Source organism: Flavihumibacter petaseus NBRC 106054, assembly GCF_000974785.1.
GTDB lineage: Bacteria > Bacteroidota > Bacteroidia > Chitinophagales > Chitinophagaceae > Flavihumibacter > Flavihumibacter petaseus.
Genome location: NZ_BBWV01000001.1, coordinates 288,358 through 345,005 on the forward strand (window position 1 = coordinate 288,358; position 56,648 = coordinate 345,005).

Annotated in this window: 56 protein-coding genes (3 of these 56 cut by a window edge); 41 read left to right on the forward strand and 15 right to left on the reverse strand. The window is 50.3% G+C overall.

Going from position 1 to position 56,648, the window contains the following annotated elements:
* Nucleotides 1–5 carry the 3' end of a 3-deoxy-D-manno-octulosonic acid transferase gene (locus FPE01S_RS01185; RefSeq protein WP_046367121.1) on the forward strand. It extends 1,264 nt beyond the left edge of the window, so only the last 5 of its 1,269 coding nucleotides appear in the window; its start codon lies beyond the left edge, outside the window; it ends in the stop codon at nt 3–5.
* Here FPE01S_RS01185 and FPE01S_RS01190 read toward each other — a convergent pair.
* Nucleotides 1–643, reverse strand: the 5' portion of a protein-coding gene (locus FPE01S_RS01190; protein ID WP_157473853.1) for a DUF8457 domain-containing protein. The gene continues 29 nt to the left of window position 1, outside the view; the window shows 643 of its 672 coding nt (coding positions 1–643); the start codon lies at nt 641–643; the stop codon falls past the left edge of the window. The two genes, FPE01S_RS01185 and FPE01S_RS01190, sit on opposite strands and share 34 nt — an antisense overlap.
* Before the next feature lie 79 nt (nt 644–722).
* Between FPE01S_RS01190 and FPE01S_RS01195 the strand changes: the two genes are divergently transcribed.
* From FPE01S_RS01195 to FPE01S_RS01215, 5 genes are read left to right on the forward strand one after another with little or no spacing between them, the layout of a single operon-like run.
* A complete protein-coding gene (locus tag FPE01S_RS01195) occupies nt 723–1,292 on the forward strand; it encodes a thymidine kinase (protein WP_046367123.1) in 570 nt (189 codons plus the stop codon).
* 17 nt (nt 1,293–1,309) lie between these two features.
* Entirely contained in the window at nt 1,310–1,960 is a 651-nt protein-coding gene (locus FPE01S_RS01200) for a heme exporter protein CcmB (RefSeq protein ID WP_052955426.1), read from the forward strand.
* Nucleotides 1,961–1,984: 24 nt separating this feature from the next.
* Nucleotides 1,985–2,674: a cytochrome c biogenesis protein CcsA gene (ccsA, locus tag FPE01S_RS01205; RefSeq protein ID WP_500778444.1), complete on the forward strand. Its 690-nt coding sequence runs from the start codon at nt 1,985–1,987 to the stop codon at nt 2,672–2,674.
* A complete protein-coding gene (locus FPE01S_RS01210; RefSeq protein ID WP_217998157.1) occupies nt 2,667–2,897 on the forward strand; it encodes a CcmD family protein in 231 nt (76 codons plus the stop codon). The genes ccsA and FPE01S_RS01210 overlap by 8 nt, the downstream gene beginning before the upstream one ends.
* A 56-nt stretch (nt 2,898–2,953) precedes the next feature.
* Nucleotides 2,954–4,372 carry a Glu/Leu/Phe/Val family dehydrogenase gene (locus FPE01S_RS01215; protein ID WP_046367125.1) on the forward strand — a complete coding sequence of 473 codons (1,419 nt, stop codon included), beginning with the start codon at nt 2,954–2,956 and terminating at the stop codon, nt 4,370–4,372.
* Between the two features lie 216 nt (nt 4,373–4,588).
* Here the strand turns inward: FPE01S_RS01215 and FPE01S_RS01220 are convergent, their stop codons facing one another.
* Nucleotides 4,589–5,026 (reverse strand): type I restriction enzyme HsdR N-terminal domain-containing protein, encoded by a 438-nt coding sequence (locus tag FPE01S_RS01220; RefSeq protein WP_046367126.1) that lies wholly within the window; start codon nt 5,024–5,026, stop codon nt 4,589–4,591.
* Between the two features lie 33 nt (nt 5,027–5,059).
* On the opposite strand from FPE01S_RS01220, the gene FPE01S_RS01225 reads away from it, so the two are divergent.
* The 5 genes from FPE01S_RS01225 to FPE01S_RS01245 all read left to right on the forward strand — a co-directional run bounded on the left by FPE01S_RS01225 (nt 5,060) and on the right by FPE01S_RS01245 (nt 10,097).
* A complete protein-coding gene (locus FPE01S_RS01225; RefSeq protein ID WP_046367127.1) occupies nt 5,060–5,830 on the forward strand; it encodes an AMP nucleosidase in 771 nt (256 codons plus the stop codon).
* Nucleotides 5,831–5,841: 11 nt separating this feature from the next.
* On the forward strand, nt 5,842–6,237 hold the full coding sequence (locus tag FPE01S_RS01230) for a hypothetical protein (RefSeq protein ID WP_157473854.1): 396 nt from the start codon (nt 5,842–5,844) through the stop codon (nt 6,235–6,237).
* Between the two features lie 35 nt (nt 6,238–6,272).
* Nucleotides 6,273–7,961, forward strand: a complete 1,689-nt coding sequence (locus tag FPE01S_RS01235) for an ABC transporter ATP-binding protein (RefSeq protein ID WP_281176194.1) — start codon at nt 6,273–6,275, stop codon at nt 7,959–7,961.
* Between the two features lie 54 nt (nt 7,962–8,015).
* Complete coding sequence (queA, locus tag FPE01S_RS01240) at nt 8,016–9,065, forward strand: tRNA preQ1(34) S-adenosylmethionine ribosyltransferase-isomerase QueA (RefSeq protein WP_046367129.1); 1,050 nt, start codon at nt 8,016–8,018, stop codon at nt 9,063–9,065.
* 96 nt (nt 9,066–9,161) lie between these two features.
* Entirely contained in the window at nt 9,162–10,097 is a 936-nt protein-coding gene (locus FPE01S_RS01245) for an alpha/beta hydrolase (protein ID WP_046367130.1), read from the forward strand.
* 46 nt (nt 10,098–10,143) lie between these two features.
* Here FPE01S_RS01245 and FPE01S_RS01250 read toward each other — a convergent pair whose 3' ends face one another.
* Both FPE01S_RS01250 and FPE01S_RS01255 read right to left on the reverse strand, forming a co-directional pair.
* Entirely contained in the window at nt 10,144–11,466 is a 1,323-nt protein-coding gene (locus FPE01S_RS01250) for an aspartate kinase (RefSeq protein WP_046367131.1), read from the reverse strand.
* Between the two features lie 34 nt (nt 11,467–11,500).
* Nucleotides 11,501–12,580: an Ldh family oxidoreductase gene (locus FPE01S_RS01255; protein ID WP_046367132.1), complete on the reverse strand. Its 1,080-nt coding sequence runs from the start codon at nt 12,578–12,580 to the stop codon at nt 11,501–11,503.
* A gap of 46 nt (nt 12,581–12,626) precedes the next feature.
* Here FPE01S_RS01255 and FPE01S_RS01260 point away from each other — a divergent pair, with 46 nt between their 5' ends.
* Both FPE01S_RS01260 and FPE01S_RS01265 read left to right on the forward strand, forming a co-directional pair.
* Nucleotides 12,627–13,643: a hypothetical protein gene (locus FPE01S_RS01260; RefSeq protein WP_046367133.1), complete on the forward strand. Its 1,017-nt coding sequence runs from the start codon at nt 12,627–12,629 to the stop codon at nt 13,641–13,643.
* Nucleotides 13,600–15,819, forward strand: a complete 2,220-nt coding sequence (locus FPE01S_RS01265; RefSeq protein ID WP_046367134.1) for a hypothetical protein — start codon at nt 13,600–13,602, stop codon at nt 15,817–15,819. Before FPE01S_RS01260 ends, FPE01S_RS01265 begins: the two co-directional genes overlap by 44 nt.
* A gap of 61 nt (nt 15,820–15,880) precedes the next feature.
* On the opposite strand, the gene FPE01S_RS01270 is transcribed toward FPE01S_RS01265, so the two are convergent.
* The gene (locus tag FPE01S_RS01270; protein ID WP_046368530.1) at nt 15,881–16,369 is read right to left on the reverse strand and encodes a single-stranded DNA-binding protein; all 489 of its coding nucleotides are present in this window, start codon (nt 16,367–16,369) and stop codon (nt 15,881–15,883) included.
* A gap of 176 nt (nt 16,370–16,545) precedes the next feature.
* Between FPE01S_RS01270 and mnmA the strand changes: the two genes are divergently transcribed.
* From mnmA to FPE01S_RS01290, 3 genes are all read left to right on the forward strand, one after another.
* Entirely contained in the window at nt 16,546–17,652 is a 1,107-nt protein-coding gene (mnmA, locus tag FPE01S_RS01275; protein ID WP_046367135.1) for a tRNA 2-thiouridine(34) synthase MnmA, read from the forward strand.
* Nucleotides 17,653–17,665: 13 nt separating this feature from the next.
* Nucleotides 17,666–18,463, forward strand: a complete 798-nt coding sequence (locus FPE01S_RS01280) for a hypothetical protein (protein WP_046367136.1) — start codon at nt 17,666–17,668, stop codon at nt 18,461–18,463.
* A gap of 496 nt (nt 18,464–18,959) precedes the next feature.
* Nucleotides 18,960–19,664, forward strand: a complete 705-nt coding sequence (locus tag FPE01S_RS01290; RefSeq protein ID WP_052955429.1) for a hypothetical protein — start codon at nt 18,960–18,962, stop codon at nt 19,662–19,664.
* On the opposite strand, the gene FPE01S_RS01295 is transcribed toward FPE01S_RS01290, so the two are convergent.
* From FPE01S_RS01295 to FPE01S_RS01305, 3 genes are all read right to left on the reverse strand, one after another.
* The gene (locus FPE01S_RS01295; protein WP_046367138.1) at nt 19,657–20,823 is read right to left on the reverse strand and encodes an RsmB/NOP family class I SAM-dependent RNA methyltransferase; all 1,167 of its coding nucleotides are present in this window, start codon (nt 20,821–20,823) and stop codon (nt 19,657–19,659) included. The genes FPE01S_RS01290 and FPE01S_RS01295 overlap by 8 nt on opposite strands.
* 4 nt (nt 20,824–20,827) lie before the next feature.
* The gene (gene odhB / locus FPE01S_RS01300; RefSeq protein WP_046367139.1) at nt 20,828–22,396 is read right to left on the reverse strand and encodes a 2-oxoglutarate dehydrogenase complex dihydrolipoyllysine-residue succinyltransferase; all 1,569 of its coding nucleotides are present in this window, start codon (nt 22,394–22,396) and stop codon (nt 20,828–20,830) included.
* An 84-nt stretch (nt 22,397–22,480) separates the two neighbouring features.
* On the reverse strand, nt 22,481–25,225 hold the full coding sequence (locus FPE01S_RS01305) for a 2-oxoglutarate dehydrogenase E1 component (RefSeq protein ID WP_046368532.1): 2,745 nt from the start codon (nt 25,223–25,225) through the stop codon (nt 22,481–22,483).
* A 380-nt stretch (nt 25,226–25,605) separates the two neighbouring features.
* Here FPE01S_RS01305 and rpsT point away from each other — a divergent pair, with 380 nt between their 5' ends.
* The 3 genes from rpsT (at nt 25,606) to FPE01S_RS01320 (ending at nt 28,386) form a co-directional block, all read left to right on the forward strand.
* A complete protein-coding gene (rpsT, locus tag FPE01S_RS01310; RefSeq protein ID WP_046367140.1) occupies nt 25,606–25,869 on the forward strand; it encodes a 30S ribosomal protein S20 in 264 nt (87 codons plus the stop codon).
* A 69-nt stretch (nt 25,870–25,938) separates the two neighbouring features.
* Nucleotides 25,939–27,708 carry a M14 family metallopeptidase gene (locus tag FPE01S_RS01315; protein WP_072053967.1) on the forward strand — a complete coding sequence of 590 codons (1,770 nt, stop codon included), beginning with the start codon at nt 25,939–25,941 and terminating at the stop codon, nt 27,706–27,708.
* A 72-nt stretch (nt 27,709–27,780) separates the two neighbouring features.
* Nucleotides 27,781–28,386, forward strand: coding sequence for a toxin-antitoxin system YwqK family antitoxin (locus FPE01S_RS01320; protein WP_046367141.1), 606 nt, complete (start codon nt 27,781–27,783; stop codon nt 28,384–28,386).
* Here the strand turns inward: FPE01S_RS01320 and FPE01S_RS01325 are convergent, their stop codons facing one another.
* Nucleotides 28,387–29,106 carry a head GIN domain-containing protein gene (locus FPE01S_RS01325; protein WP_052955431.1) on the reverse strand — a complete coding sequence of 240 codons (720 nt, stop codon included), beginning with the start codon at nt 29,104–29,106 and terminating at the stop codon, nt 28,387–28,389.
* 50 nt (nt 29,107–29,156) lie between these two features.
* Between FPE01S_RS01325 and guaA the strand changes: the two genes are divergently transcribed.
* The 6 genes from guaA to FPE01S_RS01355 are packed head-to-tail and all read left to right on the forward strand — an operon-like array spanning nt 29,157 to nt 38,356.
* The gene (gene guaA / locus FPE01S_RS01330; protein WP_046367142.1) at nt 29,157–30,692 is read left to right on the forward strand and encodes a glutamine-hydrolyzing GMP synthase; all 1,536 of its coding nucleotides are present in this window, start codon (nt 29,157–29,159) and stop codon (nt 30,690–30,692) included.
* A 16-nt stretch (nt 30,693–30,708) separates the two neighbouring features.
* Nucleotides 30,709–31,899 carry an ABC transporter substrate-binding protein gene (locus FPE01S_RS01335; RefSeq protein ID WP_046367143.1) on the forward strand — a complete coding sequence of 397 codons (1,191 nt, stop codon included), beginning with the start codon at nt 30,709–30,711 and terminating at the stop codon, nt 31,897–31,899.
* Between the two features lie 10 nt (nt 31,900–31,909).
* The gene (locus FPE01S_RS01340; RefSeq protein ID WP_046367144.1) at nt 31,910–32,899 is read left to right on the forward strand and encodes a ligase-associated DNA damage response exonuclease; all 990 of its coding nucleotides are present in this window, start codon (nt 31,910–31,912) and stop codon (nt 32,897–32,899) included.
* Nucleotides 32,896–34,497 carry an ATP-dependent DNA ligase gene (locus tag FPE01S_RS01345; protein ID WP_245623918.1) on the forward strand — a complete coding sequence of 534 codons (1,602 nt, stop codon included), beginning with the start codon at nt 32,896–32,898 and terminating at the stop codon, nt 34,495–34,497. Before FPE01S_RS01340 ends, FPE01S_RS01345 begins: the two co-directional genes overlap by 4 nt.
* A 35-nt stretch (nt 34,498–34,532) precedes the next feature.
* Nucleotides 34,533–35,897, forward strand: coding sequence for a c-type cytochrome (locus tag FPE01S_RS01350; protein ID WP_046367145.1), 1,365 nt, complete (start codon nt 34,533–34,535; stop codon nt 35,895–35,897).
* Entirely contained in the window at nt 35,897–38,356 is a 2,460-nt protein-coding gene (locus tag FPE01S_RS01355) for a ligase-associated DNA damage response DEXH box helicase (RefSeq protein WP_046367146.1), read from the forward strand. The genes FPE01S_RS01350 and FPE01S_RS01355 overlap by 1 nt, the downstream gene beginning before the upstream one ends.
* Nucleotides 38,357–38,359: 3 nt before the next feature.
* On the opposite strand, the gene FPE01S_RS01360 is transcribed toward FPE01S_RS01355, so the two are convergent.
* Nucleotides 38,360–38,848 carry a hypothetical protein gene (locus FPE01S_RS01360; protein ID WP_046367147.1) on the reverse strand — a complete coding sequence of 163 codons (489 nt, stop codon included), beginning with the start codon at nt 38,846–38,848 and terminating at the stop codon, nt 38,360–38,362.
* 57 nt (nt 38,849–38,905) lie between these two features.
* Between FPE01S_RS01360 and pdeM the strand changes: the two genes are divergently transcribed.
* Nucleotides 38,906–39,559: a ligase-associated DNA damage response endonuclease PdeM gene (gene pdeM / locus FPE01S_RS01365; RefSeq protein WP_046367148.1), complete on the forward strand. Its 654-nt coding sequence runs from the start codon at nt 38,906–38,908 to the stop codon at nt 39,557–39,559.
* The gene (locus tag FPE01S_RS01370) at nt 39,556–40,473 is read left to right on the forward strand and encodes a histone deacetylase family protein (protein ID WP_046367149.1); all 918 of its coding nucleotides are present in this window, start codon (nt 39,556–39,558) and stop codon (nt 40,471–40,473) included. The genes pdeM and FPE01S_RS01370 overlap by 4 nt, the downstream gene beginning before the upstream one ends.
* A gap of 92 nt (nt 40,474–40,565) precedes the next feature.
* On the opposite strand, the gene FPE01S_RS01375 is transcribed toward FPE01S_RS01370, so the two are convergent.
* Complete coding sequence (locus FPE01S_RS01375; protein ID WP_046367150.1) at nt 40,566–41,315, reverse strand: XRE family transcriptional regulator; 750 nt, start codon at nt 41,313–41,315, stop codon at nt 40,566–40,568.
* A 122-nt stretch (nt 41,316–41,437) separates the two neighbouring features.
* On the opposite strand from FPE01S_RS01375, the gene surE reads away from it, so the two are divergent.
* Genes surE through lpxB form a run of 3 tightly spaced genes read left to right on the forward strand, consistent with a single transcriptional unit; the run spans nt 41,438 to nt 43,693 of the window.
* Nucleotides 41,438–42,241, forward strand: coding sequence for a 5'/3'-nucleotidase SurE (surE, locus tag FPE01S_RS01380; protein WP_046367151.1), 804 nt, complete (start codon nt 41,438–41,440; stop codon nt 42,239–42,241).
* Between the two features lie 2 nt (nt 42,242–42,243).
* On the forward strand, nt 42,244–42,543 hold the full coding sequence (locus tag FPE01S_RS01385) for a hypothetical protein (protein ID WP_046367152.1): 300 nt from the start codon (nt 42,244–42,246) through the stop codon (nt 42,541–42,543).
* Nucleotides 42,544–42,553: 10 nt separating this feature from the next.
* Nucleotides 42,554–43,693 carry a lipid-A-disaccharide synthase gene (lpxB, locus tag FPE01S_RS01390; RefSeq protein ID WP_046367153.1) on the forward strand — a complete coding sequence of 380 codons (1,140 nt, stop codon included), beginning with the start codon at nt 42,554–42,556 and terminating at the stop codon, nt 43,691–43,693.
* Here lpxB and FPE01S_RS26395 read toward each other — a convergent pair.
* A complete protein-coding gene (locus FPE01S_RS26395; RefSeq protein WP_369403722.1) occupies nt 43,655–43,825 on the reverse strand; it encodes a DUF6728 family protein in 171 nt (56 codons plus the stop codon). The two genes, lpxB and FPE01S_RS26395, sit on opposite strands and share 39 nt — an antisense overlap.
* 66 nt (nt 43,826–43,891) lie before the next feature.
* Between FPE01S_RS26395 and FPE01S_RS01395 the strand changes: the two genes are divergently transcribed.
* Nucleotides 43,892–44,494, forward strand: coding sequence for a hypothetical protein (locus FPE01S_RS01395; RefSeq protein WP_046367154.1), 603 nt, complete (start codon nt 43,892–43,894; stop codon nt 44,492–44,494).
* Complete coding sequence (locus FPE01S_RS01400; protein ID WP_046367155.1) at nt 44,494–45,300, forward strand: sulfite exporter TauE/SafE family protein; 807 nt, start codon at nt 44,494–44,496, stop codon at nt 45,298–45,300. The genes FPE01S_RS01395 and FPE01S_RS01400 overlap by 1 nt, the downstream gene beginning before the upstream one ends.
* Here FPE01S_RS01400 and FPE01S_RS01405 read toward each other — a convergent pair.
* The gene (locus tag FPE01S_RS01405) at nt 45,272–46,444 is read right to left on the reverse strand and encodes a phospholipase D-like domain-containing protein (protein ID WP_046367156.1); all 1,173 of its coding nucleotides are present in this window, start codon (nt 46,442–46,444) and stop codon (nt 45,272–45,274) included. The two genes, FPE01S_RS01400 and FPE01S_RS01405, sit on opposite strands and share 29 nt — an antisense overlap.
* A 78-nt stretch (nt 46,445–46,522) precedes the next feature.
* Between FPE01S_RS01405 and FPE01S_RS01410 the strand changes: the two genes are divergently transcribed.
* Nucleotides 46,523–46,771: a YtxH domain-containing protein gene (locus FPE01S_RS01410; protein ID WP_046367157.1), complete on the forward strand. Its 249-nt coding sequence runs from the start codon at nt 46,523–46,525 to the stop codon at nt 46,769–46,771.
* Between the two features lie 48 nt (nt 46,772–46,819).
* Here the strand turns inward: FPE01S_RS01410 and FPE01S_RS01415 are convergent, their stop codons facing one another.
* Entirely contained in the window at nt 46,820–47,830 is a 1,011-nt protein-coding gene (locus FPE01S_RS01415; protein ID WP_046367158.1) for a metal-dependent hydrolase, read from the reverse strand.
* Between the two features lie 42 nt (nt 47,831–47,872).
* Here FPE01S_RS01415 and FPE01S_RS01420 point away from each other — a divergent pair, with 42 nt between their 5' ends.
* From FPE01S_RS01420 to FPE01S_RS01435, 4 genes are all read left to right on the forward strand, one after another.
* Entirely contained in the window at nt 47,873–48,658 is a 786-nt protein-coding gene (locus FPE01S_RS01420) for a helix-turn-helix domain-containing protein (RefSeq protein WP_052955432.1), read from the forward strand.
* Between the two features lie 55 nt (nt 48,659–48,713).
* Nucleotides 48,714–49,085, forward strand: coding sequence for a VOC family protein (locus FPE01S_RS01425; protein ID WP_046367159.1), 372 nt, complete (start codon nt 48,714–48,716; stop codon nt 49,083–49,085).
* A 30-nt stretch (nt 49,086–49,115) separates the two neighbouring features.
* Nucleotides 49,116–49,631, forward strand: a complete 516-nt coding sequence (locus tag FPE01S_RS01430) for a 5' nucleotidase, NT5C type (RefSeq protein ID WP_046367160.1) — start codon at nt 49,116–49,118, stop codon at nt 49,629–49,631.
* A 197-nt stretch (nt 49,632–49,828) separates the two neighbouring features.
* The gene (locus FPE01S_RS01435; protein ID WP_046367161.1) at nt 49,829–51,760 is read left to right on the forward strand and encodes an adenylate/guanylate cyclase domain-containing protein; all 1,932 of its coding nucleotides are present in this window, start codon (nt 49,829–49,831) and stop codon (nt 51,758–51,760) included.
* A 10-nt stretch (nt 51,761–51,770) separates the two neighbouring features.
* Here the strand turns inward: FPE01S_RS01435 and FPE01S_RS01440 are convergent, their stop codons facing one another.
* The gene (locus tag FPE01S_RS01440) at nt 51,771–52,751 is read right to left on the reverse strand and encodes a S1C family serine protease (protein WP_046367162.1); all 981 of its coding nucleotides are present in this window, start codon (nt 52,749–52,751) and stop codon (nt 51,771–51,773) included.
* A gap of 150 nt (nt 52,752–52,901) precedes the next feature.
* Here FPE01S_RS01440 and FPE01S_RS01445 point away from each other — a divergent pair, with 150 nt between their 5' ends.
* The 4 genes in view from FPE01S_RS01445 to FPE01S_RS01460 are tightly spaced (at most 33 nt apart) and all read left to right on the forward strand, a layout consistent with a single transcriptional unit that may run on beyond the window.
* Nucleotides 52,902–53,543, forward strand: coding sequence for a TetR/AcrR family transcriptional regulator (locus FPE01S_RS01445; RefSeq protein WP_046367163.1), 642 nt, complete (start codon nt 52,902–52,904; stop codon nt 53,541–53,543).
* Entirely contained in the window at nt 53,533–54,888 is a 1,356-nt protein-coding gene (locus FPE01S_RS01450) for a TolC family protein (protein WP_046367164.1), read from the forward strand. The genes FPE01S_RS01445 and FPE01S_RS01450 overlap by 11 nt, the downstream gene beginning before the upstream one ends.
* A 33-nt stretch (nt 54,889–54,921) precedes the next feature.
* Complete coding sequence (locus FPE01S_RS01455) at nt 54,922–56,040, forward strand: HlyD family secretion protein (RefSeq protein ID WP_046367165.1); 1,119 nt, start codon at nt 54,922–54,924, stop codon at nt 56,038–56,040.
* Nucleotides 56,041–56,049: 9 nt separating this feature from the next.
* On the forward strand, nt 56,050–56,648 hold the start of the coding sequence (locus FPE01S_RS01460) for a DHA2 family efflux MFS transporter permease subunit (protein WP_046367166.1). 979 nt of this gene lie beyond the right edge of the window; 599 of the gene's 1,578 nt are visible here — the first part of the coding sequence; the start codon lies at nt 56,050–56,052; its stop codon lies beyond the right edge, outside the window.

A 56,648-nucleotide genomic window follows, 5' to 3' on the forward strand; every position in this document is an offset into this window, starting at 1 on the left:
GTTGAATGAAATGACGCACCGCGTCCTTTGAATCGTCCCAGCCCAGTTTCAGCTTTAACTCCCTTTCCATCCAGAATTCAGCTTCCTGCAGAATATTAAAGGAATTGATGGTCTTGATGCTTCTCTCATACATCACTTCATCTCCCCGGAACAATTCATTTACAAATACAAAACGGTCATTCACCCCGATCGCCTTTTTCAGGTCTCTTACCGGTTCACGGGTAAGTACTTCGGCCACTTCTATTGAAGATTGCTTGAGTTTGTCGTTCAGGGATGCGCCATTCTGAAGGCCCATGACCTCATTGAGTTCCCGGATTTCTTTCTGATGCGCCAGCGTTGGAATCTCCTGCATGAGGTGATGCAGCCAGTCTGTTTGCGGGGGTATTTCAGGTTCTTTGGCTGCGGTATTTTCAACCTCCGGCGCAGCGGGTGCCGGTTCAACCGGCCGTTGTTGGTGGGATACGGGCATAACCACCACTACTTTACTGTTCTGAGCCCTGGCTACGGGGCCATGGGAAACAGGTTTCTGTTCAGCCAGCAATGCTTCCTGGATTTCACGAACCGTAATCATCAGGGAGGAAGTATCGGCGCCTTGCTGCAGTTCTTCCTGCAACCTGTTGACCAGTGCTTTTACTCTTTCCATTCGATATGGTACTTTTGGGTTAGTATTGGATTTCATAAAGTTATAACAAAATACACTGATCTAAAGCCCATACCAGCGTATGTTTATTGAACCTATTGTTAAAGGTGGCCGGCAGGGTTGGATCGAAGTGATCTGCGGGTCGATGTTTTCCGGTAAGACCGAAGAACTGATCCGCCGCCTCAAACGGGCCAAAATCGCCAACCTCAGGGTGGAGATCTTCAAGCCCGCCGTTGATACACGGTATGACGATCAGCAGATCGTTTCCCATGACGAAAAAGCCATTCCCTCCACGCCCATCGATAACTCCCAGACCATCCTGCTGCTCACCAGCGAAGTGGATGTGGTTGGCATCGATGAAGCCCAATTTTTTGATGATCAGCTTCCCGATGTGTGTGACCGCCTTGCCGCCCAGGGCATCCGGGTGATTGTCGCCGGCCTGGATATGGACTTCCGCGGCAAACCTTTCGGGCAGATTCCCAACCTTCTCGCCAAAGCGGATTATATCACCAAGTTGCATGCCATATGTATGAAATGTGGAAATATCGCCAGCTTCAGCTACAGGAAGCATGCACATGAAGGCCAGTTCCTGCTGGGGGAAAAGGACATCTACGAACCCCGCTGCCGGAAATGCTTTTATGATCCGGATTAGTTAATACTTTTGGGCGCTTGAAAACATTGATCGCATTATTCAGGAAAGACCTGTTGCTGGAATTCCGCCAGCAATACAGTTTTTATGGCGTGCTGCTGTATGTCGCCAGCACCATATTCGTGCTGTACCTGGCTATGGGACAGCCGGAAGAGCAGGTATGGAACGGGTTGTTCTGGATGATCCAGCTGTTCATCTGCGTGAACGGCGTGGCCAAAAGTTTTCTGCAGGAAAGCCGGGGACGCATGCTGTATTACTATTCGCTGGCCGGCCCCCGCGATTTCATCTTAAGCAAGCTTTTCTTCAATGCCGTGCTGATGGCCATCCTGAGCATACTCGCCTGGGCACTCTTCAGCCTGTTTCTGGGTGCACCTGTTCGCAACGGATTACGTTTTTTTGGTATAGCAGTTTTCGGCGGATTCGGACTCAGCCTGGTATTTACGTTCCTGAGTGCAATCGCCGCCCGGGCACAACAGAATGCAGCGTTGATGGCAATCCTGGGTTTTCCCCTGATTATCCTGCAGCTGATGTTCCTGATGAAACTGTCCAACACTGCATTCAGCAAGGTCATCCAGGAAAGTCTGCTGCAGATGGTCCTCCTGCTCGCCGGAATGGATGCCATGGTCATCGTTCTTTCCCTGATCCTTTTTCCCTTCCTCTGGAAAGACTGACATATCGCCGGGATTCCCCTAATTTTGCCCCACTTATTTCTTGCTATGCGCCTATCTTGGTGGAAAATACTCTGCATCGTTCAGCTCCTTTTGTTATCGGTAGCCGGACTTATCGGGGGTGTACCGGCGAAACCCATACTTAACGAAACCATCCGGAATCTCTATTATCATGTGGCCATGTGGTTTGCCATGTCGATCTTTTTCGTGGTTTCAGTAGTCAATGCCGTGATGTATCTGCGTACCGGAAAACAGAAATACGATTTCTATTCGGTAGAATATGCCAATTCGGGAATCGTGTTCGGAACGCTTGGCCTGCTCACCGGCATGGTATGGGCCAACTATACCTGGGGTGCTCCCTGGAGCAACGACCCGAAACAGCTGGGAGCAGCCATTGCCATCCTCATCTATGTAGCTTACCTGGTGCTCCGGGGTTCATTACCGGACCTCGATAAAAGAGCAAGGGTAGGCGCCGTATACAATATTTTTGCTTTTTTCATGCTGATCCCAACCATTTGGGTAATACCACGTTTACTGGAGAGCCTGCATCCCGGTGGAATGGGAAACCCCGCCCTGAATACCAAAGACATCGACAGCAGGATGCGCCTCGTCTTCTGGTTGCTCGCCGTTCCCGGCTGGAGCCTGCTCGGCGTATGGATCACTACCCTTCGCATCCGGTACAAAGTTCTTGAAGAAAAAAAACTGCAACATGCTTAAGCATACCGCATTCCTACTTGTAATGTTCCTGTTGTTATTGCTTCCTGCCGGTCATTTGCTCGCTCAGAATCCTGCAGCCGATGGTCCCGTCCAGATGGCAGACGGGCTGCGTGCTGATGGAAAGATCTGGGTGGTAGTGGCCGTGTTTTTCACGATTGTCGCCGGACTGATCCTTTACCTGATCCGGCTCGACAGGAAGATTTCTCAGCTGGAACAGAAATAGCCCTTGCACACGATAGCTTAAACACATATAAAAAACAATTCTCAAAAACATCAATCATGTCTGCACAGCAAGAGTACAGCTTCTTTGGAGCAGTGGAAAAGAGTTTTGACAAGGCAGCCCAATTCACGAACTGGGATCCCGGTATCCTGGAACAGATCAAGCAATGCAACTCGGTTTACCGGATGCATTTCCCTGTCAAGATCGGCGATAAAATAGAAGTGATCAAGGCCTACCGGGTTCAGCACTCCCATCACAAGACCCCCTGTAAAGGAGGCATCCGCTTTGCAACTACCGTTAACCTCGATGAGGTGATGGCGTTGGCAGCACTGATGACTTACAAGTGCGCCATTGTAAACGTTCCCTTTGGCGGTGCCAAAGGTGGTATCAACATCGATCCGAAAAAATACACGCCCTACGAACTGGAGAAGATCACCCGCCGCTATACACACGAACTGATCAAAAAGAATTTTATCGGACCTGGTACCGATGTTCCTGCACCAGATTATGGAACCGGTGAACGTGAAATGGCCTGGATCCTCGACACCTACATGAGTATGAATCCCGGTGAAGTGGAAGCCATCGGCTGCGTTACAGGCAAACCGGTTACCCAGGGCGGCGTACGTGGTCGTCGTGAAGCAACCGGTCTCGGTGTATTTTATGGCATCCGTGAAGTATGCAACATGCCTAAAGTAATGGAAGAAAGAGGAATGACAGTTGGCGTGGAAAACAAAACCGTTGTGGTACAGGGCCTCGGCAACGTGGGATACCATGCCGCGAAATTCTTCCGCGAAGGCGGTGCCAAAGTGATCGCCATTGCAGAATTTGAAGGTGCCATCCTGAATCCTGCCGGACTCGATGAAGAAGCCGTATTTCAACATCGTAAGAAAACTGGCTCTATCCTGAATTTCCCGGGTGCTACCAACCTCGCAACGTCGAATGATGCACTTGAACTGGAATGTGATATCCTGATCCCCGCAGCCCTGGAGAATGTGATCAACGGCGACAACGCGCCCCGCGTCAAGGCCCGGATCATCGGGGAAGCAGCCAATGGTCCGCTTACACCTGAAGCAGATGAAATACTCGCTTCCAAAAACATCCTCGTAGTTCCGGATATGTACCTGAATGCCGGCGGTGTAACGGTGTCTTATTTCGAATGGCTGAAAAACCTCAGCCATGTTCGTTATGGCAGGCTGGAAAAACGGTTTACTGAAAATCAGAACAAGAATATCATCCAGCAGATCGAATCGCTCACGGGCAAGAAAATGCAGCCTGCAGAACGCGTTGCGCTCGAGCACGGCCCCGATGAGGTGGACCTGGTATATTCCGGCCTCGAAGAAACCATGATCTCCGCTACCCGCGAAATCATGGAATGCTGGCAGAACAATCCGGGTATCCCCGACATGCGTACAGCTGCATACGTGGTGGCGATCAACAAAGTAGCGACCAGCTACAATGAACTGGGGATTTTCCCATAACGTATTGATGAACTGAACTATGATCCCCTGCATTGTTGCAGGGGATTTCTTTTGTGCAATACTTTACGTAGTTGCTGCTGTTTATCTGTTTAGTAGTTTATTAGTTTAGAAGTTTCCACAACACCATCCTTCACCGCAACTGAATCTATTGTATCTCCCTCCACGGGGCACCAACTTCTAAACAACTAAACTAATAAACTCCTAAACTTTTTACCACTACTCCCACTCCGGAAATGCATCCTTCGGCTCCAGCTTCCCCTCCTTCCGCAGAAACAAAAAATGACTATTCCCGTTGGTCAGTGCCAGGTATGGTACCGGAACCGAAATGTTATACCGCAATACCTGGTGAACGCTTTCGTCGCTCAGCTGGATATCCGGCCGCTTGCATTCGATCATCAGCCAGGGCTGATGACGACGGTCATACACCAGGATGTCGAACCGTTTGTTCAGTTCACCCAGTTGAATCTCTTTTTCAACAGCAATCAGTGCAGCAGGATATTTTTTTACCTGCAACAAGTATTGAATGAAGTGCTGGCGCACCCACTCTTCCGGCGTTAGCTGCACCCAGCGTTTACGGGTCTCATCAAATACCTGGTGTACACCACGGATCTCACGGACACGATAGGGAAAATCTGGAAATTGCAACAGTACCATCGGGCAAATCTATAATAGTTTTACCTTGAGGATATGAAAACAAAGGAAGATATCGTCAGAAACTGGCTGCCGCGTTACACCGGTGAATTGCTGGAAAATTTCGGCAAGTACATCCTCCTTACCAACTTCAGCAACTATGTTGATTGGTTTGCACAATGGCATAATGTTGATGTCATCGGCATCGGAAAACCTATGCAATGTGCAACAGCCGGCGATATCACCATTATCAATTTCGGCATGGGAAGTCCTACCGCAGCAACAGTGATGGACCTGCTCAGTGCGATAGAACCCAAAGCTGTACTGTTCCTGGGGAAATGCGGGGGACTGAAAAAACGGAATAAGGTGGGTGACCTGGTCCTGCCGATTGCGGCCATCCGCGGAGAAGGAACGTCCAACGACTATTTCCCGCCAGAGGTGCCCGCACTTCCCGCCTTCGCCCTGCAGAAAGCCGTTTCCACCACGATCAGGGATTATGGCGTGGATTACTGGACGGGTACGGTATATACGACCAACCGGAGGGTATGGGAACACGATGAAGTATTTAAGGAATACCTCCAGAAAATACGGGCATATGCCATCGATATGGAAACGGCCACTATTTTCTCGGTCGGATTTTTTAACAGGATCCCGACCGGCGCCCTCCTGCTGGTGAGCGATTCCCCCATGATACCGGAGGGCGTAAAGACGGAAGAGAGTGACAAGAAAGTGACCGGGGAATTTGTAGAGCGGCATATCCGGATCGGTATTGATTCCCTGAATCAGCTCATCAACGACGGGCTAACTGTCAGGCACCTGCGCTTTTAAAAATCAGCAATATGAGAAGACTAGTTTATCTGGCGATTCCCCTGGTAATGCTGGGTTGCAAAACCAAAACACCATCCGGCACTGAAGCTGCCAGCAGTAAACCCTATGTCGGCAAACTGGTAGTACTGGAGTTGTGCAACCATTTTGTCGTTGAACTGGAGTCCGGTGACATCGATACCAGCAAACTTGCCCTCAACTGGAGAGATGAAAAGCGGAATGCTACCTATCCTAAGTCCTTTGCTGTTGCGAGCTCCTGCAGTTTCGCCACATCTGGTTTGAAGGAAGGTGACCGGTTCACTTTTGAGCTGGCTGATGGTGCCCAGGAAAACTGCGCAGTTTGCATGGCCTATTACCCCACACCGGATAAAAAACTCTCCATTAAGAACATCAGCAAAATCACACCCTGACCCTGCATCCCCTGCTTTCCATAGAAGCGCTCCGCATTGCCTTTGAAAAAGATGGTCATCAGCAGCCGGCACTGCATGGACTGTCCCTGCAAATCAATCCGGGTGAATTTGTGGCGCTGGTGGGTGAATCCGGATCGGGAAAAAGCATCACGGCCATGTCTGTGCTGCAGTTGCTGCCTGCGGAAAACACACGGTATCCGTCAGGAAAGATCCTTTTCTCCCCACACGGCGAGACGGCTGAAGATCTGTTGCTGTTACCGGAAAAACGCCTTCGGCATATCCGGGGTGGTGAGGTCGGCATGATCTTCCAGGAACCGATGACCTCACTCAACCCGGTATTCACTTGCGGGGAGCAGGTAGCAGAAACCATCCGGCTTCATGAAAAGGTAACCCAAAAAGAAGCGCGACGGCAAACCATCACCCTGTTTGAAAAGGTCCGGCTGCCCGATCCCGAAGGGGTATACGATCGTTACCCGCATCAGCTGAGCGGCGGACAAAAACAACGGGTGATGATTGCTATGGCCGTGAGCTGCCGGCCGGCCCTGCTGATCGCGGATGAGCCAACCACAGCCCTCGACGTGACCGTGCAGCAGCATATCCTGGAACTGCTTGATGAATTCCGCCGTACCGACAATCTCGGTATTCTTTTCATTACCCACGACCTGGGTGTGGTACAGGATGTAGCAGACAAAGTAGCTGTATTGTACAAAGGGAACCTGGTGGAACAGGGCCCGGTGAGGAACGTATTCGGGAATCCGCAACATCCCTATACCCGCGCGTTGCTTGCCTGCCGGCCAATCCTTCACGCCAGGGGAAAGCCGCTTCCGGTGGTCGCCGATTTTCTGCAGGACGACGGGAAAACAGCAGTCCCTGTTCCTGCTCCTGCTTCAGCCCCTGAATCCGCCGGTACCGGAAAAAAACTACTGTCGGTTGAATCACTGTCGGTATCGTTCGGCGGGCAGAAGCCACTACTGGGGAAAAGACGCCCGCTCATCAGGGCGGTGAATAACGTAAGTTTTGATGTTTATGAGGGGGAGACCCTGGGCATCGTAGGCGAATCAGGATGCGGGAAGACGACCCTTGGCCGCGCTATCCTGCGGCTGGTGAAACCAGCATCCGGTAAAATAATCTATGGCGGCAGTGACCTGCTGCAACTCGACGAGAAAGAATGGCGCCCCCTGCGACAGGAATTCCAGCTGGTATTCCAGGATCCGTATGGTTCCCTGAACCCGAAACAACCCGTTGGGCAGGCAATTACCGAACCTTTGCAGGTACATTTCCCGGAAATGTCCCGCGGGCAAAAACAGGAACGCCTGCAACAATTGCTGGAAGCCGTTAACCTGCTGCCGGAACATGCTTTAAGGTATCCTTTCGCTTTCAGCGGGGGGCAGCGACAAAGGATCGGGATCGCCAGGGCACTGGTGCTGGAGCCGGGACTGATCGTGTTTGACGAAAGCGTCAGCGCCCTTGACGTCAGCGTACAGGCACAGGTACTGAACCTGATCAACCGCCTGAAAGCGGAACTGGGTTTCACCGCAGTATTCATCAGTCACGACCTCGGAGTTGTGCGCTATATCAGTGACCGGATCCTGGTAATGGAAAAAGGGAGTATCGTGGAAATGGGTACCCCGGAAAAGATATTCCGTGACCCGGAATCGCCATATACGCAGCGATTACTGGCTGCAATCCCGGGACTGCCGGGGAAATCGGGAAATCCCAATTAATTTCCTACCTTCGCGTCCTTTGAACATCAAGCCGTAACTTGAATCAATTTATACATGAAGCTATCACAGTTTAAGTTCGACCTACCCCTTAACCTTATTGCCCAACACCCTACCAAAAAAAGAGAAGACAGCCGCATGATGGTTGTTCATCGTAAGACCGGGCAAATCGAAAACAAAAATTTCCGCGACATTCTCGATTACTTTGACGACAAGGATGTGTTCGTCGTGAACAACACCAAGGTATTCCCTGCGCGCATGTATGGCCGTAAGGAAAAGACCGGCGCCAAGATCGAGGTGTTCCTGCTCCGTGAACTGAACAAGCCTAATCGTCTCTGGGATGTTATCGTTGATCCTGCCCGTAAGATCAGGGTTGGTAATAAACTCTATTTTGGTGACAATGACGAACTGGTTGCAGAGGTGATCGACAACACTACCAGCCGCGGTCGTACCATCCGCTTCCTTTGGGAAGGAACTGACGCCGAATTCCGCACCATGCTGGAATTTCTCGGCGAAACACCGCTTCCCAAATACATCAAGCGCAAGCCTGATGAGGAAGACAAGGAGCGTTACCAGACAGTATATGCGAAACACGAAGGTGCTGTCGCAGCGCCCACTGCAGGTCTCCATTTCAGCCGTGAGCTGATCAAACGCCTGGAGATCAAAGGTGTCCGCTTTGCTGAAGTTACCCTGCACACCGGCCTGGGTACTTTCCGGCCGATCGAAGTGGAAGACCTCAGCAAACATAAAATGGATGCTGAGTACTACCGCATCGACGACAACTCCTGCCAGATCGTGAACAAAGCCAAGACCACCGGTCACAGGATCTGTTCTATCGGCACGACCACGATGCGCGCCATCGAATCTTCCTTCACCGCAGAGAAATTGCTGAAACCTTCGGAAGGCTGGACCAACCACTTCATCCATCCGCCTTACCAGTTTTCCATTGCGGATGCCCTGGTAACCAATTTCCACCTGCCGAAAACAAGCCTGCTGATCATGACCTGCGCATTTGCCGGCTATGACCTGGCTATGGAAGCATACAAGAAAGCCATCAAAGACAAATACCGTTTCTTCAGCTATGGCGATGCCATGCTGGTGATCTGACGGTTTCCATACAGATCGTTAAGAAAAACCGCATCCTCCGGGAGGCGGTTTTTTGTTTTCAGATATTCGGTATTTTCAACCGGATAATCCCGCAACATGAAATTTATTTTTTCGCTATTCTTCTTCATGACCGCAATTCTAACCGCCAGCAGCCAGGAAGTGATCAGCCTCTACCCGACTGACTCTATCCCCAACAGCAAGCCCACTGCAAATGCTGAAAAATCAGAGACGCAGGGCAATGGGCGACTGATAATTTCCAATATCACCGTGCCCACCATGACAGTGTTCAGACCAGAGGCAGGCAAGGAAAACGGTACTGCTGTCATTATTTGTCCCGGTGGCGGATACTGGGTGGAAGCTTTCAGCCATGAAGGCACTGACGTCGCCAAAGTGTTTACGGAGTGGGGTGTAACGGCCTTTGTGTTGAAATACAGGCTTCCATCTGATGAAACGATGACCGACAAAACCATCGGCCCGCTTCAGGATGCACAACGCGCCATCCAGTATGTGCGGGAACACGCGAAACAATACCTGCTGAGCCCGAAACAGATCGGCATCATGGGATTCAGTGCGGGAGGGCATCTCGCCGGAACTGCCACGGTCCACTTTGATGATCAGAAAATTGCCAACCCACTGAAAACGTCCCTGCGACCCGACTTCTCCATCCTCGTTTACCCGGTGATTATCTTTAACGGCGAATATGCGCACAAGGGAAGTGTGGAGAAATTATTGGGGAAGGAGCCTACGCCGCAACAGCTGAAATACTTTTCACTGGAAACACAGGTCACCAAAAAAACACCGCCGGTTTTCCTGGTGCATGCAAAGGATGATAAAGCTGTAAAACTAGACAATACCCTTCAATTTGCAGATGCGCTGGACAAAGCCAATGTAAAACACGATTTGTATCTCTACGAGAAGGGCGGGCACGGGTTTGGCCTGCACAACCCGACAAGTGATGTGGAGTGGATGAAATATGTAAAAGAGTGGATGTTCGGAATGGACCTCATCCTCAAAAAACCTAAAGGCTATTAATAAAAAAAAGCCGCTGGATCCAGCGGCTTTTTTAATGCGGTTGAAATTAATTCAGTCCGAATAAGCCCTTGTTGAGCAGTTTCAGGGTGTGCTGCTTTTCACCTGATGGGATCAGCAGGCTCACATTATGTTTGCTGCCACCGTAGCTGACCATGCGCACCGGCACGGGTTTCAGCGCATCGAATAATTTGCTCAGGATATCCTGCGTCTGTGCAATGTCGTTGCCTACAATGGAAACAATGGATTGCTCCTTGTCTACTTCGACCGTACCGAAAGGCTCCAGCTCCTTGATGATGGTCGCGAGGAACTGATCGTTATCGATGGTCACAGAAACCGCCACTTCGGAAGTGGTGATCATATCGATCGGCGTCCGGTATTTTTCGAACACTTCAAAGATCTTGCGGAGGAAACCATAAGCCAGCAACATGCGGCTGCTCTTGATATTGATGGCGATGATGCCATCTTTTGCCGCGATCGCTTTCACACCAACAGAACCGGCTTCCTGGGTGATCACGGTTCCCGCCGCTTCAGGCTGCATCGTGTTCAACAGCTTCACCGGAACCTTTTCCAGTTGTGCCGGCCAGATGCAGGTAGGGTGAAGGATCTTTGCGCCAAAGTAGGCCAGTTCTGCAGCTTCTTCAAAACTCAGTTGTTCTACCGGCACCGTTTTCTCCACCACACGGGGATCATTGTTGTGCATGCCATCGATATCGGTCCAGATCTCACAAACAGTACAATTTGCTGCTGCGGCAACCAGCGAAGCCGTGTAATCGCTTCCTCCCCTTTTCAGGTTATCAACCTCCCCCTTACTGTTGCGGCAGATATATCCCTGGGTAATGAAAAGACCAACTTCTTTGTTGGCGTCCAGCACCGGCATCAGTTTCTGGCGGATCACGGGTACCTGCGGTTCATCATTGGCATCAATGCTCATGAATTCCAGTGCCGGAATCAGGGCATGTTTGATCCCCTGTTCTTCGAGATACAGGGAGAACAGTTTGGTGCTCATCAACTCACCCTGTGCAAGGATGTCTTTGTTCAGCGCTTCATTAAATGAAATGCGGGTAATGATATTGAGAAATTCGAAATGCTCGCTGATGATCTTGTTGGCTTTGTCGCGCGTGGCATCTTTCAGCAACAGCGACAAGATGAAAGCATGGTAGTGCCCTTCCAGCTGATCGATGATCTGTTTCGCTTTTTCCTTGTCCCCTTTGGCAAGGGCATCACCGATGCTGACAAGGGTATTGGTTGTTCCGCTCAGGGCACTTAAAACGACGATCTTGGGTTCATTGTCCCGGGTGATCAGTTGGGCCACCTGGTGCATTCTCTCGGGTTTGCCTACCGAGGTGCCCCCAAACTTCATGACTTTCATTCCATTTTTTTTAGCGGGTGCTAATGTACGCCATTCAGAGCGGAATAGAGAACCTTTGTCCGACCGAGCGGAGGTCTTCCACAACGGCAGGAAGCAAAGGAATGCCATCCTTTCTGCGGATAAGATCCATTTCGCGTTCCGGATCACCCGGAATGACAACTGCCGGTGAGCCGGGAACAGTTTTAGCTTCCCGGAAACGGCGGATCCATTGATCCATATCTTTTTTGAAATCAGCTGCCTTGCGGAAAGCGTCGATACGCATGGCACCAAAGAAATGGCCGATCCCTTTGCCGGGCATATCCGATGGCATGGGTACATATGCCGGAAATGGCGGCACCCAGGGGCCATAGTTGGCACCACTCAGCACCGCGGAAAAAATATCGACAATAGCGCCAAGGGCATAGCCTTTATGACTGCCGTGCTCCCGGTCGCCCCCCAGCGGCAGCAGGGCGCCACCCTGTTTCAGGGCATGCGCATCAGTGGTCGGATTGCCCTGGGCATCCTGGATCCAGCCCAGTGGCGCCGCTTCGTTTTTGCGTTGAAGGATCTCGAGTTTCCCGTTGGCGGCGGTGGTGGTGGCGAGATCTGCAACAAAGGCGGGTTCAGCGCCTGCGGGTATGGCCACACAGATGGGATTGGTGCCCAGGAGTCTTTCAGTTGAGAAAGTCGGGGCAACCAGCGCACTGGCATTGGTCATGCTGATGCCGATCATGTCCTCTTCCAGGGCCATCATGGCATGCGCCGCGGCAATACCATAGTGATTGGAATGCTGTACACTGACCCAACCGGTGCCTGCATTTTTTGCTTTATCGATTGCCAGTTGCATCGCTTTCGGCGCAACTACCAGCCCGAGACCGCTGTCGCCATCAACAACCGCTGTTGAAGGCGTTTCATGGATCACTTTTACCCGGGGTGTTGCATTCACCCGCTTTGCATCCCACAAACGAACATAACCACTGAGGCGGGCAATACCATGTGAATCAATTCCACGCAGATCAGCATTCAGCAACACCCGGGTGGCCGTAACCGCATCTTCTTCCGGGCAACCGATCGCCCTGAAAACCTGCAGCGTGAACTGCTCCAATTGTTCCAATGAAAATATTCCTGTAGACATGCACGCAAAGAAAGGATGTTTTCGCCTTTTTAGTTAAGTTGGTGTAATGCTTAAGAGAAATCTTCTTTTGAACATCATTGTGTTTCTGTACTGTGGATGCACGCCTGGTGTAACACCGGAACAGGCATTCTATTACTGGAAAACGACCTACGATACTGGTCCTGCTGAAAATAATGCACTTGCCCGGCCTGGTGTAAAGAGTCTTTACTTACGCTTCTTTGATGTGGATCATTTTCCGGGAACGGAAGGGCCGGTTCCAAGGGGAAGGATCCAGTTCAACGCTGCTTTGCCTGCAGGAAAAGAAATTATCCCGGTAATTTTCATTACCAACCGGACCTTCCTGTCAGCCAGTGACAGTATTGCCGATTATCTCCCCGGCCGGGTCTGGAAGCTGATCAAACAGACGGCGGCAGCGAACAAAATCAAAATTTCCGAGATACAGATCGATTGCGACTGGACTCAGGCTACGAAGAAGCGTTATTTCAAGTTTCTCAGCAACCTGAACCTGCTTTCCCGCATCAATATCTCTGCGACCATCCGTCTGCATCAGGTTAAATACCGCAAGGAAACAGGCGTGCCGCCTGTGTCAAAAGGAATGCTGATGTATTACAACATGGGCACCATAGACGCCAGTGCCAACAATTCTATTTTCGATCCTGCCATTGCTGCCAGATACACCGGCAACCTGAATGAATATCCGCTTCCGCTAGACCTGGCCCTTCCCATATTCGGATGGGGAATTCAGATCCGGAATGGCGAAGTAGTTCAGTTGCTGAATAAGATGGAGCGATCAGACCTTGCAGGAGACAGCGGTTTTGCAACCAGTGCAGACAACCGGCAGATCGCCCGCCATCCTGGTTTTCATCATGGGTACTATTTTCAGCAGGGCGACGCCATCAAGTGGGAGACTGTAACGCCGGAGGCACTGCTGGCAGTACCGGAACAGCTGGCAAAACACGGCGCAGGCAAATTTGGTAAAATAGTATTTTACGACCTGGATGCCATTAACCTTAACCGTTATGAGGAAAATTTTTTTGAAAGAGTGGCTGCTGGCTTTCGGTAGCATCGTTACCATCGGCGGCATTGCTGCCTGGGCCTGTGCGGGCGACCCCCTGCCCGAATATGGAGTCTCTGCCTTCGCACCTGAAGCCTTCGTTGACAGTTCTTATTCTCCATTTTTCCTGTCTGAACAGAATTATTACCAGATCAACTATGATGTGCCTGCAGAAAACCGTTTCAGGCAGGAAAACATTACTGAATGGAATCAATACACCGGCAATAAGGTTTCCCGGCAGGCACTGGAAAGGTTACTGTATACAGCAACACCAGATAACCTTGACAGCCTGGCCAGCCGTGAACCGGATTGGGCCAAATGGCAATCCGTTGAAAAGGATCGCGCCAAAAAAAGCCTGGAATATTTACGGCTGGCCAAAAGATCGGAACAATATACCAACCCACCGGTTGCTGACTGGTGGGACCAGGAGAAAAAACCAGCTTTTGATTCAACAACCGTCACATCATTCCGCAATGCCTGGGTAAAACTGCTGGAAACTGAAAAAGATCCTTTTCTGCAGGAACGATGTTTTTTCCAGGTAGTAAGAGCCTGCTTTTTTCAACGCGACTATCCCGGTGCCCTGCGTTACTATCAGAAAAGGGCAACAGATTTTCATGAAGGATCGCTTTATTACAGGACCATGTCCTATGCTGCCGGGGCGGCTTATAAACAAAAGGACTTTGCGCTTTCCAATTATCTCTACAGCCGCGTCTTTGAAGGCTCAATGACATTAAGAATTCCGGCCCATTATTCTTTCCACCCACAGGAAGAATCAGACTGGAACAAAACATTATCCCTGTGCCGGAACGCCCGCGAGAAAACAGTACTCTGGCAAATGCTGGGGATCTTTTACGGGGATGAATACAGGTCTATGCGCGAAATCTATTCCCTGGATCCAAAGTCCCCGAAAACGGATATCCTGCTGGTACGATGGATCAATAAATTTGAACAGGCGTCAAAATATTTCTCAACGGATGATTATCGTACAATGGAAGGGTTTGACATACCGGATAGTACAAGGCTTAAGGGTATCCGTCAGATCGCAGACGCCGGTAACACGGCCTCACCCTGGTTATGGCAGTTGGTATATGGCTACGGTGAGTTACTGAGTCACAAACCAGCTTTAGCGAAAACCTATATCGACCGTGCCGCTTCCCGTGCACCGGCAACACCCCTGGCACAGGCACAGGTCAGGCTTTTACAGGTTGCTGTTACACTGGATAACGCGGCAGCCATAACGCCACAACTGGAGCAGCAATTGTTACCGCAACTGAAATGGCTCCTGTCTTTGCAGAACAGCGACTTACCCTCCCTGCGCTTTGAAGACCTTCAACTGACTATCCGCAGAAAAATCGCGGGTTTGTACAAGCGCCAGGGAATTCCAACCAAAGCAGAATGTTTTAACCACGAGCCGGCTTTCTTTAAAGACAGTGTTTTCGTCAATAACCTGGAGCAGTTTCTGAACAACCCTAAAGCAAATAACTACGAGGCATTCTGCAAAATCATATCGTCTGTATCTCCTGAAATGATCCGGGAGTACAAGGCCATACTGGCAACCTATCGCAATGACCTGCCGCGGGCAATGTCGCTGATGCAAACTGTTGAGGCAAAAGAAACCTTTCTCTATGGCAATCCCTTCAATGGAAGGATCAATGATTGTCACGACTGCGACCACCAGGCGAAACAAAAAATTTCTTACAGTAAAGCCGGTTTTCTGGCTGCCCTGCAGGAAATGGAAAAACAGGTTTCTGCGGGGAATGATGTATTCAACAATGCCCGGCTGATTGGCAATGCTTTTTACAACATCACCCATTTTGGCAATGCCAGGAAATTTTATGAATGCCGCATCATCGGGCAAGACATATATGTTGTTGAGGGCATCGACAGCGCTTATTTTGCTACGCTGACGGAAATGGGTTATGCTGAAAAATATTACCGGCTGGCAATGGAAGCAGCCAACACGCCTGAACAAAAAGCACAAATCACTTTTCTGCTGGCCAAATGCGAAAGAAACAGGTGGTTCCTTCAGGAAAAGGAACCACCTGTCGATTTTATTGCCTGGAAAGGATTCAGAGATCTTAAGGAGAAATACGCCAACACCCGTTATTACCAGGAAGTATTGCGGGAATGTGGTTGGTTCCGGACCTGGGCGGGCAAACCACCCCTGGCTTCCGGCAACCGCTAAACGCTTTTCTCCGGATAAAAAAAAAGGCCGGAGTTCCGGCCTTTACAAGAGTTCATACAAATCAGAATGGCAGGTCATCTGCTGCGGGATCGATCGATACCGGTGCGGAAGATCCAAAGCTGTTTCCCCCACCCTGGAAGTTGCCTCCCTGGTAACCACCACCGGCATTACCACCCTGGTAACCGCCTCCGGAGTTGCCACCCTGGTAACCACCACCCGCGTTTCCACCTTCCTGGCGGGCGCCAAGCAGCTGCACATTCTGCACCCGCATGGTAAGGCTCGCACCGGTGCTGCCATCATTCTTCGCATAAGTGCGTACTTCAGGATTCCCTTCGACGTACACCTGCGTTCCTTTTTTCAGGTATTGCGCTACTGCAGTACGATCTGACCAGTAGGCACAATCCACCCAGATGGTCCGTTCCTGCTGGTTGCCGGATGCATCCCTGAAACGCTCGGTGTGGGCCACGGTGAAATTCATTACTGTTTTGCCATTCACATTATTGGTCACGCAATCTCTTCCGAGATTTCCGATTACCTGTAACTTAATCATAATATAATTTTTTCTGCTGTCCGGAATTAACACGGCAAATTAGGTTGATGGAGGCGCTTTGACAACCGTTCTTTCCCCTTGTGCATAACTTCCCATAACCGGCTGTACCCGTCCTGAGGCTTGTATATACAACTACCCGGCCGTTTTTTGTATATTTGCCGCCTGAATCGAAAAAAATGAGTCGAAAAGGTAAAGTTCTGGTGGCCATGAGCGGCGGCATCGACAGTACAGTAACTGCACTGATGCTCCATGACCAGGGTTATGAGGTGGTGGGAATCACCATGAAAACCTGGGATTATGCCAGTTCGGGCGCTTCCAAAAAGGAAACCGGCTGCTGCAACCTCGACTCCTTCAACGATGCCAGGATGGCTGCCGTGCAGCATGGTTTCCCGCATTTTGTGCTGGACATCCGCGAGGAATTCGGAGATTTTGTTATCGAGAATTTTGTGGACGAATACCTTGCCGGCCGGACGCCCAATCCCTGTGTAATGTGCAACACCCATATCAAGTGGCGAGCCCTGCTGAAACGTGCTGATGCGCTCGACTGCGAATTCATCGCTACCGGGCACTATGGCATCATCCAGCAGCATGATAACGGCCGCTATTTTGTGTCGAAAGGCGTTGATGAAACCAAAGATCAGAGTTATGTGCTCTGGGGCCTGCAGCAGGATCTGCTCAGCCGCACCCTCCTTCCCCTCGGTGGTTACCGCAAGACCGAGATCCGCCAGATGGCCATGGATTATGGTTATCCGGAACTGGCCAAAAAAGCAGAGAGCTATGAGATCTGTTTCGTGCCGGACAATGACTACCGCGGCTTCCTGAAAAAGAAAGTGGAAGGGCTTGAAGAAAAAGTAATGGGTGGTGCTTTCGTAGATAAATCCGGAAAGATCCTGGGTCATCACAAAGGATATCCGTTTTACACCATAGGACAGCGGAAAGGCCTGGATATTGCCCTCGGCCGGCCGGTGTTCGTTACACAGATCGACCCTGAAACGAATACCGTTATGCTGGGAGACGAAGAAGACCTCAACCGGTCAGAAATGTCCGTGGAAAAGATCAACTGGATGAAATACGACGGGGTGACCGAGGGGATGGAATCGACCGTTAAAATACGGTATAAAGACAGGGGAAGTTTGGCTACCTTGCATCCTTCCGGAACTGGCGTAAGGGTAAATTTTTTCGAAGCGGTGAAAGGCATCGCACCCGGACAAAGTGCCGTGTTTTACGATGGCAATGATGTCATCGGGGGAGGCATTATCCAACGCAATATTCCGGGTCTATAACCGTTACATCGCTATGCGTAAACTGACCGGAGCCCTGACTGCCATCGTTCTGATCCTTTCCGTCCTCTTCATTTCGTGCGGAAAGGAATCTGCGACGGTTACCACGGCCAGGCCTGCTGACCTGGTGAACCTGGAACCCGGCAAATACATCATCTACCAGCTGGACAGTCTCGTGAAATCCAACGATAACGATACCGCCATGGTGATACACAGTTACCAGGCCAGGGATGTTATCGATGCGCAGATCACCGATAATCTGGGCCGCCCCAGCTGGCGGGTATTCCGGTACCTGCGCGACATCAACAGCACTGACGAATCAGCCTGGGCACCCAACGACACTTACCTGATTACACCTACCGACCGTGTACTGGAATGGATCGACAACAACCAGCGGTTTGTAAAGCTGTCCACGCCCTTTACTACCGACTTCACCTGGAAAGGCAATTCCTATATCAACACCACTCCGGGTGACCCGTTGGATTATCTCCAGAACTGGGATTACTCCTATACTTCCGTCGATGAGCCATTCACCTTAGGCGATCTTTCACTGGATAGCTGCACCGTTGTACTGCAGAACGATGAAGGCGTAAATTATGCGAATGACCGTGATCCCCAGGATATGGACAGTGATGGTTACCGCATCTACAGCCTGGAGGTTTATGCCAAACACATCGGGCTTGTTTACAAGGAGCTTATCCATTGGGATTTTCAGAAACGCACGCTGGACAATAACGGGCAGCCGGCTTTACCCAATCCTTATGGCAACCGTGTCGGCGAAGGGATTCGGCTGCGCATGCTGAGTCATAATTAGGCTCCTGCGGTCAGGGTGACCAGACCAAATTGACCCGTCCTAATCTTTGCATTAAATCAGCTTCAACATTACTTGATGAAGCTACCTCTAGACTTTTTTAAGGCTGATTTACAGGGAGTTGCAGCATATTTCAAGCGTTATTCGTACCGCATCCGGACTTTTTCTTCTTCTAAGTCCAACAGTCCCAGGTATGCCCACTTTCCCGGCCTATTCAGACTCTGTTCAACTTTAATTCAACCTTACTGCAACCGGGATTCCTGGTTTATTCGTTCGCGGATTCCGGACAGGTATTCCCCGGGCATTGCAATTCCATTGAAGTTTCATTCCAGTATCATTCCGGTAAAAACGGCTTTCATGAGATTTTTTAGAGAAGCCCATGAGATTTTCCAGAGAAGCCCATGAGGGTTCACTGAAAATTTCGGAAATCCGGTATCCTGTTTGTTGCCATACCAATACCTGCGCTATTGCAGGAATAAAAGTTTAAAATCAATATCCTATGGCAACAGCTACAGGACTTCTTGCCAGTATGCTCAGGGGAATGATCGGTCACGAGCTCGTGTTCCGGGAATGGGAAGGAAAAATGATCGTACAAAAAGCACCGGGGAAGCGGACGACCAGGCCGACCCGCGCCATGGCAGTGCAGAACGACAAATTCAGACATGGCATGGCATACGGCGTCAGGATGAACCAGGACGCCGATATGAAAGAGGCGTATTACCGGAAACGGGCGCCCCGCCAGAACGTTTGCAGCCGTGCTCTACAAGACTACCTTACGGCGCCGGAGGTGACGGACATTAACGTGAACCACTACACCGGCCAGCCCGGTGACACCATTGAGATCCGGGCCCACGATGACTTCCATGTCGCCTACGTGCAGGTGGACATCTGGTCAGCCGGCGGGGTACTGGTGGAACGCGGTGATGCCGTGGTGCAACCCAGCGGGCTGGTATGGACCTATACAGCCAGGGCAGAGAACCGGGACCTGGCGGGTACGAAAGTGACCGCCTATGCGATGGACATTCCCAACAATGAGGGCACGCTTTCAGTAACCATTGAGAAGACGCCTGAAACGGCTAAAATCGCTGAGCCGGAAGAAAGTATATCACCGGTAGAGTATCAAACAATGCGGTCAGACACAACCTGTGCCCATTGCGATATGTATCAAGTACGGCGGGAAACAGAAATGCGGGCACTCACGTGAGGCGCATCAGGCTGAAGAACATACTGTCGGCCTGTTCAGTATAGCCGCCAATCACCTCCTGGTGAACAACCTCCAGCGGGAAATGCTGTTGCAGCCACAGTACATTATCCTCATTCTCAGCGCGGAACGCCGAGCAGGTGATGTACAGGAAAAAACCGCCGCTGGCGAGCCGTAGCAAAATGTTGCGGGAGATGCTGCGCTGCAATTCCGCAAACCGCCCGATGGCTGCAGGATCAAAGAAGCAAAGCTGTTCCGGCGTGCGTGCCCAGGTACCACTGCCTGTACAGGGCAGATCGGCTATGATCAGTTGCTGTTGTGGAAGGTCAGGTGCTGTGACGGACAAGTCCGCTTCGATGCGGGTATACCGGCGGATGCCCGCTTCTTTAAAACGGGTGGCCAGGTTGTCCAGTATCGAATTGCGAATGTCAGAAACCGTTAGTGTCGCCTGGGGAAACTGATCAAGGGTGAGCATGGATTTTCCGCCGCTGGCCGCACAGGCATCCCAGATACGGAATGAAGGCTGCTGGTAGGTTTCACGGGGAATAAGCTTCAATGCAGCACCGGTTTTCTGTGAACTCAGGTCCTGCACTACGATCTCCCGGTTGAGTGAAAAGTCATTCGCAGCATTGTATCCGTTAGGAAGGGCAATGGCGAAGGGATAGGGTTCGGTGTAGGGAATCCATTTTTCTTCCAGCCGGTGGATCACCTGTTCATGATGCCCGGGGCGGATCCGGATAAAAAGCTTCGGTTGAACCAGGTGTGATATTGAAAATGCCTGGCTGTCAATAGGATCGCTGAGAAGGTTGGTCCATGGAAATATCGTTAGCGCTTCAGGCGTCAGGCCGGAAAGCCCGATCTTTTCGGCCAATGCCAAGCCTGCTGCCGCATTCCATTCAGGTGAAAGTGCTTCGAGCAATGGATTGGGTTCCGTTGCGGAAAAAAACAACCCCATCAGCATCCGGCGTTCAGGAGGAATATCCGGAATAGCGTGACCCATCCGGAAAAACGCATAGCAGCATTGGCTGATCTGCTTCCGGTCGCGGGAACCATGTTTCTTGTGCTGGCTGAAATAAGCTTTCAGGAAATGGGCAAAAGGAACTTCTCCCCTGTAGGTCTGAACCAGTTGAAGGGCAGTTTGAAAATGCGCAGCTGCAAACATGTTACTAGAGCTCCAGCAGGGTCTTCACCGGATCTTTTCCGAATAACAGGAGTTCCGGATTCTCGAGCAGTTCTTTTACGCGCACCAGGAAGCTCACGCTCTCGCGGCCATCGATGATGCGGTGGTCATAACTGAGCGCCAGGTACATCATCTGTTTGATTACTACCTGACCATTAACAGCCATCGGCCTTTCCTGGATCTTATGCATACCAAGAATGGCTGACTGCGGAATATTGATGATCGGCGTACTCATTAAAGAACCAAACACACCGCCATTGGTGATGGTGAATGTTCCGCCCTGCATCTCTTCCATAGTCAGTTTGTTGTCGCGGGCTTTGGTGGCCAGTTCAACTACTTTCTTTTCAATCTCGGCCATACTCAGGCTTTCCGCGTTGCGGATAACCGGCACTACCAGTCCTTTCGGTGCAGAAACGGCAATGGAAATATCGCAGTAGTCGTGATAGATGATGGAATCACCATCGATATAGGCATTTACCGCCGGCCAATCCTGGAGTGCGTAGCAGACAGCCTTGGTGAAAAAGCTCATGAAGCCCAGGTTGACACCGTGGCCTTCCTTGAATTTGTCCTTGTATTTGGCGCGGATAGCCATGATAGGTCCCATGTCTACCTCGTTGAAGGTAGTAAGCATGGCTGTCGTATTCTTGGCTTCTACGAGGCGGCGGGAAACTGTCTTCCGCAGGTTGCTCATCTTCTCGCGCCTTTCTTCGCGGCCAAACAGCGCTATTCCGGGTTTGCGGCCTGGATTGTTCAGGGCATCCAGAACATCGTTTTTGAGAATCTTTCCGTTGGAACCACTTGGGGTAACCGATTTCGGATCCACTTTTTTATCGGCCAGGATGGCTGCAGCAACGGGTGTTGCCTTTACATCATTGGGAACTGCAGTCACCGGCGCGTTGGCAGCTGCGGGTTTAGCTGTACTGCCTGCAGCAACGGGAGCGGCGGCAGCTGCAGCTTTTGCAACCGGTACAGGAATGTCGGTGTCAATGCGCGCAATGGTATCGCCGATCTTCACTACATCACCTTCTTTATGGAGGATGAACAGTTTGCCGGCTTCTTCGGCGTTCAGTTCAAAAGTTGCTTTCTCACTTTCCAGTTCACAGATTACTTCATCGCGTTGAACGAGGTCTCCTTCATTTTTGGTCCACTTCAGCAAAGTCACTTCTGTAATGGATTCACCAACAACGGGAACTTTTATATCGATCTTTCCTTTTCCGACAGCCTTGGGCGCTTCTTCCGCTGGTGCGGCAGCCGCAGCTGGTGCAGGTGCAGCAGCCGGAGCGGCAGCCGCTTTGTTTTCAGTAGCACCGGCAGCGGGAGCAGCCGTTTCATCAATAGCCGCTACCACATCACCAATTTTAAGGGTATCCCCTTCATTGGCACGGGTTTGCAATACACCGGCCTGTTCGGCATTCAGTTCAAACGTTGCCTTTTCGCTTTCGAGTTCAGCAATCACTTCATCACGCTGTACATAACTGCCGTTCGGTTTGAGCCACTTGATCAGGGTTACTTCTGTGATGGACTCTCCTACTGTCGGAACTTTTATATCGATCATGGTGTAAAATTCTTTGTCAACTTCAATAACCGGGGGTCAAAAACGGACCCGAAGGTAGCAAGAACACATTAATTGTCCGATACCCTAAATGCCAAATGCGGTATCAATGATCTCGGCCTGTTCCTGCGCATGCACTTTCGCATATCCGGTAGCGGTGGAAGCGCTGGGCTGGCGGCTGATTACGCCGAAATTAATGGTCGTCAGGTTCATTTTCAGGTAAGCGGCAGCACCCATGTTGAGGGGTTCTTCCTGTACCCAGAACCAGGTTGCTTTCTGATACTTGTTGTACAGGGCATCCAGCTGCTTTTGAGGAAGCGGATACAACTGCTCCATGCGGATAATGGCTACATCCTGCACATTTTCTTTCTGCTGCCTGGCTGCGAGATCGAAATAGACCTTGCCACTGCAGAAAAGTACTTTCTTCACATGTGCTGCATCCGGATTGGTGGGATCGTCAATCACTTCCCGGAACCTGCCGGAGATGAACTCCTTTTTATCGGAATAGGTATCGGGCAGGCGGAGATTTGCTTTCGGCGAGAAGTTGATCATTGGTTTGCGGAAAGGCCATGCCAGCTGACGGCGCAGTGCGTGGAAGAAGTTTACGGATGTGGTAATGTTCGTCACAACCATATTCATTTCAGCACACAGCTGCAGGAATCTCTCCAGGCGGGCGGAACTATGCTCCGGTCCCTGTCCCTCATATCCATGCGGCAGCAGCATCACCACACCGTTCATGCGATTCCATTTCTGCTCACCGGCTGCGATAAACTGATCGATCATAGTCTGCGCGCCGTTACAGAAATCACCGAACTGCGCTTCCCAGAGTACCAATCCATTTGGATTGGCCATTGCGTAGCCGTATTCAAATCCCAGCACACCATATTCGCTGAGCAGGGAATTATAGATCCTGAATTTTCCGGCTGCGCCATCAATGCGGCTCAGGCGGTTGTAGGCTGCATCAGTCACCTCGTCGCGCAATACTGCATGGCGGTGACTGAAGGTGCCCCGGCGTACATCCTGGCCGCTCATGCGCACATCATTTCCGTCCAGCAGCAGGCTGGCGTAGGCCATGAGTTCTGCAGTAGCCCAGTCGAGTTTCCCCTCTTCCTGGAACAGTTTTACTTTATCCTGCAGAATCTTCTCCACTTTTTTCAGTGGCTTGAAATCATCCGGCCAGGCCATGATGCTGTTGAACAGCTTCTGGAAATCTGCTTCATTAATTCCCGTTTCAGGAGACTGATCAAAATCTTCTTCTGTTGCTCTGCGCAGGCTTCTCCATGCGATTTCCGGCAACTGGTATTTGTAGGGCAGCGGATTCTGCTTGATCTCATCGAGACGCTCCTGCAGATCGGCCCAGAATTTCTTTTCCATATCCTGCGCCATCTGGCGGGCATCCGCTTCTCCGTTTTCCAGGAGGTAACTGGTGTACACTTCGCGCGGATTGGCGTGTTTCTCGATCAGGCCGTACAGTTTGGGCTGGGTGAATTTCGGATCGTCACCTTCGTTATGCCCGTGCTTCCGGTAGCAGACCATGTCGATGAAAATATCCGAATTGAATTCCTGGCGGTAGCGGGTAGCCAATTCCACACACTTCACAACAGCTTCCGCATCGTCTCCATTCACATGGAATACAGGTGCCTGCACGGTAGCAGCCAGGGAAGTACAGTAGTCGGAACTGCGTGCATCTTCAAAGTCTGTCGTGAACCCTATCTGGTTGTTGATGACGAAGTGCATGGTTCCTCCCGTATAGTACCCTTCCAGGTTGCTCATCTGGAGCACTTCGTAAACGATACCCTGCCCGGCAACACTGGCGTCACCGTGGATCAGGATGGGAAGTATTTTGTCGTAATCGCTGGCATACAGCACATCTGCTTTGGCGCGCGCAAATCCCACAACAACAGGATCCACAGCTTCCAGGTGCGAGGGGTTGGGACAAAGTTTGAGGTGCACGGTTTTACCGTCGTGGGTAGTCACATCGCTGCTGTACCCCATGTGATATTTCACATCACCGCTGCCCATGGTCTGGTCCATCACCTGGGTGCCTTCAAATTCACTGAAAATATGTTCGTAGGTTTTACCCATCACGTTAGCCAGCACATTGAGGCGGCCGCGGTGAGCCATTCCGATCACCACTTCCTGAACATCCATCGAACCGGCTGTATTGATGATGGTATCCAGCGCGGCAATTGTCGTTTCTCCCCCTTCAAGGCTGAAACGTTTCTGGCCGATGTATTTGGTATGAAGGAATTTTTCGAAGATGACACCCTGGTTCAGTTTTTCCAGGATGCGGCGTTGCTGATCTACCTTCAGCGGCTGCTGGAATTCCTTTTCCATGGCATTGGTAAGGAAGTCCACTTTCTTCTGATTGCTGATGTATTTGAATTCTATACCGACATGATTGGCATAGGTATCCTGCAGGTGTTTGAGGATGTCGCGCAATTTAGCCGTACCAATGCCGATGCGGTTGCCGGCATAGAAAGAGCGGTCGAGGTCTGCTTCGGTGAAACCAAAGAATTCCAGGTCGAGATTTGCGCCTCTGTCCTTACGGGAACGGATAGGGTTGGTTTTGGCCAGCAGGTGTCCCTTGTTGCGGTATCCCAGGATCAGCCTGTAGGCAGCAATTTCCTTTTTGATATCGATATCAGCAGGCAGCGCCGTTGCTGCAGGAACAGAATGGCCATTGGTGCCTATTTTGTCTACAGCAAAATCGAAACCTTCAAAAAATCTTCTGAATTCCGGGTCCACACTGCCGGGATCTTTTACAAAATCCTGGTACAGAGACTCAATAAATGCCGGGGATGCGCTGGTGATATACGAGAAATCCTTCATATGGATGGCCCTTTTATAGGTCTGGAATTGGGATAGCAAATATCGGAGAAAGTTGGGAGTTCTGCTGTTTAGTGGTTTAGAAGTTTACCAGTTTAGTTGTTTGAACTCCTATGTTCGTGAATACTGGTTATTTTTGGTGGGTTCATGGTTAAATTATGGTTTTGAACGACCCGCTTGCTTCGGAAGAAAATTCTGGTCAGAAACGCGGGGTAGATGGAAATAATTGTTTTCAGGTATTAAACAGTTCAGATTCAATAGAGTTCAGGCGTATAAAGGGCTGAACTACTAAACTTGTAAACTGATAAACTTTTAAACTTCCTGTACTTTTTTTTGTCGCTTTCCCCTCTCCTTCCTACCTTTGCCGTCCTAAATTTTCAAGAATGGCTAATCATAAGGCAACGAAAAAAGATGTGCGTCAGGCTGCTAAACGCCGCGACCGGAACCGTTACTACGGTAAAACTACCCGTAACGCTATCCGCGACCTGAAAGCAATCGAAGAGAAAAAAGCCGCTGACGAAAGCTTGCCGAATGTTCTTTCCATGATTGACAAACTCGCTAAAAGAGGTGTCATTCATAAAAACAAAGCTTCTAACCTGAAGAGCAAGCTCACCCTCCGGAACAACCGTCTGGGCGCTACTGCTTAATTGCTCTTCCCGGAATACAACGTATTGGCCCTGTTACCACAGGGCCTTTTTACATTCAAATCCACTGATATGCCGCGCTTCCGCCTGGTTCAATTCGCTCTGCTGCCTGTCTTTCTGTTTTGTTCCGGGCTTCCCGGATTTGGCCAGTCCGCAGGCAGGCCCCGGCAATTGCCACCCACGCCATTCGAACAATCCAATGGCCGGCAAACTGCCACCTATGCCCAGGTAATCGCCTATTATGAGCTGTTGGACAAAGCATCCACCCGCCTGACACTTAAGAAAGCCGGACCTACAGACAGTGGATTTCCGCTGCATATTGCTCTCTACAGCAACGATGGTACCGCTGACCCGGCCCTGTGGCACCGCAAGGGAAAACTGGTCATCCTGATCAATAACGGCATTCATCCCGGCGAACCGGATGGCGTGGATGCTACGATGGCCCTGCTCCGCGACCTGGTTGCCGGCAGGATCACGCTACCCGACAACCTTGCCCTCGCTATTATTCCCCTGTACAATATCGGTGGCGCCCTGAACCGTTCGCCTTATTTCAGGGTGGATCAGAACGGTCCCGATGCCTTTGGCTCCAGGGGAAGCTCTGCCTATTATGACCTGAACCGCGACTTTATCAAATCCGACTCCCGGGAAGCAAGGAGTTTTACGGAGATCTTCCACTGGGTGGATCCGGAGGTCTTTGTTGACAACCATGTGAGCAATGGCGCTGATTACCAGCACGTAATGACGCTGATCTGCTCCCAGCACGATAAACTCGGCGGCGCGATGGGCCGGTTTATGAAAAACAGTTTCGAACCGGGCATGTACCGGACCATGAAAGAAAGGGGGTATGATCTGATCCCCTATGTCAACAACTTTGAAGACACACCGGTATCCGGCTGGCCCGAATTCCTGGAGGGTCCCCGTTTCAGTACCGGCTATGCCAGCCTTTGGCACAGCTTTGCGTTCATGCCTGAGACCCATATGCTGAAACCTTACCCCCAAAGGGTAAAGGCGAGTTATGATCTCATGCGGTCTTTTATTGATTTCTCTTCCCGTAACCACGACAGCATCCTGGAGACCCGGAGCCAGGATATCCGGGAAAGCCTCAATGCTGCCCGGTTCCCGCTGCAATGGACGCTGGATAAGTCACAGTACAGCGAACTGCTTTTCCGTGGTTTCGAGGCTGGCTATAAAGCCAGTGAGGTAAGCGGACTGAGCCGCCTGTACTACGACCGGAACAAGCCATTCGAGAAAATGGTAAAATTTTATAATACTTATAATTCGAGCCTTTTTGTCCAAAAACCCAGGGCATATGTGTTGCCCCAGGGGTGGTGGAAGGTTGCTGAACGTCTCCAGTTGAATAAAGTGGTCATGAAACAGCTTAAAAATGACACGACGATCAAAGTGGAGTATTATCAGTTGCTGGGTTACAAATCCAATCCGCGGCCATTCGAAGGCCATCATCTGAACACGATTGATTCGATGAAAACGGAATCGCAGGAAATGCATTTCCGCAAAGGAGACTGGTGGATTCCCATGAATCAGCCGGCAAACCGGTTTATTGCAGAAGTACTTGAACCGCAGGCAATGGATTCCTATTTCACCTGGAACTTTTTTGATCCGATCCTGAACCAGAAAGAAGGTTACAGCGCCTATATGTTTGAAGATACCGCTGCTGCTTACCTGAAATCCAATGCAGCATTACAGGTGCTACTGCAGGAAAAGCGCAACAGCGATACGGCCTTTGCAAAAAGCGCCTCGCGGCAATTGGATTTTGTTTTCAAAAACTCACCCTGGTATGAGCCGGACCACAACCGGTACCCGGTTTTCCGCGTGATGCAATAACGAGATTAAATCTGTATTATAAGGGGTTAGAGGCTGCGAAAAGGACTAGCTTTGCAGTAATTGCTTGCAGCCATGAAACACAGCTTTACGGGATGTGTTGCAGTTATCTGCTGCGCACTCTCGCTCAACACACACGCACAGTTTTCCACGCTGGAAAAAGTCACCTCCCTTACATCACTGGAATGGCATGAAAACTCACCTGTATCTGTAAACGATGGGAAATTCCGCTATGGCATACCTGATGGGGAATGGAGGGGATATTACCCGAATGGACAAACGAAGTTTATCCGCAGTTACAGCGCCGACAAATACCAGCGCATCAAACAGGAAATGCGGAAAGACAGCCGGCAGATCTTTACACCGCTGGCCCAGGCAGCCAAAGAAGATCAGCGCGTCTTTTACACCGTCACCTCCGGTAACAACCGCCTGCTCAATCATGGCCTGTACATGAACTTTTACCCCAGTGGCCTGGTGAAAGATTCAGGCTACTATGTGAACGGGCTCCGGGAAGACTACTGGATAGAGTTTACGGATAATGGCAGTTTCCGTACAGCCGGACGCTACCTGCATGGCAGGAAAGCAGGCGTCTGGACGCTGCATGCTGCCGACGGAAAACTGCTGGTCCTTACCCGGTATTCCCGGAAAGGAAAAGTGCTCTCCCAGAAAAAATATTCGTGATCAGTCGATCTTGCGAAGGTTCCCGCTCCCTTTGATGTCGGTGCGGATGGCAGGATTGCCGCGGTAACTTACGTCTCCGCTACCCTTGATATCGATCTCCAGTTCTTTTGAAGCATTTACGGATGCGTTGCCGCTACCCCTGATATCTACCGAAACCTTTTCTGCTTCCAGGTTTTCGGCCACCAGGTTGCCGCTGCCGGTGGTAGACAATTCCGTATGGTTTGACTGTCCGCTCAGCGTGATATTGCCACTGCCCATTGATTCCGCTTTTAATTCCGGTACTGTGACCTGGATATTGATGTCGCCACTGCCCCGGGTGCTGACTTCCAGGGAGCCGTCGCCTCTCAGCATGCCTGACCCGCTGATATTGCCCGATCCGTTGGACTGGATCCCCTTATAGCCGGGAGCAATCACGGTGATCCGGATATCTTTGGTCGGCTGCAGGTTAAACCCTTTCCGGGTGCGGATCACCAGTACGCCCCCTTCGGTATCGGTTTCAATATGTTCCGCAATATTCTCCTCTGCTTCAATACGTACTTCATGGTTGGCGCCAGACTGGAGTACCACATCAAAGGAGCCACGCTGTTCCACCCTGCTGAACGCAGCCGGCTGACGGTTCTGGGTGACAACATGGCCATCCCCCTTCACTCTTTTTCCAAAATCCAGTACACAGGCATTCAGGGAAACAAGCAGTACAGCTGCCAGCAGGTAAGTTCTCATATGAATAGTTAAGTGTTTCTTGACGAACAAAATTCTACCTTTGCGCGACCATGACAGAAAAAATCCTCATTTTAGATTTTGGCTCCCAATATACGCAATTGATCGCCAGGGCTGTGCGTGAGGCGAATGTATATTGTGAGATTCTTCCCTATTATCAGTCATTTCAATATGAGCCCGGATTAAAAGGCATCATCCTTTCCGGCTCGCCTTTTTCGGTAAATGATCCGAAGGCGCCGGACGTCGACATCCGTGCGATGATCGCCAAAGTTCCGGTACTGGGCGTTTGTTATGGGGCACAGCTGACTGCCAAACAATTTGGCGGCCGCGTGGAAAAAAGTGAGAAACGGGAATACGGCAGGGCGATCATCCAGCTCAAGAAAGAAGATCCGATCCTGCATGGCATGACCAACAGTTCACAGGTCTGGATGAGTCACGGAGACTCCATCAAAGAGTTGCCCAATGGCTTTGAATTGCTGGCAGATACGGAATCCATCCCGGTCGCTGCTTTCAAAAAAACACCTGGTGACGGCGTATTGTACGCCGTGCAGTTTCACCCTGAAGTATATCATTCCATAGAAGGAAAAAAACTACTCAAAAACTTCCTCGTCGATATTTGTGGTTGCAGCCAGGACTGGACGCCAGCACATTTCGTGACCGATACCGTTGCTGCCCTTAAAAAGCAGATCGGCGACCGCAAAGTAATCATGGCACTGAGCGGTGGCGTTGACAGCACGGTAGCGGCAACATTGATCTCCCGCGCTATCGGTGATAATCTTTACGGCATTTTTGTAGACAATGGGGTACTGCGGAAAGGAGAATTTGAGCAGGTACTGAAAACCTACAAAGACAACCTGCACCTCAATGTAAAAGGTGTAGATGCAAAAGATGCTTTCTACCGTGAACTGGAAGGCAAAACCGATCCTGAAGCAAAACGGAAAGTGATCGGCAGGATGTTTATTGAAATATTCCAGGAAGAGGCCCATAAGATCAGCGGCATTGAAATGCTGGGCCAGGGAACCATCTACCCCGATGTAATTGAAAGTGTTTCTGTTCACGGTCCCTCACAAACGATCAAATCGCACCACAACGTGGGCGGGTTACCGGATACGATGAAAATGTCGCTGGTGGAACCACTTCGTTTTCTGTTCAAAGATGAAGTGCGGCGTGTTGGCCGCGAACTGGGCATCCCCGATGAACTGCTTGACCGCCATCCCTTCCCCGGGCCAGGTCTGGCCATCCGGATCCTCGGAGAAATTACCCCGGAAAAAGTGGCCCTTCTCCAGGAAGCAGATGCCCGTTATATCAACGGTCTGAAGGAACACAATCTTTATAAAACCGTATGGCAGGCCGGTGCAATCCTCCTGCCGGTGAAAAGTGTGGGCGTGATGGGTGATGAAAGAACCTATGAATTTACCGTAGCCCTGCGTGCCGTTACCTCGGTAGATGGCATGACAGCGGACTGGGCACATCTTCCCTACGATTTTTTGGCATATATTTCGAATGATATCATCAACAATGTCAGAGGAATCAACCGGGTAGTGTATGATATAAGCAGTAAGCCTCCGGCAACGATTGAATGGGAATAAAGCACAAACACAGCCGATGAAAGTATTCAGCAGGCGCTTATTGTTTATTGTTATCTTAATCGCAGCCCTCCTGCCCTCCCGGGCCCAGGACGTTACATCCCCCCGCCCGGCGAAACAGGTACTGACCATTGTATTGCCCCTCTACCTGGATTCGGCATTTGATGGTGCCGGCCAATACCGGTTTGGTAAACAGTTTCCCAAATATTTCCTGCCGGGTCTGGAATTTTATGAAGGGGTGCAGCTGGCAGTTGACTCCCTGAACAAGGAAAAGTTACCGCTTGAAGTGCATGTGGTGGATAGTAAATCGAAGAAATCCATCTTTGATGTATTGCAGGAACCTGCGCTTCAGTCAGCCAACCTGATACTTGCGCAGGTAGCCAATAATGAGATCCGGGCCTTTGCGGATTTTGCCACCAAAAAACAGATCCCTTTCATCAATGTGAACCTTCCCAATGATGGCGGCATCACCAACAATCCATTTATGGTGATCCTGAACAGTACACTGGCAACACATTGCGAAGGCATCTATAAATTCCTCCAGAAAAACCACGCCGGTTCGACAGTCATCGTCTTCCGGAAAGCAGGTGCCCAGGAAGACAGGCTCAGGAACTACTTCAACGACGTTGAAAAAAGCACTACCGGTCCGAAAGTGAAGATCCGCTGGGTAACACTGCCGTCCACTTTTACTGCTGATCAGCTGACTCCTTATCTCGACAGCGGCAAAACCACCCTCTGTGTTGCAGGCAGTCTCGATGAGAATTTTGCCAGGACGCTTTGTGCACAGTTGTCTGCCATTCATACCGAGTATCCCGTACAGGTAATGGGTATGCCAACCTGGGACAATATCAAAGAATTCGACAGGAAAGATTTCAAGGACCTTGAGATCCTTTATACCACACCCTTCAATCCGTTGCGTACAGATCCCCTCAGTGAATCCATCAATACATATTTCAGGGACAAACTGTATTCACGACCCAGCGATATGGTATTTCGCGGATATGAAACCACTTACCGTTTCGGCCGCCTCCTGGTGGAAATGGGACCCAATATTGCTTCCGGTATCGGGGTCAAAAAGTATAAGGTGTTCACCGATTTCGACATTCAACCCGTGCTGCTGGACAAACAGAAGCAACAACTCGATTATTTCGAAAACAGGAAGATCTACGTTATCAAGAAACTCAACGGCGTAGCGAGCACGGTTTTTTAATAGCGTCCGCATGGAGCTGATCCGCATGACTGATGCCGGCCTGTATTGTGTTCCGGGAGGCTTTCACATTGACCCCTGGAAACCAGTACACAAGGCAGTAATTACCCATGCCCACAGTGATCACGCCAGGGCCGGGTCGGAACACTATTGTTGTCACGTGCATACCCGGCCATTGTTGCAGGCGAGGCTGGGCGCCACATCCATTGAAACGTTGCAGTGGAATCAGCCGGTGACCATCAACGGGGTGACCATGACCCTGTTCCCCGCAGGTCATATTATCGGCTCATCGCAGGTGCGGTTGGAACATGGCGGGGATACCTGGGTAGTAAGCGGCGATTTCAAAACCGTTGATGACGGGATCAGCGGAGCTTTTGAACCTGTACGTTGCCAGCATTTCATTACCGAATCCACCTTCGGATTGCCGATCTACCAATGGGCTCCACCTGAAACTATTTTTGAAGACATGCGCCATTGGATCAGGCAAAACCAGGAAAACGGTTTTAACGCTGTAATACTCGCGTACAGCCTCGGCAAGGCACAACGGGTCATCCGGGCAATTGGTGAGGATTTCGGAAAAATCTATGCTCACGGCGCTGTTGCCAATATGCAGGACCTGCTGATCAACGCCGGCTGGCAATTTCCACCGGTGGTCTATATCAATCCGCTTGAACCGCCGCCATCAATAAAAGGAGCTGTTATCCTGGCGCCACCCAGTGCAGAAAGCAGCAACTGGCTGAAGAAATTTCAGCCTTATAAACTAGCGGTTTGCAGCGGATGGATGCAGGTGAGGGGAAATCAGCGGAGACGCAATGCAGACCGTGGCTTTGTGCTGAGTGATCATGCTGACTGGGAAGGACTTCTGACGGTAACACGTGCAACGGAAGCAGCGCATGTATATGTAACCCATGGATTTCAAAGTGTATTTGCCCGGTATCTGAATGAGCAGGGCATACATGCCATGGAACTCGAAACAGCATTTGGAAAGGAGGAAGAATCATGATGCGGCTGTTTGCCAACCTGTTTGTTGACCTGGGTAATGTTACCAGGACTTCGGAGAAAACGGCCCTCCTGGCTAACTATTTCCAACAGGCACCACCGGAAGATGCGATCTGGGTAATAGCTCTTTTCAGTGGTCGCAGGCCCAAACGAATTGTCAACAGCACCCTGCTTGGGGAATGGTGCCGTGAACTTACGACACTCCCTTTATGGCTATTTGAAGAATCCTATCATACCGTAGGAGACCTCGCTGAGACGATTGCCCTGTTGCTGCCGGATTCCGGCGAAAGCCATTCTTCGCTGCCGCTTCATCAATACATCGATGCGCTCCGCCAGCTTGAATCGTCCACACCAGAAGAAAAAAAACACTATATACAGTCCGCCTGGTCAGAATTGAACCGTACGGAAAAACTGGTATTCAATAAGCTGATAACAGGAGGTTTCAGGATTGGTGTTTCGCAGCAACTGATGGTGCAGGCGTTGGCGGAGATAATCCCACTGGAGCCCAGTCAGGTTGCCCATCAGATCAGTGGAAAATGGGATCCGGCCACTACTACCTTTCAACAATTATTTGATCCGGGTGCGATCAAAACCGATGTATCTAAACCCTATCCTTTTTTCCTGGCTTATGCCGTTGAGGATGATCCCAGCGGTCTCGGCGAGCCGGACGAATGGCAGGCGGAATGGAAATGGGATGGCATCCGTGGACAATTGGTGAAGCGGGAGGGAAAAGCTTTTGTATGGAGCCGTGGGGAAGAGCTGATGACGGAAAAGTTTCCGGAGTATTCCTTAATGCTGGAAAAATTACCGGATGGTACTGTGCTTGACGGCGAGATCCTGCCAGCGAAAGATGGGCGTCCCTTACCATTTGCCCTTTTGCAGACGAGGATCGGCCGTAAAAATGTTACCCGTAAACAGCTGGAGGCAGTACCGGTTGCTTTTTTTGCATATGATCTCCTCGAGTGGCAGGGTCGTGACATCAGAGAACTGCAACTGGAAGAAAGGAGAGCACTTTTGGAACAGGTGGTGACCGCCGTTTCGTCACCGCAGTTACTACTATCGCCGGTTGTTTCATTTGACAATTGGGAAGCCCTCGCCGGATTGCGTGGTCAATCCAGGGAGGCATTTGCAGAAGGTTTCATGATAAAGCGCAAGCGATCGTCTTATCAGTCGGGCAGGCGCCGGGGTGACTGGTGGAAATGGAAGATCGATCCCCTGCACATTGATGCCGTCATGATTTATGCGCAGAAGGGGCATGGCAGGCGGAGTAACCTGTACACCGATTACACTTTTGCCGTTCGGGATGGCGACAAACTGGTAGCCTTCGCAAAAGCCTACAGTGGGTTAACGGACCGGGAAATCGCCCAGGTGGATGCCTTTGTGAAACAAAATGCCCTAGAAAAATTCGGACCGGTAAGGACGGTGAAGCCGGAGCTGGTTTTTGAGATTGCGTTTGAAGGTATTGCCGCATCGGGCAGGCATAAAAGTGGTGTAGCGTTGCGGTTTCCCAGGATCAGCCGTTGGCGGCAAGATAAAAAACCAGACGAGATCAATACCCTGGAAGACCTGCATGAACTGCTGCAGCGTTATGGCAAAACCTAGGGAACATCACTTATTTTTATGCAAAGATCCTGTTGATGAAACTGCTTATCTTATTGCCCGCATGTTTGCTGGCAGGTGTACTATGCACGATGGCATGGGATCCGGGCAAAGGAATTCCCATTCCCCCTTCCCCGCAAAGATCCGGTGATCCGGCTAAAGGATTTGAGTATCTGACCACCGGCGACTATGTGAAAGGCGGGATACCGCTTGATCTGTTCCGGATGACCAGGAACAAAGATGTTAAAGAACACCTGAAACGCCAGGGAGACAATGCAGGCATCCCTTATGGATTCACCGTGATCACCGCAGATAATGGGGAAAAGCTTGTGGCACCGAATTGTCTTCAATGCCACGCGCAGATATTTAACGACAGTCTCATCATCGGGATGGGCAACAGCCTCATGGATTTTTCCGGTGGGCAGCAGTTGTCGTCACGCGCCGTTACGATGGCAGCCAAGGTGTTGGAGCAGCGGGCGCCGGAGAAATATGCCGCGGCAAAAGACTTTCTCCAGGTATCCGCCACCGTTGGCCCGAAACTGATTACGGCAACCCGCGGCGTGAATGCCGCGGACCGGTTGGCAGCAGTACTGGCGGCGCACCGCGATCCTGTTACATTCAAATGGTCAGATTCTGCATTAATGCCCCTTCCGGAAAAAGTAATTCCCAGCGATGTACCGGCGTGGTGGTTGCTGAAGCACAAAAATGCCATGTTTTATAATGGATTCGGAAGAGGTGATTTTGGCCGATTCCTGATGGCGTCCAATTTGCTCACCGTAAGAGATACCACTGAAGCTGCAGCTGTAGACAGGAGGATCAGCGATGTACTGGCGTGGATCAACCAGTTGCAGGCACCCAAGTACCCGGGCACCGTGAACGCGGCGTTGGCCGCAAAAGGACAAATCGTTTATCAGGCGAGTTGTCAAAAGTGCCATGGTCACGGAGACGACTATCCCAACCTGCTGATCCCTGCAGATATTATCAAAACGGATCCCGCACTGTTCAGTAATAATTACCAGCAACCCCAGTTTGTCAATTGGTTCAACAGCAGCTGGTTTGCACAGGGTGATCACCCTGCCCGCCTGGTTCCCTTCAATGGGTATATTGCGCCGCCGCTGGACGGCGTGTGGTGCACCGCGCCATATTTTCATAACGGCTCTGTGCCCAGCATCATGGCCGTTCTCAACAGCAGGATCCGGCCCCGCTACTGGAGCAGAAGTTTTGACCAGCCCCGTTACGATTATGAACAGCTCGGATGGGTTTATGAGTCGAAAACCGAAGCTGCCGGTCCACAGGTTTATAATACCACACTGGAAGGCTACGGAAATAGCGGGCACTATTTTGGAGATAAACTTTCTGACAGTGACAGAAGTGCGGTGATTGAATACCTCAAGACATTGTGATGAAGGGGAGCCCGGGATATGACACCATTATTGAGTGGCTGACCGCTAAAGATTTCCGGCCTTTTGGCTTCCAGGAAGAAGCGTGGACTGCGATCGCCCAGGGCGAAAGCGGGCTGGTCAACGCCCCCACGGGTTATGGTAAAACTTACTCTGTTTTCCTGGGCAGTGTGATCCGGTATATCAATGAGCATCCAGGTGACTTCCGCAGCCGGCGGCCGGATGCGCTGCAATTACTTTGGGTCACGCCCCTGCGTGCTCTTGCTAAAGATATCGCCAGGGCAATGGAGGAAGCCCTGCAGGAACTTGGAATTCCCTGGAAGGTAGGCATCCGGAATGGTGATACCACACCCGCTGAAAGGCAGCGGCAACGAAACCGATTGCCGGAGATCCTGATCATTACTCCGGAGAGCCTGCACCTCCTGCTGGCGCAAAAAGATTATCCCCGAAACCTGCGATCGGTTAACCTGGTCGCAATAGACGAATGGCACGAACTGCTAGGCAGCAAACGTGGCGTACAGGTTGAACTGGCTTTATCACGCATAGTTGCCTTACGGCCGGATACACCTCCCGCCATCTTCGGCATTTCAGCTACGGTGGGCAACCTGGAACAGGCAATGGAAGTATTACTTTTCCCGCTGGGCGGCAAAGGCAGCATTATCCGCGCAACACTGCCCAAGAAGATGGAGATACTGTCTGTGTATCCTGACGAAATTGAGAAATATCCCTGGGCGGGGCACCTCGGCATCAAATTGGTGGACAAGATCATTCCCATTATCCGGGAAAGCCGCACAACACTTGTTTTCATCAATACCCGCGGCATGACTGAGCGCTGGTATCAGGCAATCCTGGATGCAGCACCCGATCTTGCCGGTGCAATTGCCATTCATCACGGCAGTATTGAACAGGAGCTCCGGATCTGGGTGGAGGAAGCATTGCATGCCGGCACCCTGAAAGTTGTGGTGTGTACCGCCAGCCTGGATCTTGGTGTGGATTTCCGGCCTGTTGAAACCGTTATCCAGGTAGGCTCCCCAAAAGGCGTTGCGCGATTCCTGCAAAGAGCAGGCAGAAGCGGTCATCAGCCCGGCGCCACCAGCAGGATCTGGTTTCTGCCCACCCATTCCCTTGAACTCGTTGAAGCTGCAGCACTGCAGGAAGCAATACAGGAAAACCTTATTGAATCAAGACCGCCCCAGATGCGCTGTTTTGATGTGTTGCTGCAATACTGCTGTACCCTGGCTGTATCAGAAGGCTTTGATCCGGACAGCCTTTTTCATGAAGTGCGCAGTACGCATTGTTACCAGGATTTATCGGAAGACGAATGGCAGTGGCTGACAGCATTCCTGCATAAAGGAGGCAAAGCCCTTCAGCAATATGATGATTACAACAAACTGGAATGGATCGATGACCGTTTCCGGATCACCAGCCGGAGAATGGCTATGCGCCACCGGTTGCATATCGGCACAATTGTAAGCGATGCCATGTTAAAGGTCCGCTTTGTTACCGGCGGCTATATCGGCATCATTGAAGAGTATTTTATTTCCAGGCTTGAACCAGGTGATGTTTTTACGCTTGCCGGTAAGAATCTTGAACTGGTGATGATCAAGGACATGACCGTGCTGGTGCGAAAATCCAATTCCAGGAAATCGATCGTTCCCAGCTGGAACGGAGGCCGGATGCCGCTTTCCGCTAACCTTGGTAAAATGTTGCGGCGACAGTTCAATGAGGCGGGTGCCCTGAACAGCAACAGCAAAAGGGAACTGAGGGTACTGGAGCCGCTGTTCTCATTGCAGTCTGAACTGAGTCATGTGCCCCGTGCGGATGAGCTGCTCATCGAACAGATTGAAACCAGGGATGGTTTCCATCTTTTTGTGTTTCCTTTCGAAGGCAGGTTGGTGCATGAAGCGATGGCTGCCATTCTTGCCTGGCGCATCAGCAAAATCAGGCCTATTACCTTTTCATTTGCCATGAACGACTATGGATTTGAGTTGCTCAGCGATCAGCCCATTCCCGTTGATGATACCAACGTGTATGCTTTATTTTCTCCTGAAGATTTATATCTCGATATCCAACGCAGTGTGAACAGCACCGAAATGGCCAGGCGTAAATTCAGGGACATTGCCGTTATCGGCGGTCTGATTTTCCAGGGGATGCCAGGCGAGCATAAAAAAGCGAGGCACCTGCAAGCAAGCGCCTCGCTTCTATTCAATGTATTCCGGGAATATGATCCGGATAATCTCCTGCTCAGGCAGGCCTACCAGGAAGTATTTGACCAACAGATGGAAGAGGTCCGGTTACGCGACATGCTGGAAAGAATCCAGCAGAGTCGTATTGTTTTAACTTTTCCTGACCGCCTCACGCCGTTCTGTTTCCCGGTGAAGGTTGACAGTTTACGGGAGGAGTTGTCTTCAGAGAAACTGGAAGACAGGATCCGCAAAATGCAACTTCAACTGGCCAGATGATTCTTAACGCAGGTATTTCAGCTGCGTAGTATACAGGATAATAAACAGTACCGGGAACAACAAAATCCAGCTCATGCCACCGGCAAAACCAATCCCCAGGAAAATAATGCTGCCGATAATCGGTAATATTTCTCCGATCAGCCACATAAAGTAGCCTGATTTCTGAAGTTTGCGCATCTGGATGGCGCCGTAGGCACACAGGCATACCCCCACCAGCACAATAATCAGGATGGGTACACGGTTCTCATAGGCAACCCTTGCCCGTTCCAATGCTTCCGGACCTGCCAGTTTTTTCATGAATTCCGGCGCATTGTCCAGCTGCCCGCTGGTTTGCAACTCTTCGAGCTTATCGAGGTTCTTCCTGCCACTGATAAAATTCCAGCCGTTGGATATCAGGTCAACTGCGCACCCGACAAACGTAAGAATGGTCAATACATTCAGGAGGGAAGGAAGTTTTTTCTCCTCCTTTAAAAATGGATCTTGTGTAGACATGAAGTAGGTTTTGGTTGAAAATCGATTTTAAAAATAACCATTTAGATTTGTATCCGAATGCAGGCACCTTTTTCTTTTTCCATTGCAGGGCAGCAATTGTGGTTATCCCCTTCGCGGGTCATTTACTGGGAGAATGAACAAACCCTGATCCTTTCGGATAGCCATTTCGGAAAGACCGGGCATTTCCGTAAAGCCGGAATAGCCATACCCCAACAGGTGTACCAGACAGATTTGCAGCGGCTTTTTTCGCTGCTGCAGTACTTTCAGCCGCAACGGCTGGTGATTGTCGGAGACTTTTTTCATAGTACGATCAACAAGGAGGCCCAGCTTTTTGCCCGCTGGCGGCATGACCATGCGCATATCCGGATGGACCTGGTAAAGGGAAATCATGATATCCTTGATCCTTCATGGTACGCCGGAAACGACATCGCGCTGCATCATTCCTTACTGTGCATGGGGCCATTTGGATTCATTCATGAATTTGATGCTTCTCCGGGCGGATGCGAATATTATTTTTCGGGGCACCTGCATCCCGGCGTAGTCATGCAGGGTATGGGCAGGCAGCATTTGCTGCTCCCCTGCTTCTATTTTTCGCCACATTATGCTATCCTTCCCGCCTTTGGTGGATTTACCGGACTGGCCCGGGTTCGTCCGGTTAAGGAGGACAATGTCTTCGTGATTGCTGAACATCAAATCCTGTCGCTGCAATGACAGGATCAGGATTGTTTGTCGCCTATGATCCGGCATACGTGCAACCACTCCCCCCGGATCATCGCTTTCCGATGATCAAGTATGAGTTGCTGGCGGAACAATTGGTTTATGAGGGACTGGTACAGTCGGGGCATTTTCATACTCCCGGCCGCTGCCTGACGGAAATTGCCGGGCTCACCCATACCCAGGAGTACCAGCACAAGTTGCTCCATCAGCAGTTAACCCCGAGAGAACAACGCGTGATCGGGTTTCCACAATCCCCCGCCCTGACCCACCGGGAGTATGTGATCACTCAGGGAACCATAGACTGTTGCCTGCATGCCCTGCATGGTGGTGTGGCACTGAATATTGCGGGTGGCACCCATCATGCATTTGCTGACCATGGTGAGGGTTTCTGCCTGTTGAATGATTTTGCTGTTGCTGCCAATTACCTCCTGCACGCGGGAGTAGCGAAAAAGGTGCTGATCATCGACCTTGACGTACACCAGGGAAACGGAACAGCATCGATCTTCAGTAACAATCCGGATGTGTTCACCTTCAGTATGCACGGCGGGAACAACTACCCATTCCACAAAGAAAATTCAGATGTCGATATCCCCCTTGAAGACGGCATCAGCGATACTGCGTACCTGGGCATCCTGCACGAGGCCCTGCCGCCTGTGATCGCTGCCTTTCAACCGGACTTTGCATTTTACCTCAGCGGCGTTGATATCCTGGCGACTGACCGCTTTGGGAAACTGAAAGTGACGGCAGCTGGTTGCTCCGCACGCGACCGTTTTGTTTTCAGTGCACTGAAAACCGCAGGGATACCTGTTACAGTAGCCATGGGCGGTGGTTATTCTCCGCATGTGCGGGACATTGTAAATGCACATTGCCAGACTTTCCGTGAAGCGGCCCGTATATTCGGCAAATAGTGCAGGCAAAAAAAAGCCCCGCAGACGCGGGGCTCTTACTAACCCATAAAAACTAAAAAAACAACACTCTTTCGTCGTGGTTTACGATATCATCAATTCATTTTCTTTTTCAATGTGGTCACCTGCTCCTGCAGGTTGGTTACGATAGATGCGAGCTGGTTGACATCCCAGCGTTGTTGCTGATTGGCCCGGGTCAGGATCATTTGCGCCTGCCATACTTCAACGATATCTGCGGCTTCTACCTGGTAGGGCTGATATACCGGGTTGTCGCTCACCAGGGTGTACCTGTGTTTCGCTTTCGGGCTCTTCATAATTCGTTTGTAGACAATTCCCTCCTGCTTCGAAACAACGATATAGGTATTGCTGTTTTTAAGGCCTTCCAGATCTTCGATCTTCTCTCCCACGATCACAGAACCGCTTGGTGTTGGCAGCATTGAATCTCCCATTATCTCAAATGCCCTGTAGGTTCCCGGCGCAAGCATCGGCAGGGTGAATGTATTCAGTTCATCAATAAATTCAGGGTCCGCATATCCGGCGAGATAACCCGCGGCAGCTTTTACCGGAACGAACTGGATCGTTGTCGGCTCAGAAGCCAGCTTCTGGGCACGTCTTTTAGCGATGTAATTGCCTTTGGTTTCACCGAGATCTTTCAGAAAAAGTTCATCAAGGCTGACCTTGAAAATATCACTGACAATTTCCAGCACTTCAAGACGCGGTTCTGCCCGTTCCTCTTCATAAGCGCCGAGTAATGATCGTTTGATCTTCAGTTTGGCAGCAAAATCTTCCTGTGTCCATCCCCTGAGTTTTCTCAGGTATTTAAGGTTTTTACCGGCATAAGACATGCTAATAGATTTAGTGTAAAAATACTAAAATTATTAACAAGGCAAAAAAAGAATGAAAAAAATCGGGAAAAAGTCTTTGTTACCTTCGGGTCCGATTTTGAATTTATTTTAGCAATAAGCATATGCCTACCAGGAAGAAAACAGCCACCCGAAAGTCATCGAAAGAACCGCCTGTCATCCTGGTTACCAATGACGATGGCGTAACAGCTCCGGGTATCCGCAACCTGGTAGAAGCAGTAAAAGATCTTGGCAAGGTGGTGGTGGTGGCTCCGGACAAGCCACAGAGTGGCATGGGTCATGCCATTACCATCGGTTCGCCGCTGCGGTTAAGTCCGGTTACCCTTTATGAGGATGTTGAAGCATACCAGTGTACCGGCACGCCGGTGGACTGTGTGAAGCTGGCGGTCGATAAGGTGCTGCACAGGAAACCCGATATCTGCCTGAGTGGCATTAACCACGGCGCCAACCATTCGATCAACGTCATCTATTCCGGTACCATGTCTGCGGCAGTGGAGGCAGCCATTGAAAGTATTCCTTCGATTGGGTTCTCCCTGCTCGATTACAGCATTGAGGCTGATTTCAGTGCGGCCCGGGTATATGCCCGCAAGCTGACACAGATGGTATTGGCCAAAAAGCTGGATAAACACCTCGTATTAAATGTCAATATCCCTGCGTTGCCCGAGGAAGAGATCAGGGGGATCAGGGTATGCCGTCAGGCCTATGCGAAATACCAGGAGGATTTCCTGGAACGGAAGGACCCCCATGGCAGGCAGTATTACTGGCTGACGGGCGCCTTCACCAATTTCGACAAGGGACGGGATACGGATGTGTGGGCACTCAACAATAATTACGTGAGCGTGGTTCCCGTACAATTTGATCTGACCAATTACGTTTTAAAAGCCAAACTGGAAAAAAGCTGGAAATAATAATGCTGAAAAAAGACAATCTCCGCCTGGGTATCCTGTTAGGACTGCTGGCGCCATTCATCGGCCTTGTGATTTATTATTTTGCAGCATTCTATACCCGCAACGTCAGTTTTGAAGAGTTCCTTGCCTTCATGCGTCAGAATAAATCGCTGCTTACTGCGGTCAGCAGTATCAGTCTTTTCGCCAACGCCATCCTTTTTACTATTTATATCAACAGCCGGCGCGACAAAACAGCCAAAGGGGTTTTTGTCGCTACCCTGATATATGGTATCGGGGTATTGTTGCTGAAGGTGGTTGGTTAACTTTGCTTCCATGAAGTATTATATCATCGCCGGCGAAGCCAGCGGAGACCTGCACGGCAGCAACCTGATCCGGGAAATCCATCATCTTGACCGTGCTGCCGAAATCCGCTGCTGGGGCGGCGACCTGATGCAAAAAGCGGGTGCTTCCCTTGTAAAGCATTACCGCGATCTGGCCTTCATGGGATTTGTTGAAGTACTGGCCAACCTGCGAACCATCTTCCGGAATATTGACTACTGCAAGGCCGACATCACGGCATTTGCTCCGGATTGCATCATTTTTATCGATTACCCCGGCTTTAACCTTCGGATTGCCGCATGGGCAAAGGAAGCCGGGTACCGAACAATATATTATATCTCTCCGCAGGTATGGGCGTGGAAAGAAAACAGGGTAAAGGCCATCCGCCAGCATATTGACAAGATGCTGGTGATCCTTCCGTTCGAAAAACCTTTTTACGATAAATGGGAATACCCGGTGGAATATGTTGGTCACCCGCTGCTGGAAGTGATCGATCGTTTCCGAAGGGAGAACACGTCGATTCTGCCAGATGAAAAGCTGGTTGTGCTTTTACCGGGAAGCAGGCGTCAGGAAATTCTCAAAAAACTTCCCGTGATGCTGTCTGTTACCCCGGATTTTCCGGACTACCGCTTTATCGTTGCGAAGGCGCCGGGGCAATCAGATGAATTTTATGCACCCCTGCTGGCTCCTTATCCCAACGTTGGTGCCGCAAGCAACAGCACCTACGCTCTGCTGATGCAGGCAAGGGCTGCGCTGGTAACGTCTGGTACCGCCACCCTGGAAACAGCATTGTTCGGCGTACCGGAAGTAGTTTGTTATAAAGGGAACCGCCTCTCCTACCTGATCGCCCGTCAACTGATCAGGGTCAAATACATTTCGCTGGTCAACCTGATCATGGACCGTCTGATCGTTAAGGAACTTATCCAGGACGATCTAAACAAGGAAAACCTGGTGACTGAATTAAACCGCCTGTTGAAAGATGATGGATACCGGCAACATATGATGAATGACTATTCCCAGCTGCGGGCAGAACTGCATAAGGGCGGGAAAGCATCTGAACAAGCTGCTAAAAGCATCTGGAGCTTTCTCAGTGGGTCAACGGCGGAAAAACAAAAAGCGGATCAGCATAAATAACAGCGCTGCTGCAAACATGAGAATCGAGATCCGGTTAATGCCATGCATGTAGGAGATCCATTTGCTTTTTGGAGCCTGCGGATCTTTTTTCCTTAGGTACAGGTATTCTGCCAACTGTTTCAAAATGCCCATCAGCGATCTTTTACAGTACGAAATTAGTCATTTATTGTTTGCTTATCTTTAGCAAAACCCTCCATAATGCGTTATCTCCCTTTGCTCGCCGTTATCCTGATGATACTGTCCTGCGGCACTTCGCAACCTGCTGCGGGAACTGAGAGTTATATCCGTCCCGGGTATGAAAAAGTAAAGTACAAACAGATCCTGGTAATCGCTACCATGAAAGATATCGTGGGTCGCCGCAAGGCAGAGAATGCGATGGTTGATCTGCTGAACAGGAGCGGTTACCATGGCACCGCCAGCTACCCTGTGGTTGACCTCAATACCATCAAACATATTGACACCCTTAAGGCCGTGCTTGCCCCGGTTGATTTCGATGCCGTGATCGTACTCAACTACCTCGGTCAGTCGGGCACCATCAATGATAAGGTTTCCCTAAACCCTACTACCCCGGTTGCTTCCCTGAGCTATTTCGAATTCTATACCAGTCCGGCTTATGACTTTTCCTTTGACTCGGAAAGCAGGAAAAGCGGACTTGTTCAGGCATCTTTCTTTACCAAGGCTGCCTATCAGAAGGAATGGAATTCCATGGTGCAGGTGAATGCAGACAACGGCGTTGACATTGCTGTTGAAATCCTTGCCGGCATGACGCTTTCACGCCTCAAAAGGGATAAAATCCTGTAATGATTGCCGGATATATCGCAGCGTTGCTGATTGGCCTGACGCTTGGCCTGATCGGCGGCGGCGGCTCAATCCTCACTGTTCCCGTACTGGTATATCTGCTGCGGGTTGATGCGGTGACGGCCACAGCCTATTCCCTCTTTATTGTCGGCGTCACCAGCCTGGTTGGCGTGTATCCAAAATACCGGAATCAGGAAGTTGATCTGCAGGATGCACTGTTATTCGGTCTGCCTTCACTCGTCAGCGTATTTTTTACCCGCCGATTTATTGTTCCGGCTTTACCGCAACAATTATGGCAGGTAAAGGGCTACTGGATAACAAAAAGTGACTTTCTCCTCCTGGCCTTCGCCCTTATTATGATCATCGCGGCATTTACCATGATCAGGGGAAAAAAAGCCGGGGATGAATCTTTTCATAAACCCCATCCTTTTGTACTTCCATTTCTGGGGCTTTGTGAAGGTTTTACCAGCGGGTTGGTGGGTGCCGGTGGAGGCTTCCTGATCATCCCCGCACTGGTACTGCTGGGCAATCTCCCCATGAAAAAGGCGGTCGGAACATCGTTACTCATCATCGCCGTAAAATCGCTGCTGGGTTTCACCGGTGACCTCGGTCATCAGGTGATCAACTGGGGGTTGTTGCTGACGGTTACCGCGCTGGCTGTAGGTGGGGTACTGACAGGCAACAGGCTGTCACGCGAGGTACCTTCGGAACGCCTTAAAAAGTGGTTTGGCTGGTTTGTACTCCTGATGGGTTGCTTTATCCTCTGGCGCGAAGGGCAGGCTATTTTCCTTGCCGGAAGTAAAAAGTGAACACAAAAAAAATCAGCCTGACCGTTTCATAGGCAAGTTTCTGCATGATCCGCTGGCCCAGGTGTTCACGCGATAACCAGTTTTCACTGGTTATCGGAACGCAGTCTTCTGCGATGACTGTATCGAGTTGTTGTTTCAGGCTTACGGCAAACTGGTCATCGAGGATTTCGAGATTGAGTTCGATACTGGCAAAAGCGCTGATAAAATTTACATTATAAGAACCTACGGTCGTCCACCTGCAATCTGCCGTGCTGATCTTCCCGTGAAGGATATTCGCCTGGTATTCGAAAAGCCGGATATTGTTTTTCAGCAACCACCGGTACAGATACCGTTCGGCTGCCTTGGCCAGCCAGACGTCTGATTTCCCTGCGGCTATGACCTTTACGATAACCCCACGCTGCGCTGCCCTGGCCAGCGCCCGCCGCATTTGCGGGCCGGGAAGAAAATAACTGGAAAGCAACACAACTTCTTCTTCTGCTGATGCCAGCATGCTGAGATAGCTCCTGGAAATTTCCGACTTGCTGCGCACCCAGTCTTCCCTTCTCACCCGAACGAGCTGGTCACCTTTTGCCTTCCCTTCAACCGGTGCAGGACGGTAATTCCTGTTTTTCTTTTTACCCCAACCTGCCTTATTGAAGATATTAAAGCATATTGTATTTAACTGGCGTGCCGCTTCTCCGCCGGTGAGAACGGCCCAGTCAAGCCACGCATGGTTTTCCGGAAGGTCGTTGTAGCGGTTGCTGATATTGACCCCGCCTACGAGCGCCTTATCGCCGTCTACTACCATTACCTTGTGATGCAACCTCCTGCCGAAATAAAAGTGAGACGCGCGGAGCAAGGGCTCAAACCAACGGAAATGAATACCGGCTGCCTTCACTTCAGCTACCCACTGCCGGGAAAACTGCTGTGAGCCATAAGCATCCAGCAGCAGGTACACTGCAACTTTCCGGCTGGCAGCATTCAGCAGTGCGTCCACGATCCTGCGCCCGGTTTCATCCTTCTCAAAAATATACACCTGGAGGTGAATGGTACTGGCCGCTGCATTGATCAACTCAAGCATGGCATCAAAATAGGGTTGCCCACCCCTTAGCAGGCGAACCGAATTATGCCGGGTATACCCTTCACTTGACAGCGGACTTGTCATGGTTTGTTAAATTAAAGAAAACTGGTATTGTATTTGGTACCTTTAGGAAGAAAGATTCCTTCAATAAAATCAATCATCATGACAAACACCAACAAGATCCTGGCTGCATTGGCTGCGGGAGTTGCCCTTGGTAGTGTGCTGGGAATTTTATTTGCTCCTGACAAGGGAGAGCATACCAGGAAAAAAATTGCTGATAACAGCAAGCGCTTATCCGATTCGCTGAGGGACAAAATGAACGAAGGCAAGCATAAACTTGCTGGCTTGCGTGATAACCTTCGCGGAAAAGCCGAGTCGATCAAAGATTCAGTGGGTGAATATGCCAGCTGAAAGAGCAGACCGTCTTCCTTCAAAACACTCAAGCCTCCTATGGAGGCTTTATTTTTGCCCTTTTATCCTTCGCAGCAGTGACCGGAATACTTCTCTGTTCCATCCCGCAAGCCTCCCTCTTTGGACTACCAGGTCATTGGCAGCGATATCATCAAGAAAATAGTGAAACACAAAAGGATTGGTGCCCTCTTTCCAGCCCGTGACCTGTCCGAACCGCAGGTCATTAAATACCAGGCTGTCGGTATATTTCTCTACTGTATAGAATTCCTGGGAAAAGCGGATAAGCTGCTGAACATCGCGCCTGTCCGCATATGGTCTTAACCACTCCCGTTGTGAAGGAAAATAGTGCAGGGTAATTTTATCCCTGTCAAATACTGACCGGTAACCTGTATAATATCCTGAATCGTTTCCCGCTACAACAAACCAGAGCCATGTATTCAAGGGCGCCGGGGTAGTAAAATAACGGGAACCGGCAGGAAGCCCGGTTATTACTTCTTCCCTGACTGCGCGATCAATAACAGCCTTATTCAACAAAGCATAACCCAGGTACAATGCAGGCAAAACGCAACCCCAGGCTGCAATGCGCTTTCTTCGGGTTGCCGTGAGCGGAAGCATCAGCAGAAGTATCCCGCCAACCAGCGGAGCGATAGTGAGGAATGGATCCGCAACATAAATGGTGTTCCAGCTGAACCGCCGATGGCTGAAGGGTTCCAGCCATCCCGTTCCGTAATTATTGAAACTGTCCAGGAAGATATGAACCAGCATTTCAACGCCTATCAGCAGTAACATCCGGAAGTATGTCACAGGTAATTTCCGGTAGGCGACATGTAATAACCACGCAAAAACCGGAGAAAAAAGAATAACAAACAGGAAAGAGTGCGTAAATCCCCGGTGTGCCAGCAGTTCGGATGGAAGGTCCATCCAGGCAGCGGCGACCACATCGATATCGGGGAAACTTTGCGCCACTGCACCCCACAGCAAGGCTTTTTTTCCCAGTTGTTTTCCGGCAATCAGTTCACCAATACAGGCGCCCAATACAATATGTGTTACTGAATCCATGTTTCCGGCAGCGATAAAACTAATTAACTTTAAGGAGCCTGCATGATCCGTTATTATACCATACAGCCTCCTGCAACATTAAAACATTTTGTAAGATTCTTCTGGGTGCTTGAAGGCACCGGGGGATATCAGCATCATTCAATGGCTACACCATGCCCTGAACTGATCTTTCACTACCAGGGTATATTCGAAGAACCGGGTGGCACCACATCGTTCAGCAGTGGCCTCCATGCATCCTGTACACAGAGCCGGCGGTTTACGACCGACACTTCTTTCGGAATATTTGGCGCGTATCTCTATCCCTATGCTGTGCCGCATTTGTTTATTCAGTCTGCAGCCAATTGCCGCGACGAGATGCCCAGCCTTAATGAACTGCTGGGTCTGCCGGGCAAATTCCTGGAAGAACAAATGATGACTGCCCCGGATAATACAGCACGGCTCCGGTTGCTGACCAGTTTCCTGGAATTGCGTCTGCCACATAAAAATCCGGAAGCCGACCCGGTCTGTGCTGTCATTCGCAAGATGGTTACTACCAGTGAAAAGAAGATCATCACGCAACTTGCCAATGATGCATTTCTATCGCAGCGGCAGTTTGAAAGAAAATTCAGCCAGCTTACCGGGATGACACCGGTATTGTTCAGCCGGATCACGAGGTTTCAGCTTGCCCTGAATCAATTCGGGCAAAAAAGGGCACTCACTGACATAGCACTGGACTGTGGCTATTATGATCAGGCGCATTTTATTCATGATTTCAAAAGGTTCTCAGGTACCCTGCCCAAAGAATATTTTGCTGGAAAGGTACCTGGCCAGGAATGGCGTTTCCAATAATGTCGTTTTTTTCCAATTCCCGCGATCCGGACAGCGCTAGTTTTGTGAAAAAAAGATGAACATTCCTACAACACACAACACGCTGATGCCCTGCCTGACGCTTGACAACGCTGAGGCATTTGAAGGATTTCTTCAGTCAGTTTTCGGTGGTGACCTGCATTACAAAAGCCTGCGGGAAGATGGTAAATCCATCATGCATGCCGAATTCAGGATCGACGGTCAAACGATCATGTACAGCCAGAAAAGTGAGCAATGGCCGGTCAGAACAGGGGACTTTTTTATTTATGTGGATAACGCAGACCAGTCGTTTCAGAAAGCGCTGAATGCGGGAGCAACAGTAATTATGGAACCTGCTGATCAGTCATATGGCCGGAGCGGCGGTATAAAAGACCCCTTCGGAAATTCGTGGTGGATCACTTCACTGTAGCACTTACCCGGGGTGGCTTATCTTTGCCTCATGGAAAGAATAGCAATTGACATGGATGGTGTGCTTGCAGATGTGTATGCGCAGTTCTCTGACTGGCACTATAAAGTAACGGGCATCAGGAAACGCCCCGAGGATGTTTATGGCCTGAAAGAAATGGAAGCCTTTCCGGATGCCCGTAAGTATGTATACACCCCGGGATTCTTCAGGAATGCCCCGGTGATTGAAGGCAGCAGGGAGATCATGGAAGCATTGAATGACCGCTATGAGGTTTTTATTGTATCTGCTGCTATGGAGTTTCCGCAAAGTCTGCCGGAAAAGCAACAATGGCTGAATGAACATTTCCCCTTCTTAACCTGGCAACAGATTGTCTTCTGCGGCTCAAAGGCGATCGTGAAAGCGGATATCATGATTGACGACCATTTCAAGAATCTCGACCTGTTCAGCGGAAGAACATTGTTATTTGATCAGCCTCATAATCACCTGGCACCAGATGGTAATCATCAGCGGGTATTTTCATGGAAAGAGGTCGGCGGCTTTTTGCTGTAAGGAAAATGTAGCTGATCATACCATTCCTGTTTAAACAATGTTTCGGGAAACAAAACATGAAAAGTATCTGTGCATTTATTCCTTTACCTGCGACAAGGGTAAGTGAACAAAACTCAAGGAACTGTGTTCTCTGAAACCAACCGGGTAAAATTCCATTAGGGGAGAATCCCGGTTCTTTGGTAATTTACAGTTCTATTATGCGTAAACTGGCAGCAATACTATTTGCGGACATGACCGGCTACACGCAACTGGTGCAGGAAAACGAAGGGCTGGCACGGGACAAAAGGAAAAAACTGAAGGAGGTCATGGAAGTAAAGGTCCGCGACTTTCATGGTGAAGTATTACAATACTATGGAGATGGCTGTCTTGTCATTTTTCCCAGTGCTACGGAGTCAGTTTTATGTGCCATCGAGATTCAGCAACAACTGCGGAAGGAACCCGAAGTTCCGGTAAGAATCGGCATTCATACAGGCGACGTCAGCATTGAAGACGACGCGATTTATGGCGAAGGCGTGAACCTCGCATCCCGCATTGAAACCCTTGCGGTTCCCGGTGGCATATTTATTTCTGAAAAAGTGTATGACGAGATCCATAATAAAGGGAATATCCGGACTATGGCACTCGGGTATTTTGAACTCAAACATGTGAAGGAACCGGTCAGGATTTATGCTGTGGTAAATGATGGCATTGCAGTGCCCGGCCGGGATGCCATGAAAGGAAAAATTGCCCCACCACGCAACCGGCTGGCGGTATTACCATTTGTAAATATGAGCGCAGATCCTGAGAATGAATATTTCAGTGACGGGATCACTGAAGAATTGCTGAATGCCCTGACCCGCGTAAAGGGTTTGCAGGTAACTTCAAGAACATCGGCCTTTGCTTTCAAAGGCAGGAACCATGATATCCGGGATATCGCGCTTCAACTAAATGTGGATAAGGTATTGGAAGGGAGTGTAAGGAAATCCGGGAATAAAGTACGTATCACCGCACAGCTGATCAATGCAGCAGATGGCTATCATATCTGGAGTGAAAATTACGACCGCAACCTGACCGACATTTTTGAAGTGCAGGATGAGATCAGCGGTATCATTGCCAACCGGCTCCGGGAAAACCTGGACGTATCACCTAAAGAAGGGACTCACCGGGCACCGGTTCAGAATCTTACCGCATATACATTTTACCTGAAGGGATTGCATTTCTGGAACCGGCTTACGCCTCCGGATATCCGGAAGTCCATTGACTATTTCCAGGAAGCGATATTGATGGATCCCGGTTATGCACAGGCGCATGCTATGGTCGCAGCTGCACACAGTTACCTGGGCGCAACGGGTCAGATGCAACCCGAAAAGGCTTTTCGGATCGTACATGAATATGCAGACAAGGCTATCGCCCTGAATGGTGAGATAGCGGAAGGTTATTGTGCGAAAGCCGCTGCCTATCTCCTGCACGACTGGAACTGGAAAAAAGCAAAAGAATTCCTCGATAAATCGCTGTCGCTTAATCCCATTTACGGTGAGGCATTTGAATTGCTGGCATACTACTATATCTGTGTAGACAATAAGCAGGCCGCAGTGAATGTAATGGAAGAGGCGATTTCCCATGACCCGCTTTCCATCAGTGTCCTGCAAAGTCTTGGCAACATGTACCTGATGGCAGAGCGATATACCGAAGCCATGGAACAGGCCGAAAAATTGCTCGAGATCAGTCCTCAATTGCGGATTGCGATCGAACTGAAAGGCTGGGCACTTGGCATGCAGGGTGACTGGCTGGCCGCGCTGGAGCAATTTACCCGTTACCAGCAGCTTACCCACCATCCGCTGAAGGGCATGATGGGACTGGGATATGCGCATGCACGCCTGGGTAATCACAAAGAAGCCCTGGAATGTATCCGCAAAATGGAATTAAGGGCACGCGAAGAACCCGACACTGTATTGGACGCAGACCTCGCCGCAGTGTGGTTCGGATTGGGCGATAATGATAAAGCATTTCATCATCTGAATCTCTGTGTTGATAAAAAACTTGGACCCATTAACTACATTCTGCAATACCCTGCCTACCTGCCGATTCGCACAGACCCGCGTTATGAAGCACTGATGGGCCGTATGCCAGCTATTGAGACCGCGGGTTAGCCATGAATTTCTAGGAAGCTTCTCCCGGAACGACCACGACCGTTTGCTGGAAGCCTTCCCGAAGTACTGATACTACAACTTCTTCCCCGATCAGTTCTGCACTGAGCTTACTATAGAGCTCATCGATACCACCAATCGTTTTTCCATTAAGACCAATGATAATATCGCCATTTCTCAAAGACTCGTTGATCACGGGCGCATCCCTCAAAACTTCAGCAACATAGATACCCGATTTGCCATTGAGCTGATTCGCGGCAATCATCCGGTCGCTCAGTTGAACAGTAGTGCCGGCTATACCGAGAATTGCCCGACGCACCCGGCCTTCCAGGATGATCTTACCAGCCACATAGGCTGCGAGATTACTGCTGACGGCAAAACAAAGGTTTTGTGAGCCATTGATAATGGCAGTGTTCACACCGATAACTTTCCCGGCACTATTGAGCAGGGGACCGCCACTGTTTCCCGGATTGAGGGCTGCGTCGGTTTGGATCACATCATCAATCAGGCGGCCATTACCGGCGCGAAGACTTCTCCCCAGGGCACTTACCACACCTGCAGTTACGGTAAACTGAAGTCCCAACGGATTTCCTATGGCAATGGCAATTTGTCCGGGCTGGAGTTGGCTACTATCGGTAAACTGCAGGGACCGGAGCCCCGGAACATCCACTTTAAGGATAGCGATATCGGTACTGGGGTCGGAGCCTTTCAGGGAGGCAGCAACCTGCTGACCGGTGGAGAGGGTGACCATATAGCGCAGTCCGCCTTCAATCACATGATGATTCGTCACAATATAACCATCTGTGCTGATGACAAAACCGGTTCCGCTGCTTTGACGGGAGTCGGGGTTACGGTTTCCTGAGGCAGGCGACCTGGCGACAATAATATGAACAACGGCCTTGCCTGCGTCTCCTGCCACCTGGCTGACCGTGTTGCTGTAGGCATCCAGGAGGTTGCTATCAGCAACAGGCTGGAAAAAGACAGTAGTAGACATAATTATCTGATAACAAACTATCTACCATATGATTTTCAGCGACATTATGGCAGCAAAACGGAGGAAAACACGCCAATTAACGAGTGATTAACTAAAATAAATACTTATATCAATCAAACGTTTGTTTAACTTTGCGCTTCAAATTCAACCATGAGTGTAAATAAAGACTATAACGAGAAACAGGGGCAGATCCTCACCACAGCGGAATCGCTGTTCTCGGAAAAAGGCTTTGACGGCACTTCCGTTCGGGACATTGCCGAAAAGGCCGGGGTGAATGTGGCGATGATCTCCTACTATTTCGGTTCCAAGGAGAAGCTGATGGAAACCATTTTCGAACGGCGTACCGAGCATATCAGGCTGCGGGTGGAAAGCCTGATGAAAGATGACAGCATCGACTATATCGGAAAAGTTCACCTGATCATTGACGAACATATCGAGAAAGCATTCAGCAAATTCCAGTTTTATAAGCTGATGGTCTGCGAACAGGTGATTAACAAGAACCCGGTGATCCTTGACATCATCAAGGAAGTGAAGAAGCGCAATATGCAGGTCATTACCGAGTTGATCCGGAAAGGACAGGAAGCAGGCGTTTTCAGGAGTGATGTGGATGTCATTCTGCTGTTTTCAACAATGTATGGAACCGTTTCCCATATGATAATAGGCAGCGATCTCTACAGGGAGATCAGTGGCCTCACCCACCTCTCCGAAGAAGAATACTATCAGCACCTGAAACAACTGTTGAGCAAGCATCTGAAACAAATTTTCAAAGCAATTCTGACACATGAAGCATAGATTAAACCGAATCCCGGCGTTCCTGGCTGCTACTCTCCTCATCATGGGAACTGTTGCACAAGCCCAGGATTCCACAGTAAACCTCAACTTACAAAAGGCGGTAAGCCTCAGCCTTCAGAACAGCAAGATCATCAAGGCAAACATGGCAAAAGTTGATGAAGCTACTGCAGGACTGAAACAGGCGCGGGATAACAAATTACCCGATCTGAGTGTGACCGGCGGGTACATGTACCTGCCTGTTACGCCAAATATTGACATGAAGATGAAATCCGGCAGCGGTTCAGGCAGCGGTTCAGGCGAAAGCATTGAAGCTCATCAGGCTGCCTACGGACTGGTAAACGCCTCTCTCCCGCTGTTTGCCGGTGGTAAGATTAAGTACGGCATTCAGTCTGCGCAGTATCTGCTTGAAGCTACCCGGCTGGATGCTGAAAATGACCGTGAGGCGATTGCCCAGAACGCTATCGAAGCTTTTACCAACCTGTATAAGGCACAACAATCCGTAGTGATTATCCAGGAAAGCCTCGATCAGTCCAGGGCGCGTGATAAAGACCTGCTGAATATGGAGAATAATGGTTTGCTGGCCCGCAACGACCGGTTAAAGGCGCAGCTTCAGACCAACAATATTGAACTCACGCTGCTGGATGCGCAGACCAACCTGAAGGTGGCTGCCGTGAACATGAACCTGTTGCTGGGACTACCCGAAGCAACCGTACTCAACCTTGTTGCGGACACTTCGAAGCAGCCGGTAACGCCTCAACCCATAGAGCAGTACGAACAGCTTGGACTTACCAACCGGAAAGATGTTGCTGCGCTCGACAACCGGAAAAAAGCGGCAGAGCAGCAGATCCGAATCGCCAATGCAGACAAATATCCCAGCCTTGCGTTAACGGGCGGCTATATCGCTGCCGATATTCCGAAAGTGCTTTCCATCACCAACGCGGTGAATGTAGGTGTCGGTCTTTCTTACAATGTTTCATCACTCTGGAAATCGAAAGCAAAAGTGCAGCAGGCAGAGGCATCTGACCGCCAGTTGATGTTCCGCCAGGCTGCCATGCAGGATGAAATCCGCCGCGAAGTGAACCGTGCCTATCAGCAATATGTGGTCAGCATCAAGAAGATCGATGTGTACCAACTGGCACTTGAGCAGGCAGAGGAAAATTATAAGATCACCAAAAACAAGTTCGACAACAGCCTTGTGACCACAACTGACCTTCTTGACGCGAATGTATCGCGAATCCAGAGCAGGATCAATCACGCCTTTGCCAAAGCAGAGTCATTGCAGGCTTACAGCAAACTCCTGGAAACATCAGGCACCCTCCTTTCCAACGGAACCATCAACCAGTAAACCAAAGAAATTAACGTATAAGCATACCCGATTATGTCAACACAACATCAAGAATCAGCAGCGCACCACGGCAATAGTGGTCCCCAGAAGCGGAACAAAACTTTCATTTTTGTACTTGCAGCACTGGTGATCGCAGGCGGATGGTTTGGCATCAGCAAATATGTTCATGGCAAACACCATGAAGAGACAGATGACGCCCAGGTAGAGGCGCATATCAGTCCGATTATTCCCCGCATTTCCGGATATGTGAAAGAAGTTCGGGTGAAAGACAACCAGGTCGTGAAGAAAGGGGATACCCTTTTAATTATCGATGACCGTGATATCCAGATCAGGCTGGCGCAGGCTGAAGCGGCCCTGGCCACAGCGCAAAGCAACCTGGTTCAGGCTAAAGCGTTGTCTGGCGCCGCGAATGCCAATATTGGCACGTCACGTGCAGCGCTTCCGACCATTGATGCACAAATGGAGACCGCCAAAATCAATGTATGGCGCACCACGCAGGATTATAACCGCTACAGCAACCTGATCAAGGACCACTCTATCACGCAACAGCAATTTGAGCAGGCACAGGCAGCAAAAGAAACAGCAGAGCGGCAATTGCAGGTACTGGAGCAACAAAGAGCACAAGCCGCTGTTCAGACCCATGCAGTAGCATCACAGAGCAATGCGACAGCAGCGCAGGTAGGAATTGCCGAAGCAGCCATCAAACAGCGCCAGGTTGATGTGGAGGAAGCCAAACTCAATCTCACCTATACGGTGATCACCGCGCAGGAAGACGGCATGCTGTCTAAAGTGAACATCCAGGCCGGACAATTCCTGAATGCAGGCCAGCAGCTTTTCAGTCTTGTATTGGATCAGCATACCTGGATTGTAGCCAATTTTAAGGAAACACAGGTTGACCGGATCCGTGAAGGTCAGAAAGTGATTGTTCATGTGGATGCGTTTCCGGAACATGATTTCGAGGCAAAAGTATCATCCTTCTCCCCTGCTACCGGGGCCAAATTCGCTTTGCTTCCTCCGGATAACTCCAGCGGCAACTTTGTAAAAGTTGTTCAGCGCCTGCCTATCCGGATCGACTTTTCCAACGCACAGGATAGCCTGGTGACTTCCCTGAAAGCTGGAATGAATGTATTTGTGGACGTGCACCTGGATTAATATTAATCTATGACAGATCAAAATTCTTTGGTTGAATACGGTGCCCGGAGGGTGATCATCACCATTACGGCCATCATGTGTGCGCTCCTTGAGATCGTAGACACGACCATCGTGAACGTAGCCCTCAATGAAATGAGGGGAAACCTTGGCGCTACCTTAACGGAAGTCGGCTGGGTAATCACGGCCTATGCGATCGGTAACGTGATCATAGTACCGATGACAAGCTGGCTTTCACAGCAGTTTGGCAGGTCGAATTATTTCGCTGCGTCCATTATCCTGTTTACTGTTTGTTCTTTCCTATGTGGTAATTCTACCAACATCTGGGAACTGGTTCTTTTCCGGTTCCTTCAGGGTGTAGGCGGTGGTGCATTGCTGGTTACCTCCCAAACCATCATCACGGAAAGCTATCCGGTTGAAAAACGCGGAATGGCGCAGGCAATTTATGGACTCGGGGTGATCATCGGTCCAACCCTTGGTCCGCCGCTCGGCGGATACATTGTGGATCATGCGAGCTGGCCGCTGATTTTTTACATCAACATTCCCATTGGCGTAATCGCCACCCTGCTGACACTGCAGTTTGTGCGCAGTCCCAGATATGGTGAAAAAAG

Excerpts from the sequence above, each read along its gene's own strand:
- FPE01S_RS01305 (WP_046368532.1), bottom strand. The coding sequence starts at position 25,225 with ATGAAGGATTTCTCGTATATCACCAGCGCATCCCCGGCATTTATTGAG.
- FPE01S_RS01250 (WP_046367131.1), bottom strand. The coding sequence starts at position 11,466 with ATGAAAGTCATGAAGTTTGGGGGCACCTCGGTAGGCAAACCCGAGAGA.
- odhB (WP_046367139.1), bottom strand. The coding sequence starts at position 22,396 with ATGATCGATATAAAAGTTCCGACAGTAGGAGAGTCCATCACAGAAGTA.
- FPE01S_RS01425 (WP_046367159.1), top strand. The coding sequence starts at position 48,714 with ATGAACATTCCTACAACACACAACACGCTGATGCCCTGCCTGACGCTT.
- FPE01S_RS01215 (WP_046367125.1), top strand. The coding sequence starts at position 2,954 with ATGTCTGCACAGCAAGAGTACAGCTTCTTTGGAGCAGTGGAAAAGAGT.
- FPE01S_RS01450 (WP_046367164.1), top strand. The coding sequence starts at position 53,533 with ATGAAGCATAGATTAAACCGAATCCCGGCGTTCCTGGCTGCTACTCTC.
- lpxB (WP_046367153.1), top strand. The coding sequence starts at position 42,554 with ATGAAGTATTATATCATCGCCGGCGAAGCCAGCGGAGACCTGCACGGC.
- FPE01S_RS01335 (WP_046367143.1), top strand. The coding sequence starts at position 30,709 with ATGAAAGTATTCAGCAGGCGCTTATTGTTTATTGTTATCTTAATCGCA.
- FPE01S_RS01350 (WP_046367145.1), top strand. The coding sequence starts at position 34,533 with ATGAAACTGCTTATCTTATTGCCCGCATGTTTGCTGGCAGGTGTACTA.
- pdeM (WP_046367148.1), top strand. The coding sequence starts at position 38,906 with ATGCAGGCACCTTTTTCTTTTTCCATTGCAGGGCAGCAATTGTGGTTA.
- FPE01S_RS01435 (WP_046367161.1), top strand. The coding sequence starts at position 49,829 with ATGCGTAAACTGGCAGCAATACTATTTGCGGACATGACCGGCTACACG.
- FPE01S_RS01315 (WP_072053967.1), top strand. The coding sequence starts at position 25,939 with ATGCCGCGCTTCCGCCTGGTTCAATTCGCTCTGCTGCCTGTCTTTCTG.
- FPE01S_RS01210 (WP_217998157.1), top strand. The coding sequence starts at position 2,667 with ATGCTTAAGCATACCGCATTCCTACTTGTAATGTTCCTGTTGTTATTG.
- FPE01S_RS01410 (WP_046367157.1), top strand. The coding sequence starts at position 46,523 with ATGACAAACACCAACAAGATCCTGGCTGCATTGGCTGCGGGAGTTGCC.
- FPE01S_RS01220 (WP_046367126.1), bottom strand. The coding sequence starts at position 5,026 with ATGGTACTGTTGCAATTTCCAGATTTTCCCTATCGTGTCCGTGAGATC.
- rpsT (WP_046367140.1), top strand. The coding sequence starts at position 25,606 with ATGGCTAATCATAAGGCAACGAAAAAAGATGTGCGTCAGGCTGCTAAA.
- FPE01S_RS01455 (WP_046367165.1), top strand. The coding sequence starts at position 54,922 with ATGTCAACACAACATCAAGAATCAGCAGCGCACCACGGCAATAGTGGT.
- mnmA (WP_046367135.1), top strand. The coding sequence starts at position 16,546 with ATGAGTCGAAAAGGTAAAGTTCTGGTGGCCATGAGCGGCGGCATCGAC.
- guaA (WP_046367142.1), top strand. The coding sequence starts at position 29,157 with ATGACAGAAAAAATCCTCATTTTAGATTTTGGCTCCCAATATACGCAA.
- FPE01S_RS01265 (WP_046367134.1), top strand. The coding sequence starts at position 13,600 with ATGAGGAAAATTTTTTTGAAAGAGTGGCTGCTGGCTTTCGGTAGCATC.
- FPE01S_RS01270 (WP_046368530.1), bottom strand. The coding sequence starts at position 16,369 with ATGATTAAGTTACAGGTAATCGGAAATCTCGGAAGAGATTGCGTGACC.
- FPE01S_RS01440 (WP_046367162.1), bottom strand. The coding sequence starts at position 52,751 with ATGTCTACTACTGTCTTTTTCCAGCCTGTTGCTGATAGCAACCTCCTG.
- FPE01S_RS01260 (WP_046367133.1), top strand. The coding sequence starts at position 12,627 with ATGCTTAAGAGAAATCTTCTTTTGAACATCATTGTGTTTCTGTACTGT.
- FPE01S_RS01290 (WP_052955429.1), top strand. The coding sequence starts at position 18,960 with ATGGCAACAGCTACAGGACTTCTTGCCAGTATGCTCAGGGGAATGATC.
- FPE01S_RS01360 (WP_046367147.1), bottom strand. The coding sequence starts at position 38,848 with ATGTCTACACAAGATCCATTTTTAAAGGAGGAGAAAAAACTTCCTTCC.
- FPE01S_RS01370 (WP_046367149.1), top strand. The coding sequence starts at position 39,556 with ATGACAGGATCAGGATTGTTTGTCGCCTATGATCCGGCATACGTGCAA.
- FPE01S_RS01445 (WP_046367163.1), top strand. The coding sequence starts at position 52,902 with ATGAGTGTAAATAAAGACTATAACGAGAAACAGGGGCAGATCCTCACC.
- FPE01S_RS01280 (WP_046367136.1), top strand. The coding sequence starts at position 17,666 with ATGCGTAAACTGACCGGAGCCCTGACTGCCATCGTTCTGATCCTTTCC.
- FPE01S_RS01405 (WP_046367156.1), bottom strand. The coding sequence starts at position 46,444 with ATGACAAGTCCGCTGTCAAGTGAAGGGTATACCCGGCATAATTCGGTT.
- FPE01S_RS01225 (WP_046367127.1), top strand. The coding sequence starts at position 5,060 with ATGAAAACAAAGGAAGATATCGTCAGAAACTGGCTGCCGCGTTACACC.
- queA (WP_046367129.1), top strand. The coding sequence starts at position 8,016 with ATGAAGCTATCACAGTTTAAGTTCGACCTACCCCTTAACCTTATTGCC.
- FPE01S_RS01375 (WP_046367150.1), bottom strand. The coding sequence starts at position 41,315 with ATGTCTTATGCCGGTAAAAACCTTAAATACCTGAGAAAACTCAGGGGA.
- FPE01S_RS01430 (WP_046367160.1), top strand. The coding sequence starts at position 49,116 with ATGGAAAGAATAGCAATTGACATGGATGGTGTGCTTGCAGATGTGTAT.
- FPE01S_RS26395 (WP_369403722.1), bottom strand. The coding sequence starts at position 43,825 with ATGGGCATTTTGAAACAGTTGGCAGAATACCTGTACCTAAGGAAAAAA.
- FPE01S_RS01255 (WP_046367132.1), bottom strand. The coding sequence starts at position 12,580 with ATGTCTACAGGAATATTTTCATTGGAACAATTGGAGCAGTTCACGCTG.
- FPE01S_RS01355 (WP_046367146.1), top strand. The coding sequence starts at position 35,897 with ATGAAGGGGAGCCCGGGATATGACACCATTATTGAGTGGCTGACCGCT.
- FPE01S_RS01320 (WP_046367141.1), top strand. The coding sequence starts at position 27,781 with ATGAAACACAGCTTTACGGGATGTGTTGCAGTTATCTGCTGCGCACTC.
- FPE01S_RS01400 (WP_046367155.1), top strand. The coding sequence starts at position 44,494 with ATGATTGCCGGATATATCGCAGCGTTGCTGATTGGCCTGACGCTTGGC.
- FPE01S_RS01230 (WP_157473854.1), top strand. The coding sequence starts at position 5,842 with ATGAGAAGACTAGTTTATCTGGCGATTCCCCTGGTAATGCTGGGTTGC.
- FPE01S_RS01420 (WP_052955432.1), top strand. The coding sequence starts at position 47,873 with ATGATCCGTTATTATACCATACAGCCTCCTGCAACATTAAAACATTTT.
- FPE01S_RS01385 (WP_046367152.1), top strand. The coding sequence starts at position 42,244 with ATGCTGAAAAAAGACAATCTCCGCCTGGGTATCCTGTTAGGACTGCTG.
- FPE01S_RS01245 (WP_046367130.1), top strand. The coding sequence starts at position 9,162 with ATGAAATTTATTTTTTCGCTATTCTTCTTCATGACCGCAATTCTAACC.
- FPE01S_RS01340 (WP_046367144.1), top strand. The coding sequence starts at position 31,910 with ATGGAGCTGATCCGCATGACTGATGCCGGCCTGTATTGTGTTCCGGGA.
- FPE01S_RS01415 (WP_046367158.1), bottom strand. The coding sequence starts at position 47,830 with ATGGATTCAGTAACACATATTGTATTGGGCGCCTGTATTGGTGAACTG.
- surE (WP_046367151.1), top strand. The coding sequence starts at position 41,438 with ATGCCTACCAGGAAGAAAACAGCCACCCGAAAGTCATCGAAAGAACCG.
- FPE01S_RS01195 (WP_046367123.1), top strand. The coding sequence starts at position 723 with ATGTTTATTGAACCTATTGTTAAAGGTGGCCGGCAGGGTTGGATCGAA.
- FPE01S_RS01395 (WP_046367154.1), top strand. The coding sequence starts at position 43,892 with ATGCGTTATCTCCCTTTGCTCGCCGTTATCCTGATGATACTGTCCTGC.
- FPE01S_RS01295 (WP_046367138.1), bottom strand. The coding sequence starts at position 20,823 with ATGTTTGCAGCTGCGCATTTTCAAACTGCCCTTCAACTGGTTCAGACC.
- FPE01S_RS01345 (WP_245623918.1), top strand. The coding sequence starts at position 32,896 with ATGATGCGGCTGTTTGCCAACCTGTTTGTTGACCTGGGTAATGTTACC.
- FPE01S_RS01325 (WP_052955431.1), bottom strand. The coding sequence starts at position 29,106 with ATGAGAACTTACCTGCTGGCAGCTGTACTGCTTGTTTCCCTGAATGCC.